This is a genomic window from Vibrio sp. FF145, assembly GCF_041439075.1.
Taxonomy (GTDB): Bacteria; Pseudomonadota; Gammaproteobacteria; order Enterobacterales; family Vibrionaceae; genus Vibrio; species Vibrio tasmaniensis_A.
In genome coordinates, this window is the sequence record NZ_JBGONH010000011.1 from 1 (window position 1) to 57671 (window position 57671).

51 protein-coding genes (1 of these 51 running past the window's edge) are annotated in these 57671 nt (G+C 44.2%); 30 read left to right on the top strand and 21 right to left on the bottom strand.

Translation table 11 applies throughout. The features are described 5' to 3' along the window. Nucleotides 1-124: 124 nt before the first annotated feature. On the bottom strand, nt 125-925 hold the full coding sequence (nagB, locus tag ACED42_RS05990) for a glucosamine-6-phosphate deaminase (RefSeq protein ID WP_012601215.1): 801 nt from the start codon (nt 923-925) through the stop codon (nt 125-127). Nucleotides 926-1394: 469 nt separating this feature from the next. Next, complete coding sequence (locus tag ACED42_RS05995; protein WP_012601214.1) at nt 1395-1748, bottom strand: DUF413 domain-containing protein; 354 nt, start codon at nt 1746-1748, stop codon at nt 1395-1397. A 156-nt stretch (nt 1749-1904) separates the two neighbouring features. Here ACED42_RS05995 and ACED42_RS06000 point away from each other — a divergent pair, with 156 nt between their 5' ends. Next, nucleotides 1905-2795 (top strand): LysR family transcriptional regulator, encoded by an 891-nt coding sequence (locus ACED42_RS06000; RefSeq protein WP_029225450.1) that lies wholly within the window; start codon nt 1905-1907, stop codon nt 2793-2795. 210 nt (nt 2796-3005) lie between these two features. Here ACED42_RS06000 and ACED42_RS06005 read toward each other — a convergent pair whose 3' ends face one another. Then, nucleotides 3006-3209 carry a hypothetical protein gene (locus tag ACED42_RS06005; RefSeq protein WP_012601212.1) on the bottom strand — a complete coding sequence of 68 codons (204 nt, stop codon included), beginning with the start codon at nt 3207-3209 and terminating at the stop codon, nt 3006-3008. Between the two features lie 236 nt (nt 3210-3445). On the opposite strand from ACED42_RS06005, the gene ACED42_RS06010 reads away from it, so the two are divergent. The 3 genes from ACED42_RS06010 to ACED42_RS06020 all read left to right on the top strand — a co-directional run bounded on the left by ACED42_RS06010 (nt 3446) and on the right by ACED42_RS06020 (nt 6044). Beyond that, nucleotides 3446-4894 carry an AlkA N-terminal domain-containing protein gene (locus ACED42_RS06010; protein WP_371701835.1) on the top strand — a complete coding sequence of 483 codons (1449 nt, stop codon included), beginning with the start codon at nt 3446-3448 and terminating at the stop codon, nt 4892-4894. A gap of 82 nt (nt 4895-4976) precedes the next feature. Further along, nucleotides 4977-5453, top strand: a complete 477-nt coding sequence (locus ACED42_RS06015) for a methylated-DNA--[protein]-cysteine S-methyltransferase (protein ID WP_017102362.1) — start codon at nt 4977-4979, stop codon at nt 5451-5453. Nucleotides 5454-5660: 207 nt separating this feature from the next. Continuing rightward, nucleotides 5661-6044: a hypothetical protein gene (locus ACED42_RS06020; protein ID WP_065679366.1), complete on the top strand. Its 384-nt coding sequence runs from the start codon at nt 5661-5663 to the stop codon at nt 6042-6044. A 1-nt stretch (nt 6045) separates the two neighbouring features. On the opposite strand, the gene nhaD is transcribed toward ACED42_RS06020, so the two are convergent. Continuing rightward, a complete protein-coding gene (gene nhaD, locus ACED42_RS06025; RefSeq protein WP_012601208.1) occupies nt 6046-7485 on the bottom strand; it encodes a sodium:proton antiporter NhaD in 1440 nt (479 codons plus the stop codon). A 426-nt stretch (nt 7486-7911) separates the two neighbouring features. Between nhaD and ACED42_RS06030 the strand changes: the two genes are divergently transcribed. The 4 genes from ACED42_RS06030 to ACED42_RS06045 all read left to right on the top strand — a co-directional run bounded on the left by ACED42_RS06030 (nt 7912) and on the right by ACED42_RS06045 (nt 10689). Then, a complete protein-coding gene (locus tag ACED42_RS06030; protein ID WP_371701837.1) occupies nt 7912-8649 on the top strand; it encodes a nucleoside recognition domain-containing protein in 738 nt (245 codons plus the stop codon). Continuing rightward, nucleotides 8649-9116: a YjiG family protein gene (locus ACED42_RS06035; RefSeq protein ID WP_004737023.1), complete on the top strand. Its 468-nt coding sequence runs from the start codon at nt 8649-8651 to the stop codon at nt 9114-9116. Before ACED42_RS06030 ends, ACED42_RS06035 begins: the two co-directional genes overlap by 1 nt. 647 nt (nt 9117-9763) lie before the next feature. Then, a complete protein-coding gene (locus ACED42_RS06040; RefSeq protein WP_009846114.1) occupies nt 9764-10150 on the top strand; it encodes an MAPEG family protein in 387 nt (128 codons plus the stop codon). Nucleotides 10151-10158: 8 nt separating this feature from the next. Further along, on the top strand, nt 10159-10689 hold the full coding sequence (locus ACED42_RS06045) for a hypothetical protein (protein WP_009846115.1): 531 nt from the start codon (nt 10159-10161) through the stop codon (nt 10687-10689). 71 nt (nt 10690-10760) lie between these two features. On the opposite strand, the gene ACED42_RS06050 is transcribed toward ACED42_RS06045, so the two are convergent. Both ACED42_RS06050 and ACED42_RS06055 read right to left on the bottom strand, forming a co-directional pair. Further along, nucleotides 10761-11396, bottom strand: coding sequence for an START domain-containing protein (locus ACED42_RS06050; RefSeq protein WP_012601207.1), 636 nt, complete (start codon nt 11394-11396; stop codon nt 10761-10763). 219 nt (nt 11397-11615) lie between these two features. After that, complete coding sequence (locus ACED42_RS06055; protein ID WP_009846117.1) at nt 11616-12092, bottom strand: YHS domain-containing (seleno)protein; 477 nt, start codon at nt 12090-12092, stop codon at nt 11616-11618. Nucleotides 12093-12202: 110 nt separating this feature from the next. Between ACED42_RS06055 and ACED42_RS06060 the strand changes: the two genes are divergently transcribed. Continuing rightward, entirely contained in the window at nt 12203-13042 is an 840-nt protein-coding gene (locus tag ACED42_RS06060; RefSeq protein WP_371701840.1) for a cupin domain-containing protein, read from the top strand. A gap of 158 nt (nt 13043-13200) precedes the next feature. Here the strand turns inward: ACED42_RS06060 and ACED42_RS06065 are convergent, their stop codons facing one another. Together ACED42_RS06065 and ACED42_RS06070 are read right to left on the bottom strand one after the other, a co-directional pair. Then, nucleotides 13201-14241 (bottom strand): acyltransferase, encoded by a 1041-nt coding sequence (locus tag ACED42_RS06065; protein WP_371701842.1) that lies wholly within the window; start codon nt 14239-14241, stop codon nt 13201-13203. Between the two features lie 123 nt (nt 14242-14364). Continuing rightward, nucleotides 14365-15321 (bottom strand): AEC family transporter, encoded by a 957-nt coding sequence (locus ACED42_RS06070; RefSeq protein WP_009846120.1) that lies wholly within the window; start codon nt 15319-15321, stop codon nt 14365-14367. A gap of 162 nt (nt 15322-15483) precedes the next feature. On the opposite strand from ACED42_RS06070, the gene ACED42_RS06075 reads away from it, so the two are divergent. Both ACED42_RS06075 and ACED42_RS06080 read left to right on the top strand, forming a co-directional pair. Next, a complete protein-coding gene (locus tag ACED42_RS06075; protein WP_017102369.1) occupies nt 15484-16077 on the top strand; it encodes a TetR/AcrR family transcriptional regulator in 594 nt (197 codons plus the stop codon). 239 nt (nt 16078-16316) lie between these two features. Beyond that, nucleotides 16317-17165: an alpha/beta hydrolase gene (locus ACED42_RS06080; protein WP_029222812.1), complete on the top strand. Its 849-nt coding sequence runs from the start codon at nt 16317-16319 to the stop codon at nt 17163-17165. A gap of 133 nt (nt 17166-17298) precedes the next feature. Here ACED42_RS06080 and ACED42_RS06085 read toward each other — a convergent pair whose 3' ends face one another. Then, a complete protein-coding gene (locus ACED42_RS06085) occupies nt 17299-19839 on the bottom strand; it encodes a glycosyl hydrolase family 18 protein (protein ID WP_371701845.1) in 2541 nt (846 codons plus the stop codon). 401 nt (nt 19840-20240) lie between these two features. Then, nucleotides 20241-20705 (bottom strand): DUF2850 domain-containing protein, encoded by a 465-nt coding sequence (locus ACED42_RS06090; protein ID WP_012601200.1) that lies wholly within the window; start codon nt 20703-20705, stop codon nt 20241-20243. A 383-nt stretch (nt 20706-21088) separates the two neighbouring features. On the opposite strand from ACED42_RS06090, the gene ACED42_RS06095 reads away from it, so the two are divergent. Beyond that, the gene (locus tag ACED42_RS06095) at nt 21089-21370 is read left to right on the top strand and encodes a pyrimidine/purine nucleoside phosphorylase (RefSeq protein WP_009846125.1); all 282 of its coding nucleotides are present in this window, start codon (nt 21089-21091) and stop codon (nt 21368-21370) included. Between the two features lie 238 nt (nt 21371-21608). Here ACED42_RS06095 and ACED42_RS06100 read toward each other — a convergent pair whose 3' ends face one another. Then, nucleotides 21609-22481: a pirin family protein gene (locus tag ACED42_RS06100; RefSeq protein WP_371701847.1), complete on the bottom strand. Its 873-nt coding sequence runs from the start codon at nt 22479-22481 to the stop codon at nt 21609-21611. 158 nt (nt 22482-22639) lie between these two features. Here ACED42_RS06100 and ACED42_RS06105 point away from each other — a divergent pair, with 158 nt between their 5' ends. After that, nucleotides 22640-22921: a hypothetical protein gene (locus ACED42_RS06105; protein WP_009846127.1), complete on the top strand. Its 282-nt coding sequence runs from the start codon at nt 22640-22642 to the stop codon at nt 22919-22921. Here ACED42_RS06105 and ACED42_RS06110 read toward each other — a convergent pair. Continuing rightward, a complete protein-coding gene (locus ACED42_RS06110; RefSeq protein ID WP_102582608.1) occupies nt 22918-24108 on the bottom strand; it encodes a GGDEF domain-containing protein in 1191 nt (396 codons plus the stop codon). The two genes, ACED42_RS06105 and ACED42_RS06110, sit on opposite strands and share 4 nt — an antisense overlap. Before the next feature lie 334 nt (nt 24109-24442). Between ACED42_RS06110 and ACED42_RS06115 the strand changes: the two genes are divergently transcribed. From ACED42_RS06115 to manA, 7 genes are all read left to right on the top strand, one after another. Beyond that, entirely contained in the window at nt 24443-24781 is a 339-nt protein-coding gene (locus tag ACED42_RS06115) for a DUF1840 domain-containing protein (RefSeq protein ID WP_135383472.1), read from the top strand. A 113-nt stretch (nt 24782-24894) separates the two neighbouring features. Beyond that, nucleotides 24895-27810: an alkaline phosphatase family protein gene (locus ACED42_RS06120; RefSeq protein WP_371701849.1), complete on the top strand. Its 2916-nt coding sequence runs from the start codon at nt 24895-24897 to the stop codon at nt 27808-27810. 366 nt (nt 27811-28176) lie between these two features. Beyond that, nucleotides 28177-29571 carry a hexose-6-phosphate:phosphate antiporter gene (gene uhpT / locus ACED42_RS06125; protein WP_009846131.1) on the top strand — a complete coding sequence of 465 codons (1395 nt, stop codon included), beginning with the start codon at nt 28177-28179 and terminating at the stop codon, nt 29569-29571. Between the two features lie 188 nt (nt 29572-29759). Next, nucleotides 29760-30368 (top strand): transcriptional regulator UhpA, encoded by a 609-nt coding sequence (gene uhpA, locus ACED42_RS06130; RefSeq protein WP_009846132.1) that lies wholly within the window; start codon nt 29760-29762, stop codon nt 30366-30368. Next, nucleotides 30368-31864 carry a signal transduction histidine-protein kinase/phosphatase UhpB gene (uhpB, locus tag ACED42_RS06135; protein ID WP_032499231.1) on the top strand — a complete coding sequence of 499 codons (1497 nt, stop codon included), beginning with the start codon at nt 30368-30370 and terminating at the stop codon, nt 31862-31864. Before uhpA ends, uhpB begins: the two co-directional genes overlap by 1 nt. Before the next feature lie 8 nt (nt 31865-31872). Next, nucleotides 31873-33213, top strand: coding sequence for an MFS transporter (locus ACED42_RS06140; protein WP_371701850.1), 1341 nt, complete (start codon nt 31873-31875; stop codon nt 33211-33213). A gap of 266 nt (nt 33214-33479) precedes the next feature. After that, on the top strand, nt 33480-34685 hold the full coding sequence (manA, locus tag ACED42_RS06145; RefSeq protein ID WP_371701852.1) for a mannose-6-phosphate isomerase, class I: 1206 nt from the start codon (nt 33480-33482) through the stop codon (nt 34683-34685). Nucleotides 34686-34696: 11 nt separating this feature from the next. Here the strand turns inward: manA and ACED42_RS06150 are convergent, their stop codons facing one another. The 4 genes from ACED42_RS06150 to ACED42_RS06165 all read right to left on the bottom strand — a co-directional run bounded on the left by ACED42_RS06150 (nt 34697) and on the right by ACED42_RS06165 (nt 38477). Further along, nucleotides 34697-35206 (bottom strand): GNAT family N-acetyltransferase, encoded by a 510-nt coding sequence (locus ACED42_RS06150; protein ID WP_371701854.1) that lies wholly within the window; start codon nt 35204-35206, stop codon nt 34697-34699. Nucleotides 35207-35302: 96 nt separating this feature from the next. Next, nucleotides 35303-35560, bottom strand: a complete 258-nt coding sequence (locus tag ACED42_RS06155) for a YdcH family protein (RefSeq protein ID WP_010432560.1) — start codon at nt 35558-35560, stop codon at nt 35303-35305. Between the two features lie 467 nt (nt 35561-36027). Then, nucleotides 36028-37017 (bottom strand): rhodanese-related sulfurtransferase, encoded by a 990-nt coding sequence (locus ACED42_RS06160; protein ID WP_371701856.1) that lies wholly within the window; start codon nt 37015-37017, stop codon nt 36028-36030. A 311-nt stretch (nt 37018-37328) separates the two neighbouring features. Then, a complete protein-coding gene (locus tag ACED42_RS06165; RefSeq protein WP_102314751.1) occupies nt 37329-38477 on the bottom strand; it encodes a PLP-dependent aminotransferase family protein in 1149 nt (382 codons plus the stop codon). Between the two features lie 115 nt (nt 38478-38592). Between ACED42_RS06165 and ACED42_RS06170 the strand changes: the two genes are divergently transcribed. Then, nucleotides 38593-39462 (top strand): GyrI-like domain-containing protein, encoded by an 870-nt coding sequence (locus ACED42_RS06170; RefSeq protein WP_009846140.1) that lies wholly within the window; start codon nt 38593-38595, stop codon nt 39460-39462. 24 nt (nt 39463-39486) lie between these two features. Then, the gene (locus ACED42_RS06175) at nt 39487-39729 is read left to right on the top strand and encodes a hypothetical protein (protein ID WP_102501619.1); all 243 of its coding nucleotides are present in this window, start codon (nt 39487-39489) and stop codon (nt 39727-39729) included. Nucleotides 39730-39852: 123 nt separating this feature from the next. On the opposite strand, the gene ACED42_RS06180 is transcribed toward ACED42_RS06175, so the two are convergent. From ACED42_RS06180 to ACED42_RS06195, 4 genes are all read right to left on the bottom strand, one after another. Then, nucleotides 39853-42708: an FAD-binding and (Fe-S)-binding domain-containing protein gene (locus ACED42_RS06180; RefSeq protein ID WP_371701859.1), complete on the bottom strand. Its 2856-nt coding sequence runs from the start codon at nt 42706-42708 to the stop codon at nt 39853-39855. Nucleotides 42709-43102: 394 nt separating this feature from the next. Beyond that, a complete protein-coding gene (locus ACED42_RS06185; protein WP_009847036.1) occupies nt 43103-44464 on the bottom strand; it encodes an L-serine ammonia-lyase in 1362 nt (453 codons plus the stop codon). A 120-nt stretch (nt 44465-44584) separates the two neighbouring features. Beyond that, on the bottom strand, nt 44585-45838 hold the full coding sequence (locus tag ACED42_RS06190; RefSeq protein WP_009847035.1) for an aromatic amino acid transport family protein: 1254 nt from the start codon (nt 45836-45838) through the stop codon (nt 44585-44587). A gap of 309 nt (nt 45839-46147) precedes the next feature. Continuing rightward, on the bottom strand, nt 46148-46747 hold the full coding sequence (locus ACED42_RS06195) for a CoA pyrophosphatase (protein WP_009847034.1): 600 nt from the start codon (nt 46745-46747) through the stop codon (nt 46148-46150). Nucleotides 46748-47071: 324 nt separating this feature from the next. On the opposite strand from ACED42_RS06195, the gene ACED42_RS06200 reads away from it, so the two are divergent. The 3 genes from ACED42_RS06200 (at nt 47072) to ACED42_RS06210 (ending at nt 50096) form a co-directional block, all read left to right on the top strand. Then, complete coding sequence (locus tag ACED42_RS06200) at nt 47072-47614, top strand: heme NO-binding domain-containing protein (protein WP_017096742.1); 543 nt, start codon at nt 47072-47074, stop codon at nt 47612-47614. Nucleotide 47615: 1 nt separating this feature from the next. Next, nucleotides 47616-49313, top strand: a complete 1698-nt coding sequence (locus ACED42_RS06205) for an ATP-binding protein (RefSeq protein ID WP_371701861.1) — start codon at nt 47616-47618, stop codon at nt 49311-49313. Nucleotides 49314-49478: 165 nt separating this feature from the next. Continuing rightward, on the top strand, nt 49479-50096 hold the full coding sequence (locus ACED42_RS06210) for a porin family protein (RefSeq protein WP_009847031.1): 618 nt from the start codon (nt 49479-49481) through the stop codon (nt 50094-50096). A 121-nt stretch (nt 50097-50217) separates the two neighbouring features. On the opposite strand, the gene pabB is transcribed toward ACED42_RS06210, so the two are convergent. Continuing rightward, a complete protein-coding gene (pabB, locus tag ACED42_RS06215; RefSeq protein ID WP_371701882.1) occupies nt 50218-51624 on the bottom strand; it encodes an aminodeoxychorismate synthase component I in 1407 nt (468 codons plus the stop codon). Nucleotides 51625-51878: 254 nt separating this feature from the next. Here pabB and ACED42_RS06220 point away from each other — a divergent pair, with 254 nt between their 5' ends. The 5 genes from ACED42_RS06220 to tyrR all read left to right on the top strand — a co-directional run. Then, nucleotides 51879-53396 (top strand): fumarate hydratase, encoded by a 1518-nt coding sequence (locus ACED42_RS06220; RefSeq protein WP_009847029.1) that lies wholly within the window; start codon nt 51879-51881, stop codon nt 53394-53396. A gap of 164 nt (nt 53397-53560) precedes the next feature. Beyond that, nucleotides 53561-53746, top strand: a complete 186-nt coding sequence (locus tag ACED42_RS06225; RefSeq protein WP_004734731.1) for a hypothetical protein — start codon at nt 53561-53563, stop codon at nt 53744-53746. Nucleotides 53747-53961: 215 nt separating this feature from the next. Then, the gene (locus ACED42_RS06230) at nt 53962-55335 is read left to right on the top strand and encodes a YcjX family protein (protein ID WP_371701864.1); all 1374 of its coding nucleotides are present in this window, start codon (nt 53962-53964) and stop codon (nt 55333-55335) included. 14 nt (nt 55336-55349) lie between these two features. Continuing rightward, on the top strand, nt 55350-56402 hold the full coding sequence (locus ACED42_RS06235; RefSeq protein WP_371701866.1) for a YcjF family protein: 1053 nt from the start codon (nt 55350-55352) through the stop codon (nt 56400-56402). 133 nt (nt 56403-56535) lie between these two features. Then, on the top strand, nt 56536-57671 hold the 5' portion of the coding sequence (gene tyrR / locus ACED42_RS06240) for a transcriptional regulator TyrR (RefSeq protein WP_017101490.1). It continues 409 nt past the right edge of the window; 1136 of the gene's 1545 nt are visible here — the first part of the coding sequence; its start codon is at nt 56536-56538; its stop codon lies beyond the right edge, outside the window.

Consider the following 57671-nt stretch of genomic DNA (forward strand, 5'->3'; position numbering starts at 1 on the left):
CCATCTGTAGGATCGTTCAACTGATCAGGAAAATGCTTAAATGATCAGTGTTAACATTTAAGTGGCTTTTCTACTTAAGGCAGCTTTCTATTACAAGACGCCTTTCTCATTCAAGAACTAAGAATTATAGGTCTTTAATGTTCTCAGCTTCTAACTCAGAGAAGTACTTAACTGTTTTCACTTTAAGTTCTTGAGTTGCCGGCTCGTCACAAACAATCACTGATTTAGGGTGAAGTTGCAGAGCTGATACCGTCCATAGGTGGTTAACAGAACCTTCAACCGCTGCTTCTAGAGCAAGCGCTTTGTTGTGGCCTGTTACTAGGACCATGATTTCTTCAGAATCAAGTAGAGTACCAACACCGATTGTTAGTGCGTACTTAGGAACTTGGTTGATGTCGCCATCGAAGAAACGAGAGTTCGCGATACGAGTGTCTTCAGTCAACGTTTTGATACGAGTTCGTGAAGATAGAGAAGAAGCTGGCTCGTTGAAAGCGATGTGACCGTCGTTGCCTACGCCACCCATGAATAGGTTGATTTTGCCGTAAGACTTGATTTTGTCTTCGTAACGTTTGCACTCAACTTCGTTGTTTTCCGCGTTGCCATCTAGAAGGTTAATGTTCTCTTCTTGAATGTCGATGTGGTTGAAGAAGTTAGTGTACATGAATGTACGGTATGATTCTGGGTGATCAGCAGGGATGCCAATGTACTCATCCATGTTAAATGTAACTACGTTTTTGAAGCTAACTTCACCAGCTTTATGTAGCTCGATAAGTGCTTTGTAAGTAGCTAGTGGCGTACCACCAGTTGGTAGACCAAGTACAAAAGGACGCTCTGCAGTTGGTTTAAAATCGTTAATGCGTTTAACGATGTGTGCTGCTGCCCATTTACCTACTTGTGCTGCTTGATTTAACGGGATAAGTCTCATTAATTTGCCCCTAGATATTAGAATTTATAGTGTTCTTAAACATTAATTCGCATTATAAAATAAGTTATCAACTTGCGCTATTGTTTTAGGTCAAGTTTTTGCTTTTTCGTCATATCTGTGATTATAACACTCAAAATTGCACAATTATTGTATGGATATTTGGTGAAGTTAAACAAGATTAATACGTTTGTCACATACCGAGATATTGATTTTATGCAGAGCCAAGTGTCAAAAGAAAAAGGTAGGCTGAAGAGTGATGAATTCAATTGGGATTAAGATCCATAGAACGGATTGAAATTGTGTGGCTATCACGCTATCGATATGAATTTTATATAAATATTGGTGTTTTTGTGTAGGTTGGCTACACTTGATTATGACGAAGAAGGAGCATGTTTGTTTTAAGTTCCCGCTAATCCGAGGTGAACAAAAAAAAGCTCAAAGTGATGAGGTATCACTTTGAGCAGTTTTACTAATCTTCTAACACTAACTCTCTTTCGTATTCTTCCCGAGAAACTTCGCTGCGTTTGCAGCCGTTTAGGGTATGAAAGCGACGGCGTCCACGAGCCAGTTGAATGTACTTCAACCAAACACGCTCTAACTTGGACTTCGCCTTATGAGGGTGAGACAACACTTTGATGAAGTGTTTTTCTTCTGAGTTGCTTGGCGAAAGTTCGCCAGTCTCAAGTGCAAACATGGTGTCACCAAACAAGGTTAGGATTTCCTCTTCTGAAAGAGTAAAATCACCCGACTTAGCAAACCCTCGTGGGAATTTAATGGTGTCATAAAAACGTTTTTTTCCGTGTCGGAATTCGGTCTCAGACATATCAGCCTCAGTAATGTGGTTAGATAGAAATTAGTGTTTATTGCTCACGCGAAAATATTGTTAAAAGGCTAAAATAGGAAACAAAACGTTTTTGCCTTTACGATAAACAATCCTAGATCGGCTAGTTAGCAGATTTATTACAGAGATGTATTTTTGATGGATGTGAAAGTATTTAGAACCTTTCTTGAGGTTGCAAGGGTGCGCCACTTTGGGCGTGCAGCTGAAAACTTGTATTTAACACAAGCAGCGGTGAGTGCGCGGATCAAACAGCTTGAAGGCTATTTTGATACTCAGCTCTTCATTCGTGACCGCAATAACATCAAGCTTACCTCTTCCGGTGAGCGTTTGATTGGTTATGCTGAAGTGATGGTATCCACCTTACAACAAGCCAAATTTGAGCTGTCGTTAGAAAGTGGAAAAGCGTTGCAGTTAACACTGGGTGGCACACCGAATATCTGGGATGCGTATCTACAAAACTGCTTAAGTGTGGTGACCGACTCTTTCGGTGGCTACGGCTTTATGGCCGAGGTGATGGGGCGCGAGCAACTGAACCGTAATTTGTTAGAACGAACCTTAGATATGGCTTTCGCTTTTGATCAGATCAAAGCGGAAGAGCTGAACTGTAAAAAAGTCGCTGATTTGGTTTTGGTGTTGGTATCAACACAACAAGATGATCTGGAATCTGTATTCCAACATAAATACGTTTATGTCGATTGGGGAACGCGCTTCGGTTCTGAACATGCCGAGCGTCACCCAAAAGTGCCCGCGCCGTATTTACGTACCTCTACGGCTCGTATCGCTTTAGATTTTATCTTAGAGAAAGGTGGCAGTGCGTATTTACCTGTTTCTATGGTTGAACCTTTTATCGAGTCGGGTCAATTGCACAAGGTCAAAGGGGTTGAAGACTGGTATCGCCCAATTTACCTGAGCTACCGTAAAAGCAGTACTTCGGTTGATGCGATCATTCAGGTTGAGAAGTTGGTTAATGAAATTGACCCATCGACTGCCTACACGTTGCAACAAGCCGCTGAACAAACACCAGAGTAACAGCTGTTTCTGTAACCAGTATGCTTTGTTGATTAAATAAAAATGGCTCCTAACTAGTTGTATAGTTGGGAGCCATTTTTGTTTTTAAACCAGAGATGATTTTCTTTTCCAAATCAGAGATAACCCTAACTCGGATAAAACCGTTTAAGCCTGGTATGCGTAACCTTTTTTAAAAGCCCTATCACTTCAAAGCACTATTCTTCGAAAATTCTAGAGATTCATTAGATTCTCGATAGACTCTTCAAGAGAGTGTGACATGTAAGAATGGATTTGATTGCCATCCGTTGCGTCAATCTCAATCTTAGAAATCCCCTTATCCGCTTCGTCTTCAAGAAAGCTGAGAGACTGCTCGACTGATTGACTGGTGAGAACCTGTTGGTTTGATAAAACAATACGACACGTGTGAAGAACCATAGCCTTTTCCTTTTTATATTCGACAGGTCTCTGCATCTTAGTGTGCTAAGTACCTATCGTTGACGTTGTGAGAAGAGTTTCTTCTCAAGGTTAAATTTAGTCGAATTGCGTAAAAAGAAAACCCTTTTTTGTGATTTATCTAACCTTCAGTTCCGAAAGTGGCTAGCGACAATGACAGTTCACGGTAAACTTTTAGGTATCGGAGTAAAAATTATGGCAAATGGGAAGAGCACAGCATGTCGAGAAATATTCATCACAACAGTACGTTAACGAGTGAGCAGTGTCATTTAGCTCGATACGCGCGAGATGCTCGCTTTGATGGGATGTTTTTTACGGCGGTAAAAACAACCGGAATTTTTTGTCGTCCGATTTGCCCAGCAAGCCCGCCCAAAGAAGAAAATGTCGAGTATTTTTCTCATCAAGCTCAAGCCTTGAAGGCTGGGTATCGCCCATGCTTACGTTGCCGGCCAGACAGCGCGCCTTTTTCTCCTGCGTGGAAAGGTGTTGAAACGACTTTCTTGCGTGCTTTACAGTTGATTGATCATGGTGCGCTGAACTCAGGGTCAATCGTCGACCTTGCCACTCGATTAGGTATTTCAGACCGCTATTTACGAACTTTATTCGATAATTACATCGGCGTATCACCAAAGCAATATAGCCTTTATAGCCAATTGATGTTTGCCAAGCAGTTACTTCACACCAGTAGCATGAGCATTACCGATGTCGGCTTTGCGAGTGGCTTTAATAGCACGCGTCGCTTCAATGATGCCTTTCAAAAAGAGCTGCAGCTCTCGCCAAGTCAAATCCGAAGAGCTAAGCCAAGTAACAATCTAAGTAATCATATCCAACTCAGTTTCCATGGCCCGTTGGACTGGGATCATTTGCTGGGCTTTTATCGACGACGAATGATCGAAGGCTTAGAAGAGGTGGGCGACGGTTATTACCAACGCACAGTGAACGTGAACGGCTCGAAGGGCTGGTTCAAGGCCACTTTAGCCAAAGAGCGCAGTTTGGATATTGAGTTTGAGTTGGATGATATGAGCCAATTAAGAAGTTTGATCGCCAGTATTCGACGTATGTTCGACCTTGATGTTGATATCAGCAAAGTTGAAGATTTCTTTAGCACCATTGATCCCAACTTGGTGGCTAAGAGTGGTATTCGTATCCCTGGTGTGTGGAGTGCTTGGGAAGCCGGAGTAAGAGCGATTCTCGGGCAGCAAGTCTCGGTAACAGCGGCCATTGGTCAGCTCAACTTGTTGGTGCGAAAGCTCTCAGGTTCATATCAGGTGTTTGATTCACAAGAGCAAGCTAATTCACAAGAGTGCTCTGACTTACAACAAATTGCTGATTCATCAGAGAAAGCGTATTTCCCTACACCTAAACAAATAGCTGATGCTGATGTGAGCTTTCTAAGGATGCCGGGAAGTCGTAAGGAAACCTTAAAGCGTTTTGCCCAATACATGGTCGATAACGAAGCTGAGCATCCTTCTAAGTGGATTGATCTCAAAGGTATTGGTCCTTGGACGATTCAATATGCGCTGCTGCGCGGGCTCAGTGAACCTAACCACTTGCTAGTAGGCGATTTGGTGGTGAAGAAATTCATCGAGCATCGCCCTACCATTAATACAGAGAGTGTTTCGCCTTGGGGAAGTTACGCCACGTTCCATTGTTGGAATCAGTCTTAAACGATGTTTCAAGTGGAATAGAGATACCTCTCTGATATAGAAGCAATGAATAAACATCGGAATTACCAAGCTAGGAGAGATTATGACTAACCGTTTTACTTATTATCAAAGTCCACTAGGAACCGTGACGTTACAGGCGAACGATGAAGGGCTGCTCGGCCTTTGGTTTGAAACTCACACTACCAAGCCTGAACAGTTAGGTGTTCAAGATGATAGCTTTCCGATCTTTGCGTTGGCTATCAAACAGCTCGATCGTTATTTTGCTGGTGAAGCTATCCAGTTTTCTGTGCCTATCGCAGCCAAGGGCACTCCGTTTCAGCAGTCGGTTTGGCAAGCGCTGATGACCATTCCTTATGGAGAAACATGGAGCTATGCACAATTGGCCGATGCGATTGGTAACCCAAAAGCGGTGCGTGCAGTGGGTTTGGCGAATGGCAAAAATCCGGTGTCTGTGATTGTGCCGTGTCATCGTGTGATAGGTAAAAATGGAAAGCTGACGGGTTATGCGGGGGGGGTAGAGCGTAAACAGCGTTTGTTAGTGATTGAGGGAAGAAAGTAAGTAAGCTTAGAAAGCTACTGAGCTAGCAACTTGAAACGCTGTTCTATCGGTTAAGGTTGAAGGTTTGTACGACTCAGGAGGAACATTAAGAGATCCCAGCGTGATTCTGCAATAAAAACGTGACTTTGCAATAAATTCGCTACTTTCTGGAAAATAATGATTTGGTTGCATATTATTTAGCCATGTTTTTTAGGCAAGGATGCCCAAATGAATAACCATCATTTTCTGATAATAGCTTTCACTAGTGTGTTATTGCTGACCGGTTGTTTAACTGATACTAGTCGCCCCTTTGAAGTACCGCAGCTTGTTTTGTTCAAAGGGATGTATGAGAACGCGGACGATAACAGCTATCTACTTTTTGAGTCAGGACAAATGACCTATCAAACAATCGGTAACACGGTCACTAGAACTTATCGTATTGAAAATGATTTGATTAACATCGAGTTGAATTCAGGAAATAGCCGAGTGGATTCTGGGTTGATGATGCGCATTCAACAAGAAGGAGCGGTGTTAACCTGCAACCAGTGTCCAGCAGTGCAGTTAAGCAACGTCTGGACACGTGTTGATAAGCCTTTAGTTGATATGCCTTAGGCTAGAACATATCACCGTTCAGCCATAGGTGAGCGGCGATACTGACCCCATAACCAATCATGATTACTGGCATCCATTTTAAGTGGCCAAAGAAGGTGTACTTACCATGTGCTGCCCCCATTAATGCCACACCTGCTGCACTACCTATAGATAACAAGCTGCCGCCAACCCCTGCAGTTAAAGTGATCAGTAGCCAGTTGCCCATCGACATTTGGGGTTCCATGGACAACACGGCAAACATCACCGGAATGTTATCGACAATAGCCGATAAGATCCCCACCATGACGTTGGCCCAAATTGGATCCCACTGGCTATACATCACGCCCGAAGCTAATTCCAAGTAACCAAGTAGACTCAAGCCACCTACACACATTACTACGCCGTAGAAGAACAAAAGCGTGTCCCATTCGGCATGAGAAACTCTTCGAAATACATCGAACGGCACAACAGAACCGAGTCGCTTCAGGGCGCCTTCATCGTTATTGGCGATCGCCACTGCCTTTTTCTTGGCGAGTGAGTTGGGTAAGGTCTTACGTAAGTAATAGCCAAAGAACTGCAGATAGGCGAGCCCCATCATCATGCCCATTACTGGAGGGAAGTGGAGTACGGCATGGAAAGCAACAGCGGTCGCGATTGTCATAATAAACAAGAATACGATGCGTCTCGCACCACGTTTTAATTCAACGTGTTGATGGACTGTGTCGGGCTGAGTGGTGGGTACAAAGTAAGACATGATCAACGCAGGGACGAGGTAATTCATCACCGAAGGAATAAACAAAGGAATGAACTCACTAAAACTCACATAACCAGCCTGCCACACCATGAGCGTTGTGATGTCTCCGAATGGACTGAATGCACCGCCAGCATTGGCGGCTATCACGATATTCACGCAGGCTAGGTTGACGAATTTAGGGTTAGAACCTGCCACTTTAAGAACCACAGCGCACATCAATAGAGCTGTCGTGAGGTTGTCGGCGATAGGTGAGATAAAGAAGGCCAGAATACCGGTTATCCAGAACAAAGAGCGAAAGTTAAAGCCTTTGCCTACCATCCACGCTTGCAGCGCATCAAACAGTCTCCTCTCTTCCATGGCGCTAATGTATGTCATGGCGACGAGTAGAAAGAGTAATAGCTCGGCATATTCCAGCAGGTTGTGTTCGAGCGCTTGTTTGGCGACTTCAACAAGGTTGTGTTCTTGGTAGGTAAAACCAATGATTATCCAGATCAGGCCCGCTGCAAGTAGAACTGGCTTGGATTTTCGGAGTTTTAGGTATTCTTCCATCATCACCACGATGTAGGCGACAACGAAAATGGTCAGCGATAGGTAGCCAGCAAATGAACTGGTTAGTTTGAGCGGCTCTCCCAACTGAGAAGTGGCAGCGCCTGCTACCGTAGAAAAAAATAATAAAGAGAGAACAGCAGAAAGCTGGATACCTAACATGGATTACGCTCCGAAGTTAATCAGTTATTAACACGGGTAAAAGCGTAGACCTAAATAACCATGTGCAGTGTGATAGATATCTTAATAATTCAATAGATTATATAGAAAACAGTAGATTGGGTGAAAACGTGAGATCACGATGAAAGATTTCTTTGAGCTTTCTATTCGAAGCCTGATTGTTGTGGCGATTATGTGCGTTTTTGGTTGCGGTGTTGAAGCTAGGTTTGTTTAGTTTTGTATGAGAAATATTCTAATTTTTTTAGCGTATACCTCTACTTTAAAATTTGAATCACAGTTTTATATGTTGCTTTGGTTCTTTTATTTAAACCGATGCACTATTTGATTTTGGTCATTAACCTTTTGCTCATTAGTTTGCACTATCTAGACGTGCTCTGTTCCACATAAACGAGATGTATAGAGGTCCTTATGACTAATCCAACCAAAACCGATCGTAAAGTCACGATCGGAGGCTATATCGCACTCGCGTTCGCGATTGTGTTCTTTTCAGGCTTAATGCAGTCCAATGAATGGTATGGAGTGCTCGATTTTACGACGCTCAACGGTTCATTTGGTAAGGTCGCTTACGATGTGAGTGAGTCGGCTGATGGTATCCAAGCGGCAACGACGTCACTGCGTGGTAAAGGCGGTAGTGGTGCGCGCGACGGTTTCATTTTTGCATTGACACTTATTCCGACCGTGATGTTTGCATTGGGCATGATTAACGTACTTGAGCACTACGGTGCACTGGACGCGGCTCGTAAACTACTAACTCCACTACTTCGTCCTTTAATGGGTATTCCGGGCAACTCAGGCTTGGCACTGATTGCTTCTCTGCAAAGTACCGATGCGGGTGCTGCGATGACACGTCAGCTCAAAGATGAAGGGCATTTGACTAAGCGTGAAACCGATGTGTTCACCATGTTCCAGTTTACTGCGGGTGCGGCGATCGTTAACTTTTTCTCTTCAGGTGCGGTGTTGTTCACTCTAACGGCGATGGATGGTTCTTTGGCAGTGACATCGTCAATTGGTCTTGCTGTTGCGGTGATGTTTATCTTCAAGTTTGTTGGTGCGAACTTATTCCGCCTTTACCTCAATATTACTGAAGGTAAAGAAGACAAAACAAAATCAGACAAAGAACAAAAACTGGAAGAGGAAGTAGCATAATGAGCGAAGTTAAAGCAAAGAAACCAATGGTTACTGATATTTTCGTTGAAGGTGCTAAGAAAGGCTGGGTTATTGCGACAACCTCTACAGTACCTAATGTTCTGATGGCGTTTGTGATTATTAAGGCGTTGCAGATTACTGGTGCACTGGATCTGATGGGTAGTGTGTTTGCACCTATCATGGCGGTATTTGGTTTACCGGGCGAAGCGGCAGCAGTATTGATTGGCGCGTGGATGTCGATGGGTGGTGCAGTCGGTGTGGTTATCACGCTATTTGACCAAGGCATTCTGAACGGCAACCATATTGCTATCTTGGCGCCAGCTATCTACTTGATGGGTTCTCAGGTGCAATATATGGGACGCATCATGGGACCAATTGGTACTGAAGGTCGTTATATCCCTGTGATGATCGCGATTTCAGTATTGAATGCGTTTGGTGCTATGTTTTTGATGAACATTATTTTGTAACGTGGCTTTGAACGATTAGCTACTATTTGAACGATCAGTTACTAATAGCTTTTCGATGTTGAAAAAAGAAACCCCGTTTGGCTTTCACCAAACGGGGTTTATTCTTTTTCGTAGCCATCCTGCTACTGACGTTGTTACTTATTTTTTAATAAGGTCACGTATGCTCCTTGCATCGTTCCTTGATTTGGCTAAATCCTTTAACCTATCCAATCCATCGCCTTCCTAGCGGTGTCCATGCTAACTCATCATCCTGACAAGTGACTCTATCCTAGAGTAAAACTTCCTTGCTGATCACTCATCCTAAGCCATCAAATCTTCATCCTGAAGATACCTAATCCGTTAGGCTTTTTCCTGTTCCTGCCAACTCCCTGTCGACATGAGTATTAAACACTTTGGAGGCTTTATTCGCAATTAGCCTTAGGAAATAAATATCCTCGCTAACTAAAATAAATATGCGTGGATTCATATAAAACAAGGGGTTGGGTTTGTAATTTTTCTTTTTTCTGCGAAGCTTGACTGTGATCTCTTACGTTCGGTGTGAGAGATCTCTTACAAATGTTCGGGCGCGAATATCATTCGTTGTCGAACTCATCCGTCGATAGGTGAGCGAAATACGCTCAACAAACTCAAAGTAATAGGAAAATATAATGGTTACAGCACTTTACGCAGCCTTGCTGACGGTCGTAATGATTTGGTTGGCGATAGAAGTCATTAAGCAAAGACGAATCAATCTGGTTGCTCATGCAGATGGCGGTGTTGAGTCGCTACAGATAGCACGCTCCGCACAAAGTAATGCAATGGATTACATCCCAATTACGGTTATTTTGATGGGCTTTTTGGAGATGAATGGTGCCAGTGTGTGGCTTATTCATGCCATTGGTGTTGCATTTATTCTGGGGCGTGTGATTCATGCAAAAGGTATTCTGGCAAAAAACTTAAAGGGTAGAAAAGTGGGCATGGTGTTAACGCTTATCTGCATGATCTCTTTGATTGTCCTAAACTTAGCTTACCTACCTTTTGATAAAATGTTCTAGGGAGTATTATGGCATTGCGCCTTCCCCCTGCTTGGGCGATTGTCCTTGCAGGTCTCATACTGAACGTCATGGCTATTGTCATGTCGAGCTTGGTGCTCGACAAAATTGAAGCGGAAAAATCGGAATACAACGATCGTAAATACGGTAATGTGTACTCAATACAACTGGCCTGGAATACGATCGAAACCTTAGAGCGCAAGCGTGAAGCCATTCTGATCCACCTAGATAAACCCTCAACAGAAACCGCTCAACCTGCCACCATCCTCGATGAAGCGCTGCGCGGCCAACTCCGGAGTTGGGTGAGTGAGGAGGTGCCAGCCATCTCGTTGGCTAATTTACCCAAGCTTATGATGCTGATAAACAGTGCTCAAGAAGCCCAACGAGCACGAATTGATGACTACTATTTGGATAATCTGACCTTGGTTGAATTAATCCAAAGGCTCGATGAAAAAATGGCTTTCTACAAGAATATTGCCCTGTTTCTTCAGGTGTTTGGTTTAGCACTTATCTTAGCTCGCGACCTCGCTAGAAGGCCTTAGTATTTATCTATTTACTTACTTACTTACTTACTTACTTCGCCACCTAGTTATCTACCCATCGACTGGTATCGCTAGCGAGATTCACTTGGCAGGTTAGGGTGCTGCTGGCCTTGGTACTTCTGTAATTGTTCTTTTAGTCCTTTAAACGTGCTCAGTGCACTATCAATCGATAATTTGTTCATTAACCAATTTGGCAGGATGCCACCTGCGTTCGCGTAAGCGGTATAGGTGATATAGGTATTACCATTGGTGAGCGGTTGCAGAGTCCATAAGGCATCTACATCATAAATTCGAATGTACCCCGACTCTTTCGCCAAATAATCAGACGCATCCTTGATCGACAAGACAAACTGCCCATCCTCGATGCTGTATTTTGAGTAGGTCACCATATCGCGATCTCTGGCAGGCCAAGGCGCTTTGAACTGGGTATAGACGATATTTTCATCCTCAGATATCTGCATCAAAACACGACTTTCCGATACGTTATCTATCCAGTTTGGCACGTTCGCGCTGTCTTCCAATAACAGCAAAAAACCAGAATAAGTGGTGGGCGTTTGCATTTGTGCTCGTATTTCTACCAAGCCTTCAGTGTGAGGTCTCTTATCAATGATGATGCCATCTTCACTTTTTACGAACTGCCATGGAGCAGCGTAAGTCAGTGTTGATAAAGCATAGAGTCCGATTGCTAAAATCCTAGGTAATATCATTATTCTTCCATGAAAAGAAAAGCTTATCTTTAGGAGTATAGAATAAAAATGGTTTTGATTCGTGCTGAAATCGCACTGATTTCTCTCTGGTTTGAGCGTTACATCGCTGTTATCTTGGTGTTATCAATAATTGGCTGCTGAAAATAAAAACGGAAGCGTTCGGTCGCTTCCGTTTTGTTAGTTGGCAATGGATAAACGTTGAAGGCTAGAACCTAGAACTTAAAGCTTGTAGGCTTCCACGGTTTTTATAGTGGTCCAATTGCTGTTGGCGTCTTGGATGAATTCTTGCGTATTCTCCAGCCAACGCTTTTGAACTGACTTATCTAAGTTTAAGTACAGCTTCCCACCTTCTACTTTCCAAGCTAGGGGGTCCGTTTCAAATTTCTTACCCATTGCCACACCAAAGGCACAATAGCCACCATATTGAGGTGCATAAGCCGATGGGTTAGATCGGAATTCATCTCGGTTTTCACTGCTCACAAAGTTATAAATCGCATTCTTATAAGTCGCTGTGAATTCAGATGTGCCTTTAACTGGCCCCTCATTGGCAAAGTAAGCGACAGGGTCATAACCTTTAATGGCGAGATCATTGTTGTCGACACTCATATCAAGGTCTGCTGCCATTAACGAAAAGCTGGTTCCTAGTAACGCGGCCAATAGAGTGATTTTTTGACTGGTCGATTTCATGTGTGACATATCAAGTTCCTTGTCAGTGTTGGTTATTTTGTTTGAAGTAATTTAGCCCACTTGTCCGGTCTATAAAGGGACAAAAGAACTAAAAACTAAGCGAATCGTTCGGAGGGTGCATGGATCTGCTGTCACAATTAATGGAACACTTCTCGATACGCACTGGCGTTTTCTATTCTGGAAACCTGTGTGGGGTGTCGTCATTTAACGCGCAACAAGGCAAAGAAGGGCACCTTCATGTATTAAGCTCGGGGGAGTTGACCTTGTCTGGTGCTCATACGGAATGCCGGCAGCTTTCTCAGCCCTGTATTATTTACCTGCCGAATAGCACACCACATGCAATTGAAGGTGTGGGAGAGGGTGCAGAGCTTGTGTGTGTGAACGTGGAGTATCGTTCAGGGCAGATGAATCCTTTATTATCGGCTCTGCCCGACATGATAGTGATTCCGTTTGAAGATGCACCGAACTTAATGCCTGTGATTGAGGTGCTGTTTCGAGAGTCGGGGCAAGCATCTTCAGGACAACAATCGTCAGGGCAGCAATACCTAATGGACAAGTTGAGTGATGCGTTGATGGCGTTGATTTTTCGTCATCTCATTGAACAACAAAAAATCGATAGCGGCGTTTTCTCTGCTCTTGCACACCCAAGGCTTGCTGCTGTGGTGACGGCTATTCACCGGTTGCCTGCTCGTCACTTTTCGGTTGCAGAAATGGCGTCATTGTCTGCGATGTCTCGTACTCAGTTTATTGAGGCGTTCAAGCGTGAGGTGGGTGAAACACCGGGAGATTACGTGCAAAAGTGGCGCGTTTCCGTTGCTCAATCTCTGCTACTGCAAAATAAGCCCATCAACTGGATTGCCGATGAAGTCGGTTACAGCAGTTATTCAGGTTTCTCACGCGCATTTCAGCATGTATCGGGTGTGTCACCACGTCAGTGGTTAAAAGAGAGTAACGCATAAGAGGGAAAGGGATGTTGGAGTTTAAAGTTGCCAGTGAAAGCGAGCTAGTGCTTTCACTGGCAAGGCGAACCTCGTTGCAGAAAAGAATGTTGCATCAAGGCAAATTACAGACTGAGGGGTTTCACTAGGCCTGTAATACGTCGTTGGCTAGATGAGCACTAACGAAGTAACCAGTGGCGCAGTGGCGTTTTTTCTATACCAGCGATCAATATAAAGCTCAGGGTAAAGGTGCCGAAGAACACGGTGATGTCTTTAGCGAGCTCAGTGATGCCCAATACTCCGCAGACATTGAATAGCAAAATAATGATCAACAGATGGCAAACGTAGATACCTAGCATACGATTCGAGATAGCGCGAAGCCATGCGTAATCGCCGATGTTTGGATTAGCTAAAAGCCACATGAACACACCAATCCCCCATAACGCTGTACCAAACAAGAAATCGTGAATATTAAAGGCGATATCAAATTGGGTTAGCCATGCCGCTTCGGCAAAGTGGATGACCATGCCTAACGCCAATAACCCTAATGCTTTGGCTGAGGACACTTTCCATTGATGCTGACGAATGAGAAAACCTAAGGTCACCATTAACGTGCTGAAGAACGGACCGTTACGTGTGAAGAAAGGGGCACTAAGGTCGGTTAAGCTTGTGTAGCTACCCGCCAATACACCATAGACGTAAAGCAGAATGGCCACCGGTAGTAGAAGCTTATCGAGTTTCATCTCTACCATTAAGGCGATGATCAAAACCGCGCACACAAGGGCGGGAATGAACCATAAATGTACCAACCCACCCTCTAAGAAAGAGTTGAGTGGGGTATTCATTAAGAAACCCCAATAGCCTTCACGCTCGCCTAGATAGCCAAATTCTTCTACTTTCGCGAGATTGAATGGCATCACTAAGCAAATGATGCTCCATGCCAACCAAACTTTAAGTAGTGGTTTGGAGTAGTTGATGAAGGTTGTCCAAGGCGATGCTGTGAGCTTAGGTTGGATCAGATAGCCTGAAATAAGGAAGAATAGAGGCACGGCAAAACGAGCGGTTTGGTTGAGCACATAACCAACCCATGGCACTTCATCTATTTGCCAATAAGTGAGTGCCATTTGGCCGTGCAAACCAATGATTGCCAAGATAGCAATCACTCTGCCTAACTCGATACTGGCGATGTGTTGTGAAGGCGTATGTTGAACGGAAGACATATCAGATCTCTCAGTAAAATTTTTACGAAATCTAGCAGCCTTTATGCCCAACCAGTTAGTCCTAAATCAAGGCTTATGACCTTTGTTTCAAGGCTTGTGTCGGTTTTTTGAAGCTTGTCGCAGCTATATTAAATCCATTGCAGTGAGTGCAAATATACCTAGTGTACAAGTGATAAGAGAAACAACAGTAGTAAGAGCGATGATGTTAGCCGCGAGTGTTGAGTTTCCTCCCATCGCACGCGCCATAACATAGCTTGCCGCTGCTGTTGGTGCTGCGCTCATCAAGAAGATAAGTCCGAGATCGAGCCCTTCAAATCCTAAGTACCAACCAGCCAGTGTAGTCAGTAAAGGTGAGGCGATTAACTTGTAACTAGAGGCGAACCACGTAGACAACTTTTCTTGTTTAAGCGAACTAATATCTAGAGAACCACCAGTACAAAGTAGAGCCAAAGGCAAAGTCATGTTGGCAAAGTATTGCCCAGCATCAGTCACCATTTTTGGAATGGGAATTGAAAGTGCATAGAAGACGACTGCTAAGAAAATAGCGATGATTAACGGGTTTTTGGTGATGGACTTGGCGATCACTTTAATGGCTTTAGCGCCGGTGTCTTTGCCTTTGGGTGTCAGTGCTATCACGGCTTGAATGTTATACAGCACGGTCAGAGATGCGACATAGATAGCAGCCAATGCCACGCCTTGGTTGCCATAAATATTAGCCACATAGGCGAGGCCAATGATCGCGGTATTGGCGCGGAATCCCCCTTGGATGATCACACCTTGATCTTTAGAGCTTTTGAATACCAACTTGGTTGAGAAAATCGTGAACAAGAAAAAGACAAAGTTAGCGATGACGCCAAACGCAACTAACGCGCTACTGGCTGAAAAGTTGTGATTCGATTGAACAATACTCAGAAATAGCATCGCGGGTAGGGTGACTTGAAATACCACCTTGGACGCGACATCAATGAAATTATCATTGATCAAGCCAATTCGCTTGAGCATCACACCAAGAAACAGCATTAAACAGATAGGGCCTGTTACCGACGCCGAAAACGCAAACTGTTCCCAAAGTGTGTTCATTGTTTTTCCTTTAGTTAGTCGATTTCAATTTCCCTTGAATACTGTCGCATTTTTCCACAGTTTCTGACATCAGAGAAAACAAAATAAGTGTTTTGCAAATAAAAATTGCAAAAAAGAACGAACGTGCTAAAAAAGAAGCATGAGATTTATTATTGGTGAATAATGAGCAAGGGAAAGATAACCAAAGAGTATATTTTGAGCCATGCATTCGCGCTTGCGAGTGAGAATGGGCTTGAGAGTTTGACGATTGGCGAGTTAGCCAAGCAGTGTGGCATGTCTAAGAGTGGCTTGTTTGCACACTTCAACTCTAAAGAGAACCTGCAACTCTCTGTACTCGAGTACTCCAACGCCATATTCACTGAAAGAGTCATCATTCCCGCAAGAGAGCTGGGGGATGGTGATATCGAAGCGAAATTGAAACAGTTGCTCGACAATTGGTTGGGTTGGAATCATTCATTCCAAGGCAGCTGTATGTTTATTGATGCTTGGAAAGATGCAGGCAGCGAAACGTCTGTGATTCAGAAGGCACTGCAGAAAACCATTTCAGTGTGGATTGATTACTTGACGATTCAGGTAGCAAAAGCGGTTGAGAGCAAACAGTTCAGGGCCGATTTAGATCCCAAACAGGCAACCTTTGAATTATATGGCCTTTATTTGAGTGCGAACTTGTTCTACTCGTTACGAGGTCAACAAGCGAGCCACACCCATTTTTGGAGTGGTGTACAGCGCTTGGTAGCCAGTTGGAAAGCGGTTTAATACATACAGCAGGTTAACTCGTAAGCCACTTAGCTCGCAAATCATGAAGTTCGAAAATCATGGAATTCGCAAAGCATGTGACCTTGCTTAGTTAAGGTTTGCAAAAGATTTTGAGAGAAGTGGCGGCAAGCAGTCATAAATAGCGTTTTCGCCATTTTTTATACTAACAAATAGCACGGTCGTTCGATTTTAGGGCCGAGCTCGATCCGCCAACAATGATGGCGATACAAGGAACGGTCATGAGTGACAAAATCTATTTCAATACATCGAACAAATTTAGCTTCAAGCGTAGCTTGATTGGCGCTACAACCAATCTGCACTACATTTTAGCGCCAAGTCATGCGAAGAAAACGGCACGTAAGCTGCTGCTCACTCCAATGCGTACTGAGCAGAAAAATGCCGATCCGCAAGGGCTTATCAAGAGTGAAATCAAAGGTCGTGATGGCGTCTTAAAAACGTATTCTTTGGGTACCGGTCCAGTTTGGGTTCTGACTCATGGTTGGTCTGGCACCGCGAGTCAGTTCTTCCCTCTGATGGAACATATTGCAGCCAAAGGTTTTACGGCTCTGGCTTATGATCACCCGGCGCACGGTGGCAGTGATGGTGTACATGGTCATATCCCTGCATTTGTGAATGGCTTGGAAGCGATTCTAGATTCGGTTGGGGAGGTAGCAGGTTTGGTCGGTCACAGCATGGGTACGGCTTCTGCATTGGAATGTAAGCACGTTAAATTGGAAAACAAGCCGCTGTTGCTGATTGCACCTGTACTGGATTATCTAGAAAACCTATTTGGCAGTGTTGCTCGTTCTGGTTACTCAATGAAACTGTTTGAGGCGGTAGTCGGAGAAGTAGAAGAGCAATTTAACTACCCGATTCAATCTGTTGATCCTTATGGAAAGCTAGCGCTTCGTGAGTCTCAAACTATCATTGTTCATGATGAACAAGATAAGTTTACTAAGTTTGATGTGTCGAAGCGTGCAGCCTATGAAATGGGTCGCGTTAACTTGATTGCAACTCAAGGGCAAGGCCACGGACGAGTAATGAAGTGCCCACAAGTGTTTGAGAGCTTTGATAACTTGATTGGCTAAGTTTAACGAATCAAGCAAGTAGAACGCCAACTAAGAAAACAAACACTAAAAAGGCCAACCAGACATTATCTGGTTGGCCTTTGCTTTTAGGTGTTTAGTCGACGCTTAGTTAGCGTTTATCAAAACCCTATTTTTAGTTTGCACAGTTTGCTGGGCCGATCTCTTTCCACACGCCCCATTGGCCAGTCGTTGTTGGATCTTCACCTGTTGTCCACCATTTCGCTTCCCAAACCTTACCACCTTGGGTCACTTGATCACCACCATTGTAGACCGCACTTGAATCCCAAGCGTTAGTACACGTGCCACCGCCTGTGGTTTTCTTAAGAACTTTCACTGAAGTAGACGCGACTGATGTCTCTGTACCATCACTGACTGTCACTGAGAAATTAAGTGTCGTGTCTTGCGTGTATTCCGCCGCGACAAAGCTTACTGAAGCGCCTTGTACTGTTGCGTTAATACCTGCTGGTAAATCCCACGTGAAGGTTAATGTGTCTTGATCCGCATCGCTCGAAGCCGAAGCATCAACCACAACAACGTCACCCGCATTCACTTCAGAAGGAGCCGTAACCACAGCAACTGGTGCTGTATTGACTGGGCCTGTGTCTTTAGGGTTTACTGTCACAACAACTGTGTCTGTTGACGTTGCGCCTTCGTTATCTGTTACGGTTAGGCTGAATGTCAGAGTCTCTTGTTGTGCGACTTCCACTACATCGAAACTCGCAACAGCCGCATTCGAGTTGGCTAGAGTTACCGCCGTTCCGCTTACTTGTGACCAAGCGTAGCTCGCAATCGTACCGTCACTGTCTTTTGAAGCGCTACTGTCTAGAGAAACAGAAGCAGGGCCTTCAACTGATTGGTCCGCACCTGCAGCTGCCGTTGGTTTACGGTTGACAGGATCTGTCGTACTGCCCGCAAGACCTTCGTGCATCGCATTCAGAATATCGCCGTTATCCGCATCAATTTCCCAAGAAAATAGACCCGCAAGGCCAAGGCTACGAACGTATGCGCCTTTTGCTTTCACTGAGCGGTCATCATCAAATGTGATCAACTTGCCTGAAGTACGGTTCCAAACGTAAGGCGCTTCTGCCATTTCGTCGTAACCATATTCAAAGCCGTTGATGCCTTGGTTGTTTGCACCAAGCATGTTCGCTTTTATGCCTTTGTAGTCAATAACGCCATCTTCCCATACGCCTTGCGCAGAGCTGCCGGTTAGTTTGCCATTACCCACGCCTGTCATTGGATCGCTAGGATCTGAAAGTGATGACGGTAATACACCCTCCCAACCACGACCGTACATCGCTGTACCAACCACAAGTTTGTTCGCTGGAACACCTTGCGCAAGAAGCAATTGGATGCCGTTGTCTGTGGTGTAAGCAGGGCCAGTGTACTGTTCGCCATTTTCATCGAGGCCTGTGCCATCACATTGACCAGGGCGCATGAAGTTACCGCAGTTGAGTGCTGTTTGGTGACCTAAAACGTTGTTCCAACCGCCGTAGAAGTCGTAAGTCATTGCAAAGATGTAATCCATGTACTGGATAGCCTCGCCGTAGTTCACGTCTTCAATCTTATCGTGACCAACACCGATCGCTGATGTTAGCTCGTAAGTACGACCGTTTTCCGCTTCTAGTTGATCAAGCATAGTGCGCAGCTCTGCCATCAGTGCAATGTAAGCTGGGCCATCATTCACAGGGTCACCAAGGTCTGGCGCCGCACCGCCTCCACCAGGGAATTCCCAGTCAATATCTACACCGTCGTAGAATTTCCACGTGTTAAGGAATTTCTTAACCGATGCAACGAAGGTGTCTCGGTTAGCTTTGGTTGTGAAATCGAAGAATGGGTCAGACAGCGTCCAACCACCAATTGATGGGATGATCTTCAAATCTGGATTGCGCTGTTTTAGCGCCATCATCATTGCGTAGTTGCCCTTGATAGGGGAGCTGTATTCATGACCCGCTTGCGGGAAACTCTTTTGAAAAGCCGCCCAAGGGTCGTGAATCACCACTTCGTAATCGTTAACGCCCTGACATGCTGTCATGAGTGCGTTGTAACTGTTGCCGCCCACTGATTTCACTGATTCGTTAGGGCCACAAATTGGGATGAAGCCATAAAGGATATGGGTCAAATTGTCAGCAGGTAGGTTATCGACTGTGTAATCACGGCCATAGATACCCCACTCAACAAAGTAAGTACCTACTACCGTGTTTGGGTCTGTGTTGTATGACTTGTTGTTCGGGTCCACGTTCATCGCAAGTGGCGCTAGGTGTGATCCATCGGTATCGGCAATCGTGATTTTAGCGGGTGCGCTTTTGCTACAACCTGTTTCGTCACACGCTTCGATTTCCATATCGAATAAGCCGCCTTGGCCGTATTCGAATGAAGCCGTGGTTTGGCTGCCAGTGATTGGGCCTGTGGCTACTTTAACGCCATCAAAGTAGATGTTGTACGTGTTTCCTGATGTTCCGCTCCATTGGTTGAACTTGACGTCGACCTTTGCTTTGTCGTGATACTTAACCATCTGGTTGTAACCAGAGGTGGTTTCCATCGCGAGTTCAATTTTAGAAAACTGTAGGTTGTTGGAACCGTACATATCAATGCTAGGTGCTGTTGGCGCGGCCAATGCCGTACCAGATAGCGCTAGAGCAATACTCGCAGCACAGGTGTTTATACGAATCATACTATTTCTCTCATTCCTTGAAGGTTTAGAACCAAGTGGCCCTATAATCGGCTCCCGTCAGTTTTGAAGGAGCTTCACCGTCAGTATTCGAGAGAGTTTTAATTTCATGACTGAAAATAAATCCGTTTTCGATGGACAACTAAAAAATTGTATCTTGTTACAATTCTGTTGCTTAATTAATGAGAGGCTGAGTCCATGTTTTATAAAATAAAACCTTACTCAGAAGGAAAGTCTCATAAGTGAAATTACACGACATGAAGTTATGAAAAAGTGCGACAGGCTACAATAAAATATCGCGAACTGAAGCGGTATTATAATCTGAAGCACGTCATGCCGGTGCTTGTAAAGGGGCAGGTAGTGTTGATGTAAAGGGTGTTGTTACATAGGATTTTGCTAAAACGCTATTTTTTGAATTGCTCAGCTAATACTGAGCGTCGTTGCTGCATGAGTCCTTGAGTATCACCAGCAACAGTATCTTCATACCCTTCTTTTATGAATTGTTTGGATGGTGTGTTCGGCACTAACCGTTTTAAACGAGGTGAATTGTAGGTACCGCTAATGGTATAAATCGTTGGGCCTGAACCTGTGTTGATCGTGACATCTTTGCCATCAAAATCAAACGAGGTACTGATGAATCGATAGTTCATCATCACACCATCATCGGAAAGTGTAAGAATATCTGTTTTGTAAGGTGGAGCACCAATCTCGATCCATGTGCCATGGACGTTACTTGGGCTTACAGATTTTTGGTAGGCTTGGTAGCCGAAATAGCCGACGGTGAGGGCAATCATAAAGCCAGCCATTAAGAAGGCGTAGAGTAACGAATTGGCCAATATATCGCTGCTTTTCGTGGTATTTTTAGCCATTATCTCTTCATTTTAGTTACTCATACTGGTGATGATTCTATAAAATAAAACGATAGGTTGCAAAGGTTCTTATAAGAGTTAGAAGCAGGATCGAATGTTCTTTTGAATCAAACTGCCTCAGTGATTTTTTACCCACACATTCAGTCTTCATGCTTTGTTAAGGAATATTTACTTAGAATGATTAGGTTGTATACCCAATGCCACGCCTAAAATGATTCCATCTCGAACGAAATTTAACTTCGAAAGGTCAACAGATTCTAAGCTATATTCATTTATTTCTTGTAGGACAGTCTCGAATTGGTTAAAACAATTAGCACCTAAATTTACGCATAGGCTTATTCGTTGAGCCTAGTAATGCAATTTTGAGATAACAAGGAAGTACAATGATTAAAGAAAATACATACTTTGAAGGCGGTGTTAAGTCGTTAGCGTTTAACCAGTCTGGTGCTGATGTGAGTGTTGGTGTGATGGCCGCTGGTGAATACACATTCGGTACTGCAGCTCCGGAAAAGATGACTGTTGTTAAAGGTGCTTTAATTGTAAAGCGTGTTGGCGATGACGATTGGACTACATTCCAATCTGGTGAGTCTTTTGACGTTGCGGGTGACTCTTCATTCGATTTACAGGTTAAAGAAGCGACAGCTTACCTGTGTGAATACTTGTAGGAAGGCCTGAGTTCGTTCAACCAGAGTATCGTTTATCTATGGCTTAATAGAAAAAAACCACGCTCTAGGAGCGTGGTTAAATAAGTGATAATAACCGGCAGTGGATAGTGTCACTTGTTTTTACAGTCATCAAATGGATGACCAAATTGTTGTTCGTTGCAAAATCTCTTCAATCTTCAATCTTCAATCTTCAATCTTTAACTTCAATTCAAAGCTAAAAGCGCAAAGACGTCGTCAATTAGTAAGTCTCAAAAACGCCATTGTTGTAGTCCTGAATCGTCTGTTCAATTTCTTCCATCGAGTTCATGACAAACGGACCATAGTGCACAACAGGTTCATTAATCGGCTCACCAGAAAAAATCAGTACACCTGAATCTTCTAAACTACTCAAAGACAGCAAGTCAGCTTTAGTGAGTAACGCAAGTTGACCTTGGTTGATGACTTTATCACCGATCTTAATACTGCCTCGGTACACGTAAGTCATGGCATTGTGATTAACATCTATCCCTAATGTTATTTTTTGCCCAGAATGAGATCGCCAATCCGCCACGCTTAACGGCACACCTGTTTGTTGCAGTGGGCCTTGCGTTCGTAAAGCCTCTACATCATGGTCAGCTAGGTTATGCAGTTCGAATACACCAGCAATAACTCTCAATAAACCATTTTGTTCACTTTGATGCTCCGCGATGCTTTCACTTTGGAAGTCGTGATATTGCGCTGGTTGCATTTTGTGTGTTGCAGGTTGGTTTATCCAAATCTGAAATCCATGCAGTGCACCTTCTTCCATCATTGGCATTTCGCTGTGAATCACACCACGACCCGCGGCCATCCACTGTGCACCACCGCTGCGAAGCTCTCCAACATTCCCCATGTGGTCTTTGTGCTGGAAGTGACCTTGCAGCATGTAAGTGAGCGTTTCTATCCCACGGTGAGGATGTGGAGGAAAGCCGCCAACATAATCTTTGCTTTCATCCGACTTAAGTTCATCAATCATTAAAAATGGAGAGAAACGCGTGTTATTGAAACCAGCGAGTCTTTGTATTTTTACGCCATCACCATCGGAGGTAGCGTGTGCTGCAATCACATGATCTACTGCTCTTACACTCGTCATTTTGAAATCCTCATAAACTTGAATAGCTGTAGTTTATGTAATTTGATTTAAAAAGAAGATGGCACAGTGTTGAGTGACTTATTCGAAAATTTTGAACAGGTAAGAATATGAAATTATGTCTATACTTGAATAGAGAGCAGACCGCCAAGGAGGCCGCTATGGCAGTACAGCAAAAACATGGCGAAAGGCAAGGTCGGATGGGCTTTGATAACGATTTTACAACGGAGCAAGGTCAGCGTTTTACAGAGGTTGCGAATAAAGCGGTTAAGCGCCGTGTTAGAAAGCACCAAGCAGATGGGCCTTTTATACACTCGGCCAAGCAAGCCGCTTTTAAAACCGTTGCTAAATCTAAGAACGAAAACCGAAATTTAGTACGACAAGTCGTATGGATTATTGTTATTGGCTTAGTGAGTTTATGGGCCATGTATATGGCAGGCTAGCGTGGACGCGTTTTTAATAACGTAACATTGCTCCCTTCGACCTTCGCTTCAAGACAACCTTCAAGCTCAGATGATTCCGATTCTGAGAAGGCGAGGTTCGTCGGTAGCTCTTCTATCAAGGTTGATACGGGATTATCGTGATAATAAGCGTATCGATTTTTTCCTGAATGTTTGGCAACATACATCGCTTTATCAGCACATCTCGTCAGCTCATGTAATTCTTGAGCATCTTGCGGGTACAACGAAACCCCAACACTGAGTGTCAATTCCTTGATTCTCTCGTTTGTCTGGCAACCACTTTCGAATAGCCCACAAATCCGATCTAAAATACCGTCTAGATCTTTGCGAGTTGGTACATCGTAGAGCATCAAAACAAACTCATCTCCAGCAAAGCGCGCAATCGAATAATCGTATTCATGACTTACCCTGTCTCTGGTTCGGATGTTGTTGCTTAAACGATTCGCAAAATGCTGCAAAACACTGTCTCCGACGTCGTGCCCGTAGCTATCATTAATGCCTTTAAAGTCATCTATGTCCAAAAAAACTAATGCAGTCAGTGAGCGTTCACTATCCACTGTCGCAAGTTTTTCTGTCGCCCAGCGTTCAAAGCTCCAACGGTTTGCCAAACCGGTTAGTTGGTCTCTATAGGCCAGATCTTCAATCCCCTCTTTATATAGGCGTTGAATATAACTGACGGCTTTTGTGTAGTAATAAGCTGATGTGTGACATACCAAGCTCATTGTAAATAAGCTAAGAATAAATCGGTGTGAGCTGCTAAAAGGTAAAGAAAAGCTGCTAGGCATCGCTGTAATCAAGGTGCTGATAAATACACAAAATGAGGTACTGAATATAATGCCAATTCTAAAATCGTTTATGAAAATAACGGCAGCCAAAATCGGGTAGAGCCAAAGTGTCCGCTCGGGAATGGCGTGACTGTACAAGAATAGGATGACTCCTTGAACGAGCAGAACACCACTTAGAATCAATTCTGAATACTCAGCGGCAGTGACTTTTTTTACGTAAAATGCATTGGAGATAGCAATAAGTGCAAAACACAGTTCGAAAATTGACAGCGTGTAATGCTGACCTTGGAAGTAAGCCCAAGTGTAGAATGTGAATAACGCAGCGGCAGCCAGTGAAAAGGAGTGGACAATTTTTTGCTTGCGAGTGGATCGTATGTCCGCCATTTCTTCTAGGTGTCTGCCGACGAGCCTTTTCATGTGATTTGTGCCAAAGATTTTGATAATTGATGTTAATAGTAGATGAAATAAAAGTCATAGCAGAGTGTTAGTGACCTTTTTAGTGTGACTACTATCAAGGTTTCATATTTAAATGATGAGTGACTCACAATAAATAGTGATGAGCGTCACTAACGGTGCAGATGTATCCGTTAGTGACACAATCAAGGTTCTAGTTGCAGGAAGTTACTTGGCTATTATCTACTTGCTTTCCAATACGTTACTCAACATAGTTTGTAGATAGCTAATGTTTATAGATACCTAAATTTGATAGAGGCTCATAATGTTAATTACCTTTAGTTGCAAAGCTCATGCTAGCGTCACGATGTTTGGTGAAGTCGGTCTTCAGTTCATAAAGATGCTTGGACATAGTGGCACGATCCCAGGAGCAATTGATGCTTCAGAGGTTTCTCAAGCGTTAAGCAATTTGCGTGCTGCGATCGCCGCTGAGCAGAGTAAGCAGGTAGAACAAGAAAATACCGATGATGACAGTGAAGAAGCGGTTGTTGAAGCGCCTGTTAATATCGGTAGCCGAGCTTTTCCGTTAGTTGAACTATTGAAAGCGGCCATTAAAGACGAATGCGAAGTGATGTGGGAAGACGGTAGCGGTAAGCGATTGTAAGAGTATTCGAGCTCTTCGAATCAGAAAACAAACGTTTTCATAGGTTGACTAATAAATGCAAACTGAAACAATAAGTCGTATTTATAGAAGTGTGTTGATCTAAAGGAAATTTGATGAGCTCTTATTCTCACGTTCGCAGTTACGCCAGTTTGTTCAGTGCCTTATCGTTGGCGGTTGCGTCAGCTCCGAGTGCGGCTGATATATCAACAACACCCGTCATTGGTGGCGTGTTTAGCTCCAGTGAAGTGTTGAAAAATCAGGTGCTTTCAAGCCTAAGTTATTCTGCCAAACTCACTCGTGATGCGGCTCTTTTCACGATTGGTGGTGTTACATTAGATGCGTATATTCTCGCTCTCCCTTTAGATGTCAAAACCAAAGCTCGAGTCGTTGCTCAGTTATCCAACCCGACGTACTCAATTCCTTTGGGTTATTTTCTCTATAGTTATTACGACCGCTATTCAGGCTTGGGCAGTGAAGATGTGTTCAAATCTTACTTGTCGACGGTTTATGATAAGCAGGCGCTAAAGGGCTTTGAACATAGCCTCTATCATGTTGGAGATAAGCCAACCTCAGAGCATCACGAGCCAGATACCTCGACTGAAGCAACGGGGCATCATGAAGGTATTCGTATCGATGAACAGTTCATTGCCAACATGGTGGTTATCTACGATGCGTTATTCGAAATTGGTGTTTGGCAGGATATGGACACGCTCCCTGCGAATTACACATACTTAACCAATAGCCCTGAAGATCTAGCTATCATCGCTCAAATTCAACCGATCATCGTTGATTTGATCGGTAAAGCGGCATTGGGAATGGATGACGGCGACATGAAATCTGCAATGTTGGCGATTGCAGAAGATGGTAAACCAGAAAACGCTGATAAGCCGAATAACAAAGCACAAGCTCTTACCATCACGCTTATTGATTTTGTACGCTTAAACTTGCTGAAAGCTTACCGACAATTTGTGTTTAAAGAAGAACGTGCAGAAGCGCTCGATGATTGGATGCAACAAGCGTTCAGTGACCAGCCTGATGCGCTAATACAATTCTTAGAATCCCAACAGCACAAACGTTTTGCGGTCCAAGTGACCGTCGACGGTTTACAGCAGGGGTTGATCGAAGGCTTGGTCGATGAAGATTCACCTTTCATTTCTGTTGCTTACCAAAATCATAAAAACCGAGCGCAATACAAACCTAAGCTAGAAACGGTTATTGAACCTGAACATCAACAGCAGGTGAGGTTCATGGAAGTTATGTCTGAACAAACCTACCGTGATCCGAATTATCTTCCGTTCTTCAAAAAACTCTATCAAGAGAATCGAAATAATATAAGCCGAGTGGGTATCTCTTCTACTCCGACGATCAGCGTACGTAATCTACCGATCATCAAAACGGGCGCAAAAGTGTCTGGTAACGGTGGTACGGGCATCCCTAATTTCCACTTTGTCGACCGAGAGATCGACCGAGCGTATTACTTCTTTGGTAATGATGCCCTGCAGTTAGATGTGTTGATGGCAGACAACAAGGTTCAAACCATGTTTGACCGCCTTGATTACCTTAAAACGCTGAACTGCAACGCTCAATATGATTGGAATGCTCACACCACTTACGATGGGTTAGTAAACCTAGGTTTGGGTGAGTCACTGCGTGATTATGGTGAGAAACGCTGCGTGAAAGAGCTTCAAGAACGTTCAGAAGTCGAAGTGGTTTTGCAAGAAAAGCGTCAAGCCTTGATTGAAGATATTGAAGCGTATCAGACTATATCTGGCTTTGATTTTTTCACTAAGTTTTCAAAGAAGGCTCAGGTTAAACAATTGATTACTCAGTTTGCCGAGTTAGATGGAAAAGGGATGCCAGACTACACCTTGGTGTATAACCCATGGCCGGATCACTTCGCACACTTTACCGGTCCTTTTAGTGACGAAATTTTGATGCCGACGGGAGAGCTCAATCGACTGGACTATTGGATTCGCCAGATTGAAACGACCTACCGCAGTGCCGGCGTTTACGATAAAACGCTATGGGGTATGGCAGGGGATCATGGTTTAACGCCGGTGTTCTACGCGCTCAATCCCGAAAAGCAGGTATTTGAAGGCTTACAAGCAGAGCTAGAGTACCCAATAGTGGTTAAGAAGATATCTTCAGACGAGGGTGAAGGGCCTAAAATCACCAATGCCCTAAGCTACCCAAGTTCGAAGGAGTTGGATGTTGTGGTTGCTTCTACTGCTGGTGGTAACTTCATGATGGACTTCTTTAATTCGGCTCACGGGTGGCAGGTGCAGCCAGTTTACCAAGAACTCACGCAGTGGTCTCCGATTGCGGCGACAGCTGGTCAGAATATCGACATCATCAATCAGATAGCGCAACGCTTGCCTGAAAGTCTTGATTATATGGTCGTAAGAGAAAGCACATGTGATCAACAACGCTGCGCTGTTCGTGTGATTGGCAATCGTGATTTAAAACGGGTCGATGAATTGATCACACGTGAAGGTGACAAGCTTTTCTATGAGTCATTGGAAGACAACCGAGCGCCAATTTTGCTCAATACGCAAAGGTTAAATCCATACCTAGCATCACCAAGCGAAGCTGATTTTTCACAGTACTCTCTATTAGTAGAAAAATGTATTAATCGAGCGGTTAAGGCGGATGTGACAACGTGGTGTAGCAGTGCTGAGTGGACTTCATTGACGCAACCAACACCTCGACCAGATTCAGTGAATCAACTGGCTAATATCTACCTTGAAGATAGGGCTGGCACGGTTAACTTGTTCCCTAAAGCGGGAATTGGTTACAACACTAAGGTGCCGGGTCGTCATGCTGGTGAGGATTACTTAGAGAAAGATGCCTTCATCGGATTCTGGGGAGCGCCAATTGGCGATAACTCTCAGCAATTGAAAATCGAAGCTAATGGCTCTTTGGCTCCAACGCTGTTTGAGTATTTGACCGGAGAACCTGTGGTCGAAGGTGAGAACGGTTGGGGCTTTCCGTCGTTGCTGAATAAGTTGGATGTGTCTAAGAATAATTAAACTCTATTATCTATCGTTTAGGTTACGATACCGTAAAGCGAATCTAATGTGGCTTTTATTAGCCACTTTAGACTTCAATAAACTGCTCAATACAATCGATGTTTAGTTTGCTTGGGGCACCTACTAAATATCTTAACTAACGACACCTTTCCAATACCTCTTCACGGCATAACACATTTTAAATAAAGTGATGCTGTTCACGCTTTCTTGACTCCCGATTCTGAACTAAGAATTTTTCCTAGTTATTCTAAGACCCTCTCTCATGCGGTCGCTTTTTAGACTCCTTATTATTTCATCATCGAATTGCAAAGAGTGCATGGTCAGTAATGTTCCGTGCAGACCTCATCAATAATAAGAGAGTTCACAATGTTAAAGTTCCTAGATCAGGTTAGAAAACCGACGCTGGATCTTCCGGTCGAAACTAGAAGAAAAATGTGGTTTAAACCATTCCTACAATCGTACCTAGTCGTATTCATTGGCTATTTGACCATGTATTTAATCCGTAAGAACTTCAATGTCGCGCAAAACGACATGATTTCTACTTATGGATTATCAATGACCGATCTAGGTCTTATTGGTCTTGGCTTTTCAATTACTTATGGTATTGGTAAAACGGTTGTTTCCTACTACGCGGATGGCAAAAACACCAAGCAGTTCCTGCCATTCATGCTTATCCTATCTGGCCTTGCCATGTTGGGCTTTAGCTTCAGCTTGGGTGGAGGCAGCGCTAGCTTATTCATGATGGTTGCCTTCTACGCATTGAGTGGTTTCTTTCAAAGTACCGGTGGTCCTTCAAGTTATTCGACTATTACTAAATGGACGCCTCGTAATAAGCGTGGGTCGTATTTAGGTCTTTGGAACATGTCACACAACGTAGGTGGTGCAGGTGCTGCTGGTGTAGCGCTGTTTGGCGCTAACTACTTTTTTGATGGCAACGTAATTGGTATGTTCGTGTTCCCATCGATCATCGCGATTGTGGTTGGTTTTATTGGGATGCGTTTTGGTAACGACTCTCCAGAAGCATACGGTTTAGGTACAGTTGAAGAGTTGTTTGACGAAGAAATCAGCGAAGAAGATACTATTGCTGAAGAAAATCAAATGACTAAGAAAGAGATCTTTGTTGAATATATCCTTAAAAACAAAGTGATCTGGTTACTCTGCTTCGCGAATATCTTTTTGTACATTGTTCGTATCGGTATCGATCAATGGTCTACAGTTTATGCGTATCAAGAGTTAGGTCTATCAAAAGAAACGGCTATTTCAGGCTTTACTCTGTTCGAAGTTGGCGCTCTGGTCGGTACATTAATGTGGGGTTATTTATCAGACCTTGCTAACGGACGTCGTGCTTTAGTTGCTTGTGTATCGCTTGGACTGATTATTGTATCTCTAGAGTTTTATCAGCATGCAACGAGCGAGTTCATGTACCTAGCATCACTATTCGTACTTGGCTTCCTAGTATTCGGTCCTCAACTGTTGATTGGTGTTGCTGCGGTAGGTTTTGTTCCTAAGAAAGCAATCAGTGTGGCTGATGGCGTGAAAGGCACATTTGCTTACCTAATTGGTGACAGTTTTGCCAAACTTGGCCTAGGCATGATTGCAGACGGAACGCCTATTTTCGGCTTAACAGGTTGGAAAGGGACATTTGCAGCACTCGATACTTCTGCTGCCATTTGTATTGTTTTACTGTTGTTCGTTGCTATTGCGGAAGAGAAGAAGATTCGTCACGCGAAGAAGATGCACCTAGCGGCTCAAAACGCGTAGCTTGTCTGAGTACTTGTTCTCGCAAAGAGAGTTTCGGGTAGATAGTTTCACGTGCTTTATTGGTTTAAAGCACGTGAGATCATACCAATCGTTAGTTCGATTCAGTATCATCTCTACCAATAAACTTAATTTTAGATAGCTCCTGTTGGGGCTATTTTTCTTTCTCACTCTTAATTTTGGTTAATATCATGATTAATGTTGCGCTTGTTGATGACCACGTCATTGTTCGATCTGGCTTCGCTCAATTACTCAGTCTTGAAACTGATATAACGGTCGTGGGGGAGTTTAACTCTGCGGCAGAAGCGCGCCTCGGACTGCCAAGTTGTCACCCTGATGTCGTTATCTTGGATATTTCAATGCAAGATGAAAGTGGCCTGAGCTTATTGGAAGAGATTCCATCTGGCATTGCTAGTATTATGTTGAGCGTACATGACTCTCCGGCGATGGTTGAAAAGTCATTAGAGTTAGGAGCTAAAGGTTATCTCAGTAAACGCTGTAGCCCTGATGAGTTAATTCAGGCCGTACACACGAGCGCAAATGGCGGCTGCTACCTTACGCCAGATATCGCCATAAAACTTGCGACACCAATGAAGAATAAAGCCTCGTTAAATCAGCTCACCCGCAGGGAAAGCGAAGTGTGCCAGTTATTGGCGACAGGGCTCGACGTGAAATCTATTGCTGTCGAGTTAGGGGTTAGCCATAAAACGGTACATGTGCACCGTGCCAATGCCATGGACAAACTCAATGTTAAGAACAACGTTGAGTTAGCTAAATTGTTCGCTCAAGACCAGTACTAATGCGTTCTTATCTAGCCACCTCCTTATGCGGGGTTTTTATGGCTGGCTGTGCATGGTTCTGTTTATGGGTTATTGCCTTCTATTTCATTAATGACCCTGAGTTAGCCATTCTGCTTTTCCCATTCTCACTCCGGTTAGGAATGACGCTGCACACTCGCACTCACTATTGGCCTGCTATCTATATTGCAGAGTGGGGGCTCGCGATTGCCCTAGCTCTCCTACTTGATGAACCTCAATGGCTGACGATACTAATCGCCAGTGGACTAAGTATTCCAGCCACTCTAATTGCCAAACGTTATTATTCTGGTGACCTGAATCGTCACTTGTTGGTGATGGCGAGCTTAATCATGGTCACAGCACTCATCAATGTTGCCGCGGTCAGTTCTCATGTTCCGGCTGTTTACATGGTGTGGTTGGTGAGCACCACAGGTGGTTTGATGTTAGTGCCGATGTGTTATCTGGTATGGAATTACCTATTCCAAAACAAGTGGGCGCCACTGAGCTCTTACTTAATCAACAATGTCATTGAGTTCAAAATCCGTCACATCGCTTTATACAGCCTCTTGTTGGTCGTCAGTATTTTGATACAAACCAGTTTGCCAGATGAGCTAAGGCGCTTCGCCCCGTTTTGTATGGCTATCCCTATTATCTTGCTCGCCGTTCGTTATGGATGGCAAGGCGCCTTGCTCGCTACCCTGCTAAATAGCGTCGCGTTGATTGCAGCCCACAGTGGCACGTCCAAACTCGAAATTACTGATTTACTCTTGTCTCTTTCCGCTCAGACCATCACAGGTATTTTGCTTGGTTTAGCTGTTCAAAAACAAAAAGATCTCAACTCGAAATTACGCAGTGAGCTCTCTAGGAATCAAAACCTTTCCCGTCAGCTAATCACGGCTGAAGAATCGGTTCGTCGTGATATTGCCCGTGAGTTACATGATGAGATAGGCCAGAACATCACGGCAATTCGGACTCAAGCGAGCATTATCAAACGTGTCGATGCAGCTGAAATGAGCGTTCGCTGTGCTGGTACGATTGAATCATTATCGTTGAATGTTTATGACACCACCAAGCGCTTGCTAACGAAGCTAAGACCAAAAATGTTGGACGACCTTGACCTGAAGGACTCCGTTGAACAGCTCATACGGGAAATGGAGTTTTCAGATCACGGCGTTGATATCCAGCTAAATTGGCACGGTGACTACTCATGTTTGAGTGACACGCTCAAGGTTACTCTCTTCCGACTGTGCCAAGAGTCTTTAAACAATGCCCACAAATATGCTGAAGCAAGTGAAATTAGAATAGAACTGATTCTAGATGATCAAGCTTATCTTCGAATTACAGACAATGGTGTTGGTTTTACAGCGCAGGATCTTCTCAAAGGAATGGGTGTTCGTGGTATGCAAGAGCGTGTTCAGGCGCTCGGTGGCAAGATGGCAATCAACGCTAATGACTCTTCTTCGGGTACTAATATCAGCGTTACATTACCTAAAGTGTGAGAACGAATATGTTTGGATTTCTGCGCTCAACAACGTCAAAAAGTCATACTCTAAGCGATGATGAGGTCAATCAGCGTTATCGTTATTGGCGTCTTCACATCATGATAGGAATGTATGTCGGCTATGCAGGTTTTTACTTCACTCGTAAAACCTTTAATTATGCCGCGCCAGCCATGATCACCGATCTTGGCTTAGACAAAGGCGATATCGGCTTGATTGGCACGCTCTTTTATCTTTCTTACGGCTTATCTAAGTTTATTTCAGGCACCATATCGGATCGGTCGAACCCGCGTTACTTCATGGGGCTCGGCCTAATCGCGACAGGCTTGATCAATATCGCGTTTGGTTTTTCTAGTTCGTTGGCTGCTTTTATATCGCTTTGGGTGCTTAATGCATGGTTCCAAGGTTGGGGCTGGCCATCGTGTTCCAAGTTATTGACGACCTGGTATTCTCGCTCCGAAAGAGGCTTTCGCTGGGCTATATGGAATACAGCACACAACGTTGGTGGGGCATTGATTCCTATTCTCGTCGGCTTTCTAACTCTCCAATACAGTTGGCGATCTGGGTTTATATGGCCGGGTGTGATTGGTGTTTTTATTGGTCTTATCGTCTGTTGGCGCTTACGTGATAAGCCCACGACCATGGGGCTTCCGACGGTAGGGAAGTGGCGCAATGACCATCTAGAATTGGCGCAAGAGAGCCATGGGCAAGGGTTAAGCTATCGAGAGATCCTGAAAACCTATGTGTTCAGCAATAAGTACATTTGGCTGCTCGCCTTTAGCTATGTGTTGGTTTACATCGTAAGAACGGCAGTTAACGACTGGGGCAATTTATATCTCACCGAAGAGCACGATTATAGTTTGATAAACGCCAACGCTGCGTTGTCTCTGTTTGAGATTGGCGGTTTCGTTGGTTCACTTGTTGCTGGATGGGGATCGGATAGGCTGTTTGGTGGTAACCGTGGTCCCATGAATATCCTGTTCGCGATTGGTATCTTCCTCTCAGTATCCGCTTTATGGCTTATGCCTCTAACCAACTTTGTGTTTCAAGCGGCTGGGCTGTTTTGTGTAGGCTTTTTTGTGTTTGGCCCTCAAATGCTAATAGGTATGGCTGCCGCGGAATGCTCACATAAAGACTCCGCAGGAGCTGCGACAGGCTTTGTTGGCTTATTTGCCTATATGGGTGCTGCACTTTCTGGCTACCCATTAGCGCTCGTTCTAGAAACTTATGGCTGGAGTGGGTTCTTCATTACCATCTCGACTTGTGCGGCCGTTATTGGCTTGCTGCTACTGCCTTTCTTACAAGCTCAATCGCCTCAGAAAAGTGCAGAGGTTCGCTCTGGCTTTTAAGGGATTTCTTCGTAAATAAGATAGCTGCTAATGGTCCTCTGGTTATTATGCAGCTACCCTATCTTCAGCTTTTTTTTACGTAGCATTCAAATGTGACTCTTTTCACGCTTTTCATGGTTCTCACCTGTTTCTAAGAATTTTTCCTATTGCGTCTAAGACCTCATCTCATGTGGGTTCTAGCTGCTCTCTGTAGTCTTTCTAATTATTTACGTTATTAGAAATCAGCTCTCTGAATTGTGTTCAAAGGGCTCACTACGGAAAACGCCATGTCACTCAGCCACTTCTCAGAACACTCATTTTTCCCAATGGAAAACACCATCCAAAATTATGCATGGGGGAGTATTTCTTCGATACGTGAACTGTTTGGCTTTAAGAATGAGTCACAAGAGCCGCAAGCGGAAGTTTGGATGGGAGCGCATCCAAAAGGTTGCTCAATGGTTAAGCTTGACCAACATTTGGTGCCTCTCTCTGAGCTGATTAACAAGAATAAACCCGCTTATTTATCTACTGATATTGCGCAGGAGTTCGGTGAACTGCCGTTCTTGTTTAAGATCTTGGCAGCAGAAAAAGCGCTATCGGTCCAGGTCCACCCAAACAAGCACCAAGCCGAGTTAGGCTTTGCGAGAGAGGAGCAAGCAAGAATCCCTCTGACTGCAGGGCATCGTAATTATAAAGACTCTAACCATAAACCTGAATTGGTTTACGCGATCACTGAGTACCAAGCGATGAATGGCTTTCGAGAATTTAATGAAATATTAGGTTTGTTCAGAAGATTAGACTCTAGCGTGCTCGCTGGCTTGATTGAAGAGTTTGGGACCCACCTTGACTCTCTAGGTTTAGAAGCGTTTTTCCGTGATCTATTAACGCTTAATGACCAATGTAAACATCAAGCACTAGAGCAACTTCTGACTTACGCAGAGGCTCACCAAGATCAAACAGAATTTGCATTGATCATTGAACTTAGCCATCAGTACCCGAACGATATCGGTCTGTTTTGTGTTCTGCTGCTTAACTTGATCACACTAAAGCCAGGTGAAGCGATGTATTTGAATGCGAACACTCCGCACGCTTACATTAAAGGTACCGGGCTTGAGATTATGGCAAATTCAGACAACGTGCTACGAGCAGGTTTAACGCCAAAACACATTGATGTCGCTGAGTTAGTCGCCTGCACAAAATTCACGCCAATTCCGTTCGAAGGCTTGTTGTTAGAGCCATCAAAACTGGGTAAATGTGATTGTTATGATATCCCGGTCAGTGACTTCAATTTCAATATCTTTCATCGTCCTCATCAAGAAGAAGTTATCACAAGTGGCGCTGAAATTTTAATGGCAATAGATGATGACCTAGTGCTAATGAGTCAGAAAGGCGAGCACTTAACCCTCACCAAAGGGCAATCGGTATTTATCCCAGCCTATATTGGTCACTACGAATTGAGCAGCAACGGCCGAGTGGCTAGGGCGTTTAATTAGCGAAGTCGCTTCTAGTTTAAATAGAGAGTCATCCCCACGAAATTAGTATCACTATCATCAACAATTTGGTAGTCAAGCGCCTGATAAAAACTGATGGCGCGGGTGTTACTTCTAAAGCTCGACAGAGTGACTTGGTTTCGTTGCTCTTGATGGGCTTTTTCGTGGATGCGTGACATGACTTTTTTACCAATAGACTGATCTTGGTATTGATGGGAAATGATCAGAAGGTGAACATGGTATGCGTTGTCATAAGGCTTAAAACACACAAGTCCAACCCTTTGTTTTCCTAGGTATACCCAATGAAACCAAGAGGGATTGTACTCGTTTAAAAGTTGTTGACGTTGGAAGTCGTCATCCCATCCGAAAACGCTATCAACGTGTATGAAAAGCCCTTGCTTAACACACGCAAACAGTTCTTCGAATTCGAGATTTGAAACGAGCTGGAATTGTATGTTCTCTTCTTCTATTGTCACTCTGCTCACTTCCTTATCAAACGCTTTCGAATAAGCAAACAGTAACATAATTGAAGAAGCCGAATTAGCTTAGATTTGCGCTGTGATGAAACCAAAAAGCCATGCGTGATGCATGGCTTAAAATAGAGTTTTGGCCTGATTTTTCTATACGATCTTAAGTGCGTGGTGGCGCGTGAGCTGTTTGTGTAGCGAGTCTTTTAGCGCCATGCGTTCAACTTTGAGGTTGTGCATGCTGTCGTCATCGATAGGGCTGCCAGAGATTTCTAGCTGACGGATGTCGTAGTCGAGTTGGTGGTATTTCTGCATGTCTGCTTTGAATTTTTCGTCGTCGTGGTTGAGCTGAACAATGTCTAATTTAAGATCTGGGAAATCTAAGATAAAGGCATGGTTTTCATTGAGCATTGGCACTTCCTCTCTAGTCGGATTTTTAGGGCGTGTTGATCTTTCGAGCTTGTTTTTGCGGCGAATTGCTGGGTATTTCTACAAGGCAGAGGCTTTGATGTGTAGCTAGCCTACATGAGAGGCCGATAACGTAGTAGAAATAACCAGCAAACGCTGCCCGAAGGGTTCGGCTAAAAGCGTTTTACTCTTTGTTAAGGGAGATTTGCTTAGAATGACTAGGCTACTTCTCCCTCGCCGCGATTAAAACGCTTTTATCTCGAACAAAATCCAACCGCGGAAGGTCAACACGCCCTGACAGTATAGAAGCAATTTATCGAAAGAAATGTGGTTCAAAACACAAAGCCGTAAAGCGATCAAAAAAGGGCACAAACTCGAGGAATCATCTTCGAACTTGCGCCCTTTTGTATGTATATAGCTAACTATTTATAGTTATATGTTTAGAATCCTAAGAGTTTAAAGCAGAGCGTTTACTTCGCTTTCTTGCCAGAGCGTTGCTGCTCTTTGTGTGCAAGCTTTTCTTTCTTACGTTGATCGATAAGGTGAGCGGCTTCGCCACCTACGTGGGTTTCGCCACGAGCATTCGACAGTTGAACTTGCTTTTCACGTTCGCGGAAACGGGCTTTCTGCTCGTCGCTGTTCTTATCAATACACTTAGGGCAGCTTACGCCTTTCTCGAAGTGTTCAGAGGCTTTGTCTTCGTCAGTGATTGGCAAACGACACGCGTTACACACATCGTAACCGCTCTTTTCTAGCTGGTGGTTTACTGCAACACGACCGTCAAATACGTAGCAGTCGCCTTCCCACATGCTCTCTTCTTCTGGTACTTCTTCTAGGTACTTAAGAATGCCGCCTTCAAGGTGGTAAACCTCATCAAAGCCTTGTTCTTTCATGTAGGCTGTTGACTTTTCGCAACGAATACCGCCAGTACAGAACATCGCGACTTTTTTGTGTTTCTTAGGATCGAGATTTTCTTCAACGTATTGAGGGAATTCACGGAAGGTTTCTGTGTTTGGGTTTACAGCATTTTTGAATGTACCGATATCGACTTCGTAATCGTTACGAGTATCAACCAGAATCACATCAGGATCAGAGATCAATGCGTTCCATTCGTTTGGTTTCACGTAAGTGCCGACAACGTGGCGTGGGTCGATACCCTCAACGCCCATGGTTACGATCTCTTTCTTGAGCTTAACCTTGGTGCGGTTGAATGGTTGTTCTTCGTTGAACGACTCCTTGTAAACAACATCAGCCAAACGAGAATCTTGTTTGAACCATTTAAGAAGAGCGTCGATAGATTCGCGCTTACCTGCAACGGTGCCGTTGATACCTTCACTCGCAAGTAGCAAAGTACCGCGGATTTGGTTGGCTTCTAACACGTCAGTGAGTGGCTGGCGAATTTCTTGGTAATCATCAAGTGCTACGAATTTATACAGAGCACATACAACATATTGAGACATGGTTTTTCCTTTCTGCGAGCTGGAACGTAAATCCAGAGCGTTGCCTTTTATGATACAGACTGAGTTTAATTCACTCAGGTTTGCCCATATTGGCTTATTAAAATCCGCCGCAGTATAACCAAGCCAAGGATGGACAAAAACCAACCAAAAGTAGGGCTATTTATCATTTCTATTTGTGTGGTTTATGGGCTAGGAAGTTCAATGAAACCGTTTTATCTGGTTCGAATTACAACAACGTATTCCCAAACCAAAAGGCCCTGCTGTAAAAACAGCAGGGCCTTGGTATTGAATCTGTCTGACTTAGTCAGCGATTACGCTTGGTTAAGTACTTCCGCTAAGCGTTTTACCGCTTCTGTTAATTCTTCTGGGTTGGCGTTGGTGAAGTTTAAGCGCAGTGCAGCTTTAGCTTCATCAGCCTTTGGATAGAATACTGGGCTTGGTACTACCGCTACGCCATTCGATAGCAGAGTCTTAGCTAATTCGAAGGTATCGCACTCTGGGATTTCAACCCAAATGAACATTCCGCCATCAACGGATTTTAATACACAGTCAGTAGGCAGCTGTTTTTCTAGCTCTGAAAACAGCACTTCATAACGAGACTTGTAAAGGGTACGAATATTTTCCATGTGCAGGTTGAAATCTTCATGTTTTAGAAGACCAACAAGCAGCGCTTGCATTGGTACACTTGAGTGTAAGTCCGCGCCTTGCTTCACTTTGATTAGTGGCTCAAGGTAGCTGCGTTTACCTGTTACCGCGCCAATACGTAGACCTGGCGATGCAATCTTAGAGAATGAACGAAGAACGATAGAGTTATCAGGGCAGAACGAAGAAACCATTGGCAGCTCTGTGCCTGTAAAGCGTAGCTCTCGGTATGGTGCATCTTCAATGAATGCCACGTTGTATTTGATACACAGTTCAGCCACTTTTTGACGAGTTTCTGTTGCCCAGCACACACCTGTTGGGTTGTGAAAATCAGGCACGGCGTAGAACATTTTCGGTGATTGCTCTGCAAAGCACGTTTCTAGTTCGTCTAGATTTGGACCAAATTCTGTTTGAGACACAGTCACAATGTTCGCTTGAACTAGACCAAACACTTGCATCGCACCCAAGTAGCTTGGCGCTTCCATCACAACCACATCATTCGGATCAACATACGCTCGTGCAATCAAATCCAAACCTTGCTGAGAACCCGTACAGATCATTGCTGTGTGAGTCTCTGGCAATTGGTAGCTTTGCGTAAGGTGATCAAGCAACGGGCCGTAACCCGCAGTCGAGCCGTATTGGAAAACTTCAGGCATGTTCGCTAAGTTTTCTAGCGTTGGCTTCATTAAATCGATAGGGAATGTTTTCTCGTCCGGTAAACCACCTGCCAATGAGATGACATTTGGATCGCTTGCGGCTGCTAGGATCTCTCGAATGTATGAAGATTGAATCTGTTGTAATGACTGTGCGATTTCCATGTGTTGTGTCTCGTCTTTTATCGTTTTTATTCTATCGCTTGATATTACACGGCAATTGTAAAAACTAGCGTGTCCGTTTATGCTCTTAAACATGTCCATTTATGCTATTTAAACGATGTCACGACAACACTTATCCCGAATCAATGATGTTTTGTTCCATATTCATCAAGACATCAGCCAACCTCTGTCGGCAAAAGCGCTCTCCGAGATTGCGGCTTATTCAGAGCAACATTTTCATCGCACCTTTAAAAGCGTGGTTGGGGAGTCGCTACATCAGTACATTCGACGCACTCGAATGGAGTATGCAGCCAATCAATTGATGTTCGATACCACGTCGTCAGTGGTAGAGATTGCTAGTAAATGTGGCTTTAGTTCGGTGTCTTCATTTAGCCGAGCATTCAAAGCGACCTTTAACATGTCACCGGGAGAATGGCGTAAACACGACTTACAGATAGCAGAAAAACCCTATTTGAAAGATCCCGAAGTCGCGGCGGGTTATTTGAACGTAGCGCAGCGAGTGTTACCCGAACCTAAGATCGTTGAAACACCGGAGCGCATGGCGGCTTATGTTCGACATACGGGTTATAACCGTTCTATTCGCAACGCGTGGCTGATATTGAAAGCGTGGGCGAACTCAGAACAGCGCGACTTTTCGAGCCAATTTGGTTTGCATCACTCAAACCCTGCTTGGGTTGAAATGGATCAGTGCCGCTATGTAGCGTGTATCGCGATAGATGAACCGATTAAGTATCGCAGTGTCGTGAACCAGATGGTGATTCCGGGTGGTTTACATGCTGTATTTCGACTGAATGGCCGTTATGGTGAGCTGCTACCACAGATCAGTATGGTGTTAGAAAAGTGGCTACCTACGTCTGGCTTCAAGCAGCGTTCCACTCCGGCTTATGTGCATTATCATCAGAATCATTTTCTAAACAGTGATGAAGTGTTTGAGCTTGATTTCTATCTCCCTGTGAGTTTTTATTAGTAACCTCATTTTTGAGGAAAAATTATGTATCTCGTTTTGTATTGCCACAATATCGGTATGACCGATTTTTCATTCTTTGAAACAGAAGATTTTGACAAAGAAGAGGGCTATATCGTGCGAGGTAAATGGCCGAATGAGAAAGCGTTTCGTGATTATTTAACTAAAGAGTTTGGTGACATGAATGAGTTCCAAGTGATCGACTTAATCGCCAAAGGTGCAGAAGCAGAACACTACTCGCCAGAAGAGTTGATACGCCTAGCTCAGTAGCCGTTAGCTCATCAATATCTAGCTCGGTAATACGTTTTAAATCGAATAAAGAAATGGCAGCCTGATTGGGCTGCCATTTTTCGTTTTAGGTTTAAGCTAATACCTTTTACATCGTGAATGAAGCTACTGCGCCACTTCGTCTACTAAGTACAAGATTGACTGATACGGAATGCCACTGTGATGTGACAAACCGATCTCACAGGTTCGGCTGTTACTAAAGCCGCGAGTGCAGTTGCTCGGCACTTGTTCTTTGAGTGGGTGTACCGCCGCTTCATTCAGCTCTGGAGTGGTAAAACCTTTATCACCCGCCCAACCACAACATTGAATATGCTCAGGAACGATGACTTCTTCGGTACAGGCTTTAGCAAGGTTCAACATCGCGCCTTCCAAACCCATTCGACGAGAACTACAAGTCACATGCAGCATCACGGTTTCTTGCAGCGGCTCAAGTGTCAGGTGCTCAAGCAGGTATTGATTCACAAACCCTGTCGGCTCTAATACTTCTAACGGTTTGGTGAACTGTTCAATACTGCGTTTAGCACATGGGCTGGTGTCCATTAATACTGGGTACTCACCCTGACGACTGGCTTGCCACAACACTTCTTCGAGTTGTTGTGCTTTAGATTGGGCTAAATCGGTCATTCCTTTGCTGTCGTAAGGCATGCCACAACATTGGTCATCTAGCTTCTTCGGAAGAATAACCTCAAATCCGGCTTTGTTAAGCAAAGACATGGTCACTTCAGTTAGAGGGCGTTGATCGCCCGCATCGCTTTGCTGTCCCATGGTTCGACTGGCACACGAAGGGAGGTAAACCACCTTCTTATGATTGCTTGAGGATTCTGCCGTCACTGGTGATGAGACTAGCGAGTGGCTATTGGATTGTGGCATCTCAGGCATCCAAACCGGCGTCGCGCCTTTGGTGATAGAGCGCAAGCCGTTGGTTAGCTTACCGACTGTATTCGCTCCTAGAACCTTGCTTGCCACTTGGTTGGTTTTGAGCCCAGCTTTGGTCAGCTTGGTGGTGGTCGAGAAATGATCCGCTGTCCACTTAGCGATTGGCGTAAATTTCTCGTACTTGGCAATACGAAGCTTCTTGATCAAATCGCCGGTGTTGATTCCCACTGGGCAACGCTCGGCACACAGGCCTGTTGCGGCGCAGGTATCAATGCCTTGGTATTCGAAGGTTTTCTCTAGTTCGCTTGCTTCCATCTCTTCGCCCGCAGCGCGTCGGCGTTGTAACTCGCGGTACAGCACGATACGTTGGCGTGGCGATAGAGTTAAGGTACGAGACGGACAAACAGGCTCACAGAAGCCACACTCGATACAGCGGTCGACAAGGTCGTCGGCAGCAGGCATTGGCTTCAAATTCGTGATGTGTGAATTTGGATTGTCGTTAATAATAACGCCGGGGTTGAGCAGTCTTTCTGGATCAAACAAGGCTTTGATCTGTTGCATCAAGGCGTAGCCATCTTTACCCCATTCCAATTCGACATAAGGTGCCATATTACGGCCAGTGCCATGTTCTGCTTTCAGAGAACCTTGGTATTTCACCGCGACCAGTTCGGCAACGTCATCCATGAAACCGCCGTAGCGATCGATTTCTGTTTGGCTGTCGAAGCCTTGAGTGAATACAAAATGCAGGTTGCCTTCGAGGGCGTGACCAAAAATGATCGCTTCGCTGTATTCGTATTTATCGAACAACTCTTGCAGCTCTCGAATACCATTCGCTAGGTTTTCGACAGGGAAAGCCACGTCTTCAATGATAACGGTCGTGCCGACTTCACGCACTGCGCCTACCGCAGGGAACATGCCTTTTCGGATGCCCCATAGGGTTGCGACTGTCTTTGGATCGGAAGTAAAAGGGACCGATTCAACAATCGTGTATTCAGTCAATGCGTCCAAAATTGATTTACATTGTAAATCTAAGTCCGGCTGGGAGCTGGCGTGTGATTCCACCAAAATAGCAGCGGCTTCTAAGTCCAAGCTTGGCATAAATGCAGGCATACCCGGTTTATCAGCCACTGAACGCAGCGCTCTGCCATCCATCAATTCAACCGCAGCAACCGGCGTTTTTGATAGTGTAGTCACGGCTTTACTGGCTTGTTCTATGTCGGAAAACACCAACAGAGCCGAGGCTTTGTTCGGATGTTCGATAACCGTGTTGTAGGTAATCTCAGCAATGAAACCTAGTGTGCCTTCTGAGCCAATCATCAAGTGTTTGATGATCTCAATTGGATCGTGGTAATCGACCAATGCATTGAGCGCGTAGCCGGTGGTATTTTTCAGGCGGTACTTGTGGCGGATTCTGTCGGCCAGTTCTTGATTCGATCTAGTCTGTCTGTGTAAATCAACAATGCCTTCAAACAGATCTTTATGTGATAGCTTGAATGCTTCAACACTTGCGTTATCAGCCGTATCAAGCAGGGAGCCATCACTCAATACGATTTTCATGCTCTCAACGGTGCGGTATGAGTTTTGCGCGGTACCACAACACATACCACTGGCATTATTCGCTGCAATACCACCGATTTTACAGGTATTGATAGAGGCTGGATCTGGGCCGATTTTACGTTGGAAAGGGGCAAGGTATTTGTTGGCATCAGCACCAATCACACCCGGTTGAAGGATGATCTGATTGCCGTTGTCGACGATTTCATGACCACGCCAGTCGTCGGTCAGTGTGATGAGTACCGAGTCTGAAACGGCTTGCCCTGACAGGCTAGTGCCCGCGGCGCGAAAGGTAAAATGAATACCGAGTTCGCGACAACTTTGAATGGTGAATATCACTTCGTCTAAGTTTTTGAGCCTTAGAACCATTTTCGGCACCAAGCGATAAAAACTCGCATCGGTGCCGTAAGCCAATCGCTTTGCCACTTGAGTGACAATGCGTTCTGTTTCTATTTTTTGAGCCAGTATCGCTTCAAGCTGCTGATAAGCTTGTGCGTCTATTACTCGCTCATGGGGTGTGGTTGTCTCCATCTTTGCTTCCTTGTGCTTCTTATTTGGCACTGATCAGGGCGTGTTGACCTTTCGTGGTTAAATTTTGTTCGAGATAAAAGCGTTTTAATCGCGGCGAGGGGGAAGTAGCCTAGTCACTCTAAGCAAATCCCCCTCAACAAAGAGTAAAACGCTTTTAGCTGAACCCTTCGGGCAGCGTTTGCTGGCCATTTCTACTACGTTATCGGCTTCTCATGTAGGCTAGCTACACATCGACGCCTCTGCCTTGTATAAATACCCAGCAACTCGCTGCAAAAATCAGCTCGAAAGATCAACACGCCCTAGTCACCAAGTTTCAGCGACAAAAGCTTAAGATACAAAAAAAGGAACGCATCGGCGTTCCTTTTTTATTATCGGTTTATTAATTCAGAAATGATTAACAAACAACCTTAACTGCCAAACCACCTTGAGAAGTCTCACGGTATTTAGCGTTCATGTCTTTACCGGTTTCTAGCATTGTTTCGATAACTTTATCTAGAGAAACAGTCGGAGCAGAAGAGCGACGAAGTGCCATACGAGTCGAGTTGATTGCTTTAACTGCAGCAATACCGTTACGCTCGATACATGGAACTTGTACTTGGCCAGCAACTGGGTCACACGTTAGACCTAGGTTGTGCTCCATGCCGATTTCTGCAGCCATACATACTTGCTCTGGGCTACCACCCATAAGCTCAGCAAGACCAGCAGCAGCCATAGAACATGCCACACCAACTTCACCCTGACAGCCAACTTCAGCACCAGAGATAGAAGCGTTACGCTTGTAAAGACCACCGATCGCGCCAGACGCTGCGAAGTAACGGATGTAATCTTTCTCTGTCACTGTTTGGATGAACTTATCGTAGTAAGCCAATACAGCAGGGATGATGCCACACGCGCCGTTTGTTGGTGCCGTTACTACACGACCGCCCGCTGCGTTTTCTTCGTTTACTGCGAAAGCAAACATGTTCACCCAGTCAACAACCGTCATTGGATCGTTAGTTGTTTTTTCTGAAGTGATCAGCTGTTGGCGAAGTGCTGCTGCACGACGAGGTACACGCAGTGGACCAGGCAGGATACCTTCAGTATTCATACCGCGATCCATACACTCACGCATCGTTTTCCAGATGTTAGCGAAGTAAGTGCGAGACTCTTCGTCTGAGTGGAAAGCCGCTTGGTTTTTCATAACCAGTGTACTGATAGAAAGACCACTTTCTTTACACTGATTAACCAGCTCTTCCGCTGTTGTGAATTCGTAAGGTGCTTTAATTGGGTTTTCTTCTTCTTTGCCGAAGTTCTCTTCGTCAACGATGAAACCACCACCAATTGAGTAATACGTTTTTGAATATGCGACTTCGTCATCAACCCAAGCATGAATGCTCATGCCATTCTCGTGTAGAGAAAGGTTGCTAGTGTGGAAGTTCATTCCGCCGTCGCGAGGGAACGAAACAGTATGACAGTGCATACCGACAGGTAGACGTTCAGTTTCTTCTACTCGAGCAATGAAGCCTGCAATAGAATCGATATCAACACGCTCAGGAGTATTGCCAGCAAGACCCATGATGATTGCGATATCTGTGTGGTGACCTTTCCCTGTCAGTGATAGTGATCCATATACGTCCACGGTGATTTTAGTGATGTCGCGCAATTTTCCCATTGAACGTAGGTCATCAATAAATTCTTTACCCGCTTTCATTGGTCCAACTGTATGTGAGCTCGATGGACCAACACCGATTTTATAGATATCAAATACACTAATCATAGCGATTACCTCAAAAAGAGAGCCTCCCAAGGGGAGTAGGGAGGCTCATTTATTATCATTATATTTTTTGTCTAACCTCGCCATATAAGATGAATGTCATCTTATAAAAAGGGCTTGAGATTAAAGAGCGCCGTAGATTACAGAACTAATAGCCGCTAGACCACATAAAGCTGTAAAGATTTGCACAGGTGCTGAAGTTTTGTACTTAGCCATAGCTGGTACTTTGTTCATTGCGAATACAGGCATTAGGAACAGGATAGCTGCAATCATTGGAGCACCCATTGTTTCAATCATACCTAGGATGCTTGGGTTAACTACCGCAACAATCCAAGTTGTAACAACGATGAACGCTAGAGAAGCTTTCTCAATCGTGCTGATTGAAGAACCAGAGCGAGACTTGATTAGACCAACAAGACCTTCATGAGCACCTAGGAAGTGACCGAAGTAGCTAGAAGTGATTGCTGCGAACGCTACTAGAGGACCCATGTAAGAGATAAGTGGAGACTCGTGAACGTTAGCTAGGTAAGAAAGTACAGAGATGTTTTGAGATTGCGCTGTTGCTAGTTGCTCTGGAGATAGAGAAAGTACTACAGAGAAAACGAAGAACATTACAAAACCCATCAGCATCATTGCTGCGCCACCAGTGATCGCGTCAGTTTTCTTAACCGCGTCTTCACCGTATACACGACGTTGCTCTTTAGAGAACTGTGAAATGATTGGGCTGTGGTTGAAAGAGAACACGATGATTGGAATCGCAAGCCAGATAATAGAAGGCATTGCTGACCATTCTGGGCTTGTTTCCATCATTGAAGTGTTCCAATCAGGAACTAGGTAGAAAGACAATGCTAGTAGGATGAATACTAGTGGGTAAACCATTGCTGAAGTTGCTTTAAGCATCAGTTCTTTACCGAATACAACACCTGCTGTCATAGCAAGGATAAGTGCACCAGAAAGAAGAGGACGAGGAATAGATTCCATGCCCATTTGGTTTACTAGGAAAGAGTCAACCGTGTTTGTGATACCAACACCGTAGATAAGAACGATTGGGTAGATAGCGAAAAAGTAAGCGAAAGTAATAAGGTTCGCGCCAGTCTTACCGAAGTGTTCTTCAACTGTGTCTGTAATATCTGCTTCTGGGTTCTTAGAAGACAGTACGAAACGAGCTAGAGATTTGTGTGCGAACCAAGTCATTGGTGCCGCGATTAAAGCTAGGATAACTAGTGGCCAAAAACCACCCGCACCAGCTTTGATTGGAAGGAATAGTACACCAGCGCCAACTGCTGTACCGAATAGTGATAGACACCACGTAAAATCTTTATAGTTAAACTTGCTTGTATCTGTAACGGCATTTGCCGAAGAAGTTGTTGTGTTCATGTTAAATTACTCATTTTTTGGGAACAGGAAATAAGTCGGGGCTAATTCTGCAGAATTTTCTTCTACAAAAAATAGATCTAAATCATGTAATGAAACGGCGTGTCACATGATATGCGAAAAACGGATTTTTGATCACGAAAATAGCGTGCCACAGGTGATTTATGCTCATGCGTGCTATTAGTTTATCTTATGCGAAAGGCGGGGTTGTACAGAATTATACCAGGGAAACGTTTGCGTAAAATTGGATTAATAAATCTGTTCCATGGAAAAGGCTGTGTTTGTTAACAAGGATTAAACAAAACGTAGTTTCTATGTAATTTGTTGCACTACGTGTTGCTGCAGTGATTGGATGATTTGAGCCGTAACGCCCCAAATTAGGTGCTCTTGGAAGGGCATGGCAAAAACACGATGCTTGATTTTTTTTAAGTTAACAGTGTGGCTGTGTAACTTGGCTTGGTCTAAAACATAGGTGGCGGGCACCTCAAAAATCGAAGCAACTTCGTTCTCATCGATGATGGGTTTATAGTCCGAATCGACCACTACAACAATCGGTGTAACTAAAAATTTACTAATGGTACTCAAAGTAGGTAATTGCCCAACAATTTTAACCTGATCCGATCGAATTCCGACCTCTTCGTGAAGTTCTCTAAGTGCGGTGAATTGCATAGAAGGATCGGAGAGTTCGTGTTTCCCTCCAGGAAAGCTGATTTGACCAGGGTGATGTTTTAAATGAGCGGCTCTTTTCGTAAAAATAACATGTAAACCATCCTCTCGTTCCACTAAGCCGACTACCACTGCTGCTTTACGCAATTGATCGTCATTGATATGTGAAACGCGCTCAACGGATTCTGGGTGATAGCCAACGGTAGAGTTGAGCTGGAATTGTTGAAGGAAGTTATCTTTGTTCATATAAAGCCAATATATTGATTATTATGATTTTAAGTATAGTCATAACCGTGTGTTGATTACCAATTTCGAATTTGCCTTCACTTTCCTCCGTTAGTACCGGCAATAACTGGAAATAAGAAGGGACTGGGTAGCGGCGTTTTTCAAGGTAAATGTTCCCAATCTTCTAAGAGTGACGGATTTTGCTATATTTGAATATGTGTACTTCTACTAGTAAGCGTTATCCATGTCATAAATTGGGTGATGAAACGTACATTTTCTGTTTAAGAATTTGATAACAATGACTTAGTGGACCATTCTAAAAAGAAATAGAAGAAAAGGTATGAAATGAAAGGAATCATATTCACCGAATTTTTAGAGCTTGTTGAAGACAAGTTTGGGTTAGAGCTTTTGGAAGAAGTTCTAGAGATGTCAGAAGATGAAGGGATCTACACATCAGTCGGAAGTTACGACCACAAAGATCTTGTTCGATTGATTATAAACTTGAGTAAGAAAACCGATATTGATGCAGCGAGCCTGCAACGTGTTTTTGGACAATCGGTTTTTAAGAACTTACTGGCCTCATTACCGAATAAAGCGAGCCTCGCCCATAGCAACACCACTTTTCAATTTATTCAGCACGTAGAGCGTTACATTCACGTAGAAGTGAAGAAGCTCTACCCAGATGCTGAGCCTCCACAATTTAGCTTTATCACCACGACCGAAGCGCAACTTGTTTTTGACTATAAAAGCGCACGATGCATGTCTCACGTTTGTTTGGGATTAATCGAGGGGTGTGCTGACTATCATGGTGAAACCATCGTGGTAGAAATGACACCTCAGAATGATGACCAAAGTGTGGTTAGGTTTAATCTCAAAGTAGAAAAGTGATATGGATCTGGCATCTGCCCAAGAGAAAAAACTGAAACGTCAAATAGCAGCACGGAAAGCGGCTGAAGCCTTGTTGGAGCAAAAGAGTCTCGAACTGTTTGAGGCCAATCAACAGCTTGAACTTGCGTTGCGCCAATTAGAAAAGCGTTCAAATGCGAATATTCGACGGATCGAATTCCAAGAACAAATCGACAACCTGTTGATTGATTTCGGACGCGCGTTTCTGAGGAGTGATCTCGATGACGTGATGTTGTCCCAATTGACGGCGAGTGTAACTAACAGTTATCTAATTGAAGCCAGTCGCTTGGTGTTACCCCTCAATCTAATCCCTCAGTTACAAACCCATGACTATGGTGATGAAACAGTCGAGGTAATAGAGAAAGACATTCAAGAACCTCATTGGCAAGGTTGCTTGCTTACCGTGCCATTAGAGGTCGAAAAAGTGATTGTGGGCGCGTTAATCGTTCAGGTCAGGTTGTTAGATCAAGACTACGAATTCATCCAAAGCCAACTGTTGTTAGTGACGGACCTTATCTGCAGTGCGTTAACTCATCAACTTGCGATTAACCGAAATATAGAATCACGTAAACGAGCGGAAGAGTCCGAAAGGGCAACGCGTGACTTTGTCGCCATGATTAACCATGAATTGAGAACCCCACTCAATGGTCTTCTTGGTAGTGCGGAGTTGATAAGCGACACCGAACTGAGCAGTTCTCAACGTGAGATCGTGAATAACTTGAGCCAATCCGGTGAGTTTCTTAGAACCATCATTAATGACCTTCTCGATTACAGTAAAATCAATGCGGGTATGCTGGAATTAATTCCCAAAACATTTGCACTCCAAGATTTGAAAAATACCATTGATAGTATTTTTACCAATCGAGCGATTGAAAAGCAGATCCAGTTTGATGTCAATGTAACCGATGGGGTACCCAGTCACTTCTACGGTGACTTAGAGCGTATTACTCAATTGTTCGTGAACTTAATCGGCAATGCAATTAAATTCACCGATCAAGGCCATGTGAGCGTAGAGATAAAATGGCTTAACGACCAATTTATTTTTTCTGTTGAGGATAGTGGCGTTGGTATTGCTCAATCTGCTATTAAGACACTGTTTGAACCTTTTACACAGGCCGATAACTCAAGTAGCCGAAATTACGAAGGGACAGGGCTTGGTTTAGCGATTTGTCGCAAGCTAGCTGCGTTAATGAGGGGAGACATTGAGGTGAGCAGTATTGTTGGTTCGGGTACGACATTTACCATTTCACTCCCTCTTCAAGTTGTCGATACACTGGCTGAGCGCGATAGTGTCGCAAAAGGTTTTGAGTCTGAGGTTGAATTGACATTGCTTAAAGTGCTGGTGGTTGATGATATTAAGATGAACCAGATCATCATCCAACAAATGCTACGCAAATACGAAATAGAGCCAGCGATTGCCGGTAATGGTATAGAAGGTTTGGAATTAGCGTCGAATAATGAGTATGACATTGTGTTTATGGATTGCCGGATGCCAGTCATGGATGGTTTTGAAGCGACGAAGAAACTGCGAAGTTCAGGATATAGCCAACCAATTATTGCATTAACCGCTGGTACGACAAAAGAAGAGCGAGAGTTGTGTATTGAATCTGGTATGGACGATATATTGAGTAAACCCTATACCGCTAACGACTTAGTGATAATGCTGAATAAGTGGGGCTAATAAATATCATTGCCTTTGTAGTGAGTGAATATGCTTGTCTCTAATGTCTTGAGTATATTGTCAATGTAACAAGTGAGCTGACAATGCTATACGTTCACTTACTTTATTGTTCGCTTTTATTAATTATATTAAGGAGGTTTGAAAAACTATAAAAATGGATTCGATATGAAAAAAATGATAGTGACGCTTGCTCTAATTGCACCTTTATCTGCAGTGGCTGCACAAAAAGACCCAAATGGTTTCTATATCGGAGTAGGAGCTGGTTCAACTGAACTTGATGATGGTGGTTTTGGTAAGGCCATAACTCGCAAAACCACAACAACTGAAACTGAATCACCTTCTTATAAACTCATTGCCGGTTATCAGATCAACCGTATTATTGGTATCGAAGGCCAATATACTAAATATGGAACGTCTACAACAAAAGTAGGCAGTTCAAAAGCATTCACAACAGATTTTAGTTCAATTAGCGTTGCTGCGAATGTTGGTTATACGTTCGATATTGGTCTTCGACCTTATGCACTTTTAGGTTATAGCTTTTTAAATTCAGAAATTGAAAACAGTGGTAATAATAAATACTTTGCGACTAAGTCATCAACCGTATCTGGTATAAAAATGGGGGTGGGCGTAGAGTATGCAATTCCTGCTGCACCAGCTCTAGCATTACGTGCAGGTATTGATTGGGAAGCAGCTGATATCAAAGTGAAAGATGAAAAGAACAAAGAGTTATCTAACGTTCACACACTAGGCTCATTCTATTTGGCTACAACATACACCTTCTAGGCTAGTGTTATTGAAAAGCTAAGTAGGTGATTGCCCACTTAGCTTTTTTAATATTAAAGTACTTTCCAGATTGGCTTTTTAGCTGTTTTTAATAACCCGTCTTAATAAATCTAGATTAAATTTATCTATCAGCCAGTACAGGCAATATTCTACTCAGCTTATCAAGAGTCTCTTGGTACTCAGAAGCGCAATCACTATCAAATACTACACCTCCTCCAGCCCAAGCATAAAGCGTATTGTTTTCTGCCACTAAGGTACGAATCGTAATGCTGGTGTCCATTCTGCCATTACGGCTGATATAACCAATGCTACCGCAATACGCCGAGCGACGATGAGGCTCTAGCTCCTCAATGATCTGCATCGCGCGAACTTTTGGAGCGCCGGTAATCGACCCCCCGGGAAAGCAAGCCCTTAATAGGTCATGTGCTGAATGATGGACATCAAGCTCTGCCCTTATCGTGCTCACTAAGTGGTGCACAGCAGGGAAACTCTCTATATCGAATAGCTTTGGTACATGAACCGATCCCGGCTTTGCGACTCGGCCAATATCATTACGAAGCAGGTCGACGATCATCAGGTTTTCTGCCTGATCTTTCTCAGCATTCAACAGGTCTTGAGCATTAGCGTCATCAATCATGGAATTTTCAGAACGAGGACGTGTCCCTTTGATTGGCTTGGTTTCAATGGTGCCACTATTGAGCTCTAAAAAACGCTCAGGTGAGACACTGAGAATGGTGCAGCCTGCTAAACGGATAAAACCAGAGAATGGAGCTGAGTTGTACTTCTCTAACTTTTCATAAGCGAGCCATTCACTGCCTTGGTATTGGGCATTGAAGCGCTGAGCAAGGTTTATCTGATAACAGTCACCCGACAACAAGTACTCTTGAACGCTATCGAATTTATTGGCATAACTTTGTTCAGTCATATTGGATTGCCATGGGGTGGTTAATCCAAACTTCTGATGAGTTCGTTCTGCTTGTTCTGCTTGTTCTGCTTGTTGGCTTGGCGATTGTTGTTGAGTTAACCAATCCCAATGGGTATCAATGTTTTGCCCAACAAGGAACGCAGCTTTAAGCTTATGATCAACAATCACAGCCCATTCATATAATCCAACCGCCATGTCTGGTGCAGAAATATCACGCTTAGCAAGAGAGGGAAGAGCTTCTACTCGTCGCCCTAAATCGTAACTAAAATACCCTAAAGCACCACCAACGAAAGGCAGTTCAGGGTGCTCACTGATTGCGGGTAGTAATTGCTGCTGATATTGGTCGAGTAGTTCGAAAGGGTCTGACTCTGAAACCTCGCACGTCTCATTAACATTGACGGTCGTTTTTGCACCGATTGTCTCAAAGGTGGCGATGGGTTGAGCAACTAAAATGTCGTATCGACTATCAACGTGGCTTTCTGAGGCAGAGCGTAATAGCATTGCCCACGGCACGCTTTCAATATGAGAAAACAGCTGTTTAGCTAAAGTTGATTGATATTCAAGCGGCTTGATTTGGATAGAGCGAAATTCGTTGTTATTCATTTGTTTAATTTGTGACAAAGAGTTCGATCACTGCATGGCGTGTGAGAGGAAGCAAGAGTATCATAAATTGAAAATAAAATGGGTTCTTGATTAGAACGGTGCAAACTACATGGTTTAGTTTACAGCTATGCAAGCGATTGCTAAAGCAACTAAATACAGCTCAACATAATAAAAAGCTAAGCCAACTAATCCGGTTAGACAAAAACAGTCAAACCAAGACCCCACATGGAACCAGAACAATAAAGAGGCATGCAATGACGGTTATTCGTAAGCAAGATGTGATCAGCAGTGTCGCTGACGCACTTCAGTACATTTCTTATTATCACCCTTTAGACTTTGTCCAAGCCCTAGAAAAAGCGTACGAGAAAGAAGAGAGCCAAGCAGCTAAAGATGCTATTGCTCAGATTCTTATCAACTCACGCATGTCTGCGGAAGGCCATCGTCCAATTTGTCAGGATACGGGTATTGTTACTTGTTTCGTGAACATCGGTATGGATGTTAGGTGGGAAACGGATCAAACAGTACAACAGATGGTTGATGAAGGCGTTCGTCAAGCTTACAACAATCCAGATAACCCATTGCGTGCATCTGTCCTAATGGACCCTGCAGGTAAGCGTATTAATACCAAAGACAACACACCAGCGGTTGTTCACATTAATATGGTTCCAGGCAACAAAGTTGAAATTCAAATCGCGGCAAAAGGCGGCGGTTCTGAGAACAAAACCAAGATGGTAATGCTTAACCCTTCTGATGATATTGCAGAGTGGGTAGAGAAGACGCTACCAACAATGGGCGCGGGCTGGTGTCCACCGGGTATGCTAGGTATAGGTATTGGCGGTACGGCGGAGAAAGCCGCGGTACTCGCTAAAGAATCTCTGATGGAACACATCGATATCCAAGAGCTTATCGACAAAGGCCCAGAGAACGCAGAAGAAGAGCTTCGTTTAGATATCTTCAACCGTGTAAATAAACTGGGCATTGGCGCACAAGGTCTTGGCGGTCTAACGACAGTGGTTGACGTGAAAATCAAAACAGCGCCAACGCACGCAGCCTCTAAGCCTGTATGCTTGATCCCGAACTGTGCAGCAACGCGTCACGTACACTTCACATTAGATGGCAGCGGCCCTGCAGAACTAACGCCACCTAAGCTAGAAGAGTGGCCAGATATTACTTGGGAAGCAGGCGCAAATACACGCCGTGTTAACCTTGATGAAATTACTAAAGAAGACGTTCAAGAGTGGAAGACCGGCGAAACGGTTCTTCTATCAGGCAAGATCTTAACCGGTCGTGATGCAGCGCATAAGCGTATTCAAGGCATGCTTGAAAGTGGTGAAGGTTTACCAGAAGGCGTCGACCTGAAAGGTAAGTTCATTTACTACGTTGGCCCTGTTGATGCTGTGGGTGATGAAGCGGTAGGTCCTGCTGGCCCGACAACGTCTACTCGTATGGATAAGTTCACCGACATGATGCTAGAAGAAACCGGCATTATGGGCATGATTGGTAAAGCAGAGCGCGGCCCTGCAACGGTTGAGTCGATCAAACAACATAAATCGGTTTACCTGATGGCGGTTGGTGGTGCAGCTTATTTAGTCGCGAAAGCCATTAAAAAAGCACGTGTGGTTGCGTTTGAAGATCTCGGTATGGAAGCGATCTACGAGTTTGAAGTTGAAGATATGCCTGTAACGGTTGCGGTTGACTCTAATGGCGTGAACGCGCATCAGATCGGCCCTGACACGTGGAAAGTGAAAATTGCTGAAGCTGAAAAAGCATAATTAACCGACGCCAAAAAATTGTAATTGTCGCTAACTTCAGCGTTTGAATTGCAAATCTTGACAGAAAGTTGAAGACAAAAGTGCAGCATTATTTGCACTTTTGTCTTATTATCAATGATATAGTGATAAACACATAGTTTGATATAAGAACATAGGAGAGAGGAATGCCTCGTTTTATTCAGATCCTACAGATTATCTTGGCAGTGGTGATTGGTGCTTTTGTTGGTTACGACCTGATCTTGAAAGGGATCAGTATCTTTGATAATAAATACGTGACGATTACTTGTGCGCTTTGGCTAATTGCAGAGATTGCACTGTTTGTTATCTACAAGTTGATTGAAGACGATTAAGAGTCGGATATCGCAGAAAAATTCTAAAGCCCCTGATTATGAATGTAGTCAGGGGCTTTTATTCATCTAGCATTAAGAATGTATATTGCATACTCATTACTGTTAGCAAAAAAAAGCTAAAGCAAAAGCATGCACACTATCCCAACAGGGAAAGAACATAGGCTAGCCTATCTATTATCATAACTGACTGGCCTAATTATCACGGAGTCGTTCAAATGAAACACCTAACTCAAGAAATGAGTGACTTTATAAGCAGAGGAACGGATTCTCACATTCGAGTAGCGGTCACGGGGCTTTCTCGTGCGGGTAAGACAGCATTCATTACTTCGCTGGTTAATCAGCTTCTTCATACGTCTACCCACAAAAATCTGCCTCTACTTGCATCGGCGAGAGATGGCAGAATTATTGGCGCAAAGCGCATCCCGCAACAAAACATGATGATCCCACGTTTCTCTTATGATGAAGCGATGGAGTCGTTGAATGCACAACCACCAGAATGGCCAGTGCCAACGCGAGATGTTAGTGAGATTCGTCTAGCAATTAAATATAAGCCAGCTAAAGGCGCAAAGAAGCTGCTGAGCAAAAACAGCACCCTTTATCTCGATATTGTTGATTATCCGGGCGAATGGCTACTTGATTTACCTTTGTTGGACATGGACTTTGATACTTGGAGTCAATCTCAATTTACCGCGTTGAAAGGCGATAGAGAAACCTACTCGCAACAGTGGAACACAATACGTGGCGACATTGACTTGCTAGCCGAAGCAGAAGAAAAGAAACTGGTCGCGATTGCCGATAGCTATACTCAGTACCTTCATACTTGTAAGGATAACGGATTGCACTGGGTACAACCGGGTCGATTCGTATTGCCGGGTGAGCTTGAAGGCGCGCCTGTGCTGCAATTTTTTCCGTGCGCTGCTCCCGAGGGTAAGTTCTCAAAAACCAGCAACTATGCGGTTTTAAAAGCGCGTTATGAAGAGTATCAACAGAAAGTCGTGAAAGCGTTCTACAAGAATCACTTTGCCACGTTCGACAGACAAATCGTGCTGGTGGATTGCTTACAACCACTTAACGCAGGCTATGACTCTTTCATGGACATGCGTGGTGCGTTAGAACAGTTATTGAAGAGCTTTAAGTACGGGCGAAGCAATATGCTAAGACGTTTGTTTGCGCCGAAGATTGACAAGATCTTGTTTGCTGCCACTAAGGCTGATCACGTGACACCGGATCAACATCCGAACTTGGTATCACTGTTACAGCAGATGGTACACCCTGCTTGGCAACAGGCGGCGTTTGAACACATCGACATGAGTTGCATGAGCATTGCGTCTATTCAAGCGACCAGCGCGGGTTATATCTCGTCAGGTTCAGACAATGTTCCGGCGTTGCAAGGTGTGACTTTAGATAATGTCCCTCAAACCATGTATCCGGGAGAGGTGCCGCGTAAACTGCCAAACAAACAGTATTGGGAAACCAACCAGTTTGATTTTACGAGCTTTAGGCCGATGGAGCAGCACTCTGACGAGCCTTGTCAGCATCTAAGAATCGACAAGGTTTTAGAGTATCTCATTGGCGACAAGTTGAAGTAATTGAGGCAATTGAAATGAGTGAATTAAAAACGAAACAGGTCTTTGATGAACAGTTGAAGACCTCGTTCGATGAGCCGGATAAGAATGAAGTTACCCCAGATTTGGGTGCTCAAAAGCTATTCACGGAACAAGAGAAGTTTGTGCCCGTCGCTCCACAAGTGGAAACCGACCTTGATGGTGACGCTGAGCTGCAACTGGAACAAGTGATTCGACCGAGTAAAAAGAAGAAGTGGTTTGGAACGGGCTTACTTGTCGCTTTCTCTGGCCTAGTCGGATGGCAGGCGATTGACTCTGTCATTATTGCTATTCAAACCGCTGACTGGCTAGCTTTAGGTTGGGCAGGTTTCATTGCTGCCATTGCTTCATTAGGTTTAGGCGCAATAGGCAAAGAGTTGTGGAAGCTGCGTTCGCTGAAAGATCATTTCAGTGTACAAGAGCAGAGTGAAGAGCTGTTACAAAGCCAGAGTGTTGGTAAAGGCAAAGCATTCTGTGAAAACATTGCCAAGCAGGGCGGTATTATCGCTGAATCACCCGCTTATGATAAGTGGCGAAACAGCATTAACCCTGCGCACAGCGATGCTGAAGTGTTGGATATGTACGATGCGTTGGTCGTGAGTCAGCAAGATAAGGTCGCGACTCAGATCGTCACTAAGTTCTCGACCGAATCCGCGGCTTTGGTTGCTGTGAGCCCATTGGCGGCAGCAGATATGTTGCTGGTGGCTTGGCGAAATTTCACTATGATAGACAAGCTTGCTGATGTGTATGGCATTGAACTGGGCTACTGGTCTCGAATTAAATTGTTCAAGTTGGTCTTAATCAACATGGCAGCGGCCGGTGCAAGTGAGCTGGCGATTGATGCGAGCATGGACTTAGTCTCGATGGATCTTGCAGGTAAAGTCTCAGCTCGAGCAGGGCAGGGGCTCGGTGTCGGTATCCTCACTGCGAGACTGGGCTTAAAAGCCATGACATTGCTGCGTCCTATGCCTTGGTATAGTGAGCGAAAAGTAAAACTATCCGACCTTCGCAAAGCCGTCCTTTCTGAAATAAAGCGAATTACCTTCCTATAAAGTCTATATACACAAGGAAGTTGAGTGATTTGCGAGCGAAGAGTAAACATATGTTTACTCTTCTTCTTGACTGAACTTAGAGCTTAATTCACACTACTGTCAACTTATCCTGACACCTATAATAGGACTATTTGTGCGTCTTGAAGTATTGTGTGAAGACAGACTCGGCTTAACGCGTGAGTTGCTCGATATCTTGGCCTCAAAAAGCATTGATTTACGAGGAATCGAAATTGATGTTAAAGGTATTATTTACCTAAATTGCCCGGATATTAATTTTGATGCTTTTAGTGAACTTATGGCTGAAATTCGCCGAATTTCAGGTGTGAAGGATGTACGTAAAATCCAGTTTATGCCAAGCGAAAGGCATAACACAGAACTGATTGCCCTGCTGGCAAACCTACCTGATCCTGTTATTGCGATTGACCTTAAAGGCTCAGTCGACATGGCAAACCACGCTGCATTGAATCTTTTCAACAAACAAGAAGAAGAAGTGATCGGTGAGCCACTAGCGACGTTCGTTCCTAGCTTCAACTTCGCTCGTTGGATTGAAGGCGATGTAACGCGTCACCGTGAAGTCGTGGTGCTAGATGGTCTAGATTTCTCTATTGAAATTCTGCCTATTTATCTAGGTGGTGATGTCAACGAGGCGGTACTGGCGAGTGCAGTAATGACGATTCGTTCTTGTAACCAAGAAATGAACGCGCCAGACGCCATCCCTGAACAGAATAACCTAGGTTTTGAACACTTTGTTGGTGTCTCTAATCGCCATAAAGCCTTGATCAGTCAAGCTAAGAAACTGGCTATGCTAGATCAACCTCTGCTTATTGAAGGGGATACAGGTACGGGTAAAGAGATGCTGGCGAAATCGTGTCATAACCGTTCAAATCGATCTTCTTTTCCATTTTTGATTCTAAGCTGTGCATCAATGCCTGATGACGTAGCAGAAACGGAATTGTTTGGACATGCGCCGGGCTCATTCAACCATGAACAAGGTCATAAAGGCATCTTCGAACAAGCGAATGGCGGTACGGTATTTTTAGATGAAATCGGCGAAATGAGCCCGCATCTACAAATCAAACTGCTGCGTTTCCTACAAGATGGTTCATTCCGTCGTGTTGGTGAAGAAGAAGAGATGCACGCGGATGTTCGTATTATCGCATCAACGCGCCATCGCCTTTCTGAATTAGCCGACTCGGGCTCGTTTCGTGAAGATCTGTTCTACCGCTTGAACGTACTGACTTTATCAATTCCTGCTTTGCGTGAACGTTC

Bases quoted from the DNA above. Each gene is read 5' to 3' on its own strand.
- nagB (WP_012601215.1), bottom strand. From the start codon at position 925: ATGAGACTTATCCCGTTAAATCAAGCAGCACAAGTAGGTAAATGGGCA.
- ACED42_RS05995 (WP_012601214.1), bottom strand. From the start codon at position 1,748: ATGTCTGAGACCGAATTCCGACACGGAAAAAAACGTTTTTATGACACC.
- ACED42_RS06000 (WP_029225450.1), top strand. From the start codon at position 1,905: ATGGATGTGAAAGTATTTAGAACCTTTCTTGAGGTTGCAAGGGTGCGC.
- ACED42_RS06005 (WP_012601212.1), bottom strand. From the start codon at position 3,209: ATGGTTCTTCACACGTGTCGTATTGTTTTATCAAACCAACAGGTTCTC.
- ACED42_RS06010 (WP_371701835.1), top strand. From the start codon at position 3,446: ATGTCGAGAAATATTCATCACAACAGTACGTTAACGAGTGAGCAGTGT.
- ACED42_RS06015 (WP_017102362.1), top strand. From the start codon at position 4,977: ATGACTAACCGTTTTACTTATTATCAAAGTCCACTAGGAACCGTGACG.
- ACED42_RS06020 (WP_065679366.1), top strand. From the start codon at position 5,661: ATGAATAACCATCATTTTCTGATAATAGCTTTCACTAGTGTGTTATTG.
- nhaD (WP_012601208.1), bottom strand. From the start codon at position 7,485: ATGTTAGGTATCCAGCTTTCTGCTGTTCTCTCTTTATTATTTTTTTCT.
- ACED42_RS06030 (WP_371701837.1), top strand. From the start codon at position 7,912: ATGACTAATCCAACCAAAACCGATCGTAAAGTCACGATCGGAGGCTAT.
- ACED42_RS06035 (WP_004737023.1), top strand. From the start codon at position 8,649: ATGAGCGAAGTTAAAGCAAAGAAACCAATGGTTACTGATATTTTCGTT.
- ACED42_RS06040 (WP_009846114.1), top strand. From the start codon at position 9,764: ATGGTTACAGCACTTTACGCAGCCTTGCTGACGGTCGTAATGATTTGG.
- ACED42_RS06045 (WP_009846115.1), top strand. From the start codon at position 10,159: ATGGCATTGCGCCTTCCCCCTGCTTGGGCGATTGTCCTTGCAGGTCTC.
- ACED42_RS06050 (WP_012601207.1), bottom strand. From the start codon at position 11,396: ATGATATTACCTAGGATTTTAGCAATCGGACTCTATGCTTTATCAACA.
- ACED42_RS06055 (WP_009846117.1), bottom strand. From the start codon at position 12,092: ATGTCACACATGAAATCGACCAGTCAAAAAATCACTCTATTGGCCGCG.
- ACED42_RS06060 (WP_371701840.1), top strand. From the start codon at position 12,203: ATGGATCTGCTGTCACAATTAATGGAACACTTCTCGATACGCACTGGC.
- ACED42_RS06065 (WP_371701842.1), bottom strand. From the start codon at position 14,241: ATGTCTTCCGTTCAACATACGCCTTCACAACACATCGCCAGTATCGAG.
- ACED42_RS06070 (WP_009846120.1), bottom strand. From the start codon at position 15,321: ATGAACACACTTTGGGAACAGTTTGCGTTTTCGGCGTCGGTAACAGGC.
- ACED42_RS06075 (WP_017102369.1), top strand. From the start codon at position 15,484: ATGAGCAAGGGAAAGATAACCAAAGAGTATATTTTGAGCCATGCATTC.
- ACED42_RS06080 (WP_029222812.1), top strand. From the start codon at position 16,317: ATGAGTGACAAAATCTATTTCAATACATCGAACAAATTTAGCTTCAAG.
- ACED42_RS06085 (WP_371701845.1), bottom strand. From the start codon at position 19,839: ATGATTCGTATAAACACCTGTGCTGCGAGTATTGCTCTAGCGCTATCT.
- ACED42_RS06090 (WP_012601200.1), bottom strand. From the start codon at position 20,705: ATGGCTAAAAATACCACGAAAAGCAGCGATATATTGGCCAATTCGTTA.
- ACED42_RS06095 (WP_009846125.1), top strand. From the start codon at position 21,089: ATGATTAAAGAAAATACATACTTTGAAGGCGGTGTTAAGTCGTTAGCG.
- ACED42_RS06100 (WP_371701847.1), bottom strand. From the start codon at position 22,481: ATGACGAGTGTAAGAGCAGTAGATCATGTGATTGCAGCACACGCTACC.
- ACED42_RS06105 (WP_009846127.1), top strand. From the start codon at position 22,640: ATGGCAGTACAGCAAAAACATGGCGAAAGGCAAGGTCGGATGGGCTTT.
- ACED42_RS06110 (WP_102582608.1), bottom strand. From the start codon at position 24,108: ATGGCGGACATACGATCCACTCGCAAGCAAAAAATTGTCCACTCCTTT.
- ACED42_RS06115 (WP_135383472.1), top strand. From the start codon at position 24,443: ATGTTAATTACCTTTAGTTGCAAAGCTCATGCTAGCGTCACGATGTTT.
- ACED42_RS06120 (WP_371701849.1), top strand. From the start codon at position 24,895: ATGAGCTCTTATTCTCACGTTCGCAGTTACGCCAGTTTGTTCAGTGCC.
- uhpT (WP_009846131.1), top strand. From the start codon at position 28,177: ATGTTAAAGTTCCTAGATCAGGTTAGAAAACCGACGCTGGATCTTCCG.
- uhpA (WP_009846132.1), top strand. From the start codon at position 29,760: ATGATTAATGTTGCGCTTGTTGATGACCACGTCATTGTTCGATCTGGC.
- uhpB (WP_032499231.1), top strand. From the start codon at position 30,368: ATGCGTTCTTATCTAGCCACCTCCTTATGCGGGGTTTTTATGGCTGGC.
- ACED42_RS06140 (WP_371701850.1), top strand. From the start codon at position 31,873: ATGTTTGGATTTCTGCGCTCAACAACGTCAAAAAGTCATACTCTAAGC.
- manA (WP_371701852.1), top strand. From the start codon at position 33,480: ATGTCACTCAGCCACTTCTCAGAACACTCATTTTTCCCAATGGAAAAC.
- ACED42_RS06150 (WP_371701854.1), bottom strand. From the start codon at position 35,206: ATGTTACTGTTTGCTTATTCGAAAGCGTTTGATAAGGAAGTGAGCAGA.
- ACED42_RS06155 (WP_010432560.1), bottom strand. From the start codon at position 35,560: ATGCTCAATGAAAACCATGCCTTTATCTTAGATTTCCCAGATCTTAAA.
- ACED42_RS06160 (WP_371701856.1), bottom strand. From the start codon at position 37,017: ATGTCTCAATATGTTGTATGTGCTCTGTATAAATTCGTAGCACTTGAT.
- ACED42_RS06165 (WP_102314751.1), bottom strand. From the start codon at position 38,477: ATGGAAATCGCACAGTCATTACAACAGATTCAATCTTCATACATTCGA.
- ACED42_RS06170 (WP_009846140.1), top strand. From the start codon at position 38,593: ATGTCACGACAACACTTATCCCGAATCAATGATGTTTTGTTCCATATT.
- ACED42_RS06175 (WP_102501619.1), top strand. From the start codon at position 39,487: ATGTATCTCGTTTTGTATTGCCACAATATCGGTATGACCGATTTTTCA.
- ACED42_RS06180 (WP_371701859.1), bottom strand. From the start codon at position 42,708: ATGGAGACAACCACACCCCATGAGCGAGTAATAGACGCACAAGCTTAT.
- ACED42_RS06185 (WP_009847036.1), bottom strand. From the start codon at position 44,464: ATGATTAGTGTATTTGATATCTATAAAATCGGTGTTGGTCCATCGAGC.
- ACED42_RS06190 (WP_009847035.1), bottom strand. From the start codon at position 45,838: ATGAACACAACAACTTCTTCGGCAAATGCCGTTACAGATACAAGCAAG.
- ACED42_RS06195 (WP_009847034.1), bottom strand. From the start codon at position 46,747: ATGAACAAAGATAACTTCCTTCAACAATTCCAGCTCAACTCTACCGTT.
- ACED42_RS06200 (WP_017096742.1), top strand. From the start codon at position 47,072: ATGAAAGGAATCATATTCACCGAATTTTTAGAGCTTGTTGAAGACAAG.
- ACED42_RS06205 (WP_371701861.1), top strand. From the start codon at position 47,616: ATGGATCTGGCATCTGCCCAAGAGAAAAAACTGAAACGTCAAATAGCA.
- ACED42_RS06210 (WP_009847031.1), top strand. From the start codon at position 49,479: ATGAAAAAAATGATAGTGACGCTTGCTCTAATTGCACCTTTATCTGCA.
- pabB (WP_371701882.1), bottom strand. From the start codon at position 51,624: ATGAATAACAACGAATTTCGCTCTATCCAAATCAAGCCGCTTGAATAT.
- ACED42_RS06220 (WP_009847029.1), top strand. From the start codon at position 51,879: ATGACGGTTATTCGTAAGCAAGATGTGATCAGCAGTGTCGCTGACGCA.
- ACED42_RS06225 (WP_004734731.1), top strand. From the start codon at position 53,561: ATGCCTCGTTTTATTCAGATCCTACAGATTATCTTGGCAGTGGTGATT.
- ACED42_RS06230 (WP_371701864.1), top strand. From the start codon at position 53,962: ATGAAACACCTAACTCAAGAAATGAGTGACTTTATAAGCAGAGGAACG.
- ACED42_RS06235 (WP_371701866.1), top strand. From the start codon at position 55,350: ATGAGTGAATTAAAAACGAAACAGGTCTTTGATGAACAGTTGAAGACC.